The sequence below is a fragment of the Arthrobacter sp. UYEF20 genome (assembly GCF_040546335.1).
Lineage (GTDB): Bacteria > Actinomycetota > Actinomycetes > Actinomycetales > Micrococcaceae > Arthrobacter.
This window is the reverse complement of sequence record NZ_JBEPNP010000003.1, coordinates 172,446-228,625: the sequence shown is the minus strand read 5'-3', so window position 1 is coordinate 228,625 and position 56,180 is coordinate 172,446. Positions and strand designations below refer to the sequence as shown.

55 protein-coding genes (2 of these 55 cut by a window edge) are annotated in these 56,180 nt (G+C 65.1%); 34 read left to right on the top strand and 21 right to left on the bottom strand.

What is annotated here, in order from left to right; translation table 11 throughout:
* The 6 genes from ABIB26_RS05200 to ABIB26_RS05175 form a co-directional block, all read right to left on the bottom strand.
* Positions 1-34 carry the 5' portion of an N-acetylglucosamine kinase gene (locus ABIB26_RS05200; protein WP_354240227.1) on the bottom strand. Its footprint begins 1,016 nt before the window's first position, so the window shows 34 of its 1,050 coding nt (coding positions 1-34); the start codon lies at positions 32-34; its stop codon lies off the left edge, out of view.
* Positions 31-1,299, bottom strand: a complete 1,269-nt coding sequence (locus tag ABIB26_RS05195; RefSeq protein ID WP_354240225.1) for a 6-phospho-beta-glucosidase — start codon at positions 1,297-1,299, stop codon at positions 31-33. The genes ABIB26_RS05200 and ABIB26_RS05195 overlap by 4 nt, the downstream gene beginning before the upstream one ends.
* 2 nt (positions 1,300-1,301) lie before the next feature.
* The gene (locus ABIB26_RS05190) at positions 1,302-2,168 is read right to left on the bottom strand and encodes a carbohydrate ABC transporter permease (protein WP_354240223.1); all 867 of its coding nucleotides are present in this window, start codon (positions 2,166-2,168) and stop codon (positions 1,302-1,304) included.
* Between the two features lies 1 nt (position 2,169).
* Positions 2,170-3,072, bottom strand: coding sequence for a carbohydrate ABC transporter permease (locus ABIB26_RS05185; protein WP_354240221.1), 903 nt, complete (start codon positions 3,070-3,072; stop codon positions 2,170-2,172).
* Positions 3,073-3,161: 89 nt separating this feature from the next.
* The gene (locus ABIB26_RS05180) at positions 3,162-4,490 is read right to left on the bottom strand and encodes an ABC transporter substrate-binding protein (protein ID WP_354240219.1); all 1,329 of its coding nucleotides are present in this window, start codon (positions 4,488-4,490) and stop codon (positions 3,162-3,164) included.
* Entirely contained in the window at positions 4,487-5,755 is a 1,269-nt protein-coding gene (locus ABIB26_RS05175) for an ROK family transcriptional regulator (protein ID WP_354240217.1), read from the bottom strand. Before ABIB26_RS05175 ends, ABIB26_RS05180 begins: the two co-directional genes overlap by 4 nt.
* A 243-nt stretch (positions 5,756-5,998) precedes the next feature.
* On the opposite strand from ABIB26_RS05175, the gene ABIB26_RS05170 reads away from it, so the two are divergent.
* Complete coding sequence (locus ABIB26_RS05170) at positions 5,999-6,220, top strand: hypothetical protein (RefSeq protein WP_354240215.1); 222 nt, start codon at positions 5,999-6,001, stop codon at positions 6,218-6,220.
* A gap of 673 nt (positions 6,221-6,893) precedes the next feature.
* On the opposite strand, the gene cynR is transcribed toward ABIB26_RS05170, so the two are convergent.
* Entirely contained in the window at positions 6,894-7,766 is an 873-nt protein-coding gene (gene cynR / locus ABIB26_RS05165; protein ID WP_354240213.1) for a transcriptional regulator CynR, read from the bottom strand.
* A 115-nt stretch (positions 7,767-7,881) separates the two neighbouring features.
* Between cynR and ABIB26_RS05160 the strand changes: the two genes are divergently transcribed.
* The 4 genes from ABIB26_RS05160 (at position 7,882) to ABIB26_RS05145 (ending at position 9,792) form a co-directional block, all read left to right on the top strand.
* Positions 7,882-8,541 (top strand): carbonic anhydrase, encoded by a 660-nt coding sequence (locus tag ABIB26_RS05160; RefSeq protein WP_354240211.1) that lies wholly within the window; start codon positions 7,882-7,884, stop codon positions 8,539-8,541.
* 34 nt (positions 8,542-8,575) lie between these two features.
* Positions 8,576-9,046, top strand: coding sequence for a cyanase (cynS, locus tag ABIB26_RS05155; protein WP_354240209.1), 471 nt, complete (start codon positions 8,576-8,578; stop codon positions 9,044-9,046).
* 78 nt (positions 9,047-9,124) lie between these two features.
* On the top strand, positions 9,125-9,631 hold the full coding sequence (locus ABIB26_RS05150) for a nucleoside deaminase (protein WP_354240207.1): 507 nt from the start codon (positions 9,125-9,127) through the stop codon (positions 9,629-9,631).
* A 29-nt stretch (positions 9,632-9,660) separates the two neighbouring features.
* Positions 9,661-9,792, top strand: a complete 132-nt coding sequence (locus ABIB26_RS05145; RefSeq protein ID WP_354240205.1) for a cyanase — start codon at positions 9,661-9,663, stop codon at positions 9,790-9,792.
* A 1,264-nt stretch (positions 9,793-11,056) separates the two neighbouring features.
* On the opposite strand, the gene ABIB26_RS05140 is transcribed toward ABIB26_RS05145, so the two are convergent.
* The 4 genes from ABIB26_RS05140 to ABIB26_RS05125 form a co-directional block, all read right to left on the bottom strand.
* Complete coding sequence (locus ABIB26_RS05140) at positions 11,057-11,560, bottom strand: hypothetical protein (RefSeq protein ID WP_354240203.1); 504 nt, start codon at positions 11,558-11,560, stop codon at positions 11,057-11,059.
* A 21-nt stretch (positions 11,561-11,581) separates the two neighbouring features.
* The gene (locus tag ABIB26_RS05135) at positions 11,582-11,857 is read right to left on the bottom strand and encodes a hypothetical protein (protein ID WP_354240201.1); all 276 of its coding nucleotides are present in this window, start codon (positions 11,855-11,857) and stop codon (positions 11,582-11,584) included.
* 129 nt (positions 11,858-11,986) lie between these two features.
* Positions 11,987-12,901: a 5-deoxy-glucuronate isomerase gene (gene iolB, locus ABIB26_RS05130; protein WP_354240199.1), complete on the bottom strand. Its 915-nt coding sequence runs from the start codon at positions 12,899-12,901 to the stop codon at positions 11,987-11,989.
* Positions 12,902-12,959: 58 nt separating this feature from the next.
* Positions 12,960-13,700, bottom strand: a complete 741-nt coding sequence (locus ABIB26_RS05125; RefSeq protein ID WP_354240197.1) for a GntR family transcriptional regulator — start codon at positions 13,698-13,700, stop codon at positions 12,960-12,962.
* Positions 13,701-14,016: 316 nt separating this feature from the next.
* On the opposite strand from ABIB26_RS05125, the gene ABIB26_RS05120 reads away from it, so the two are divergent.
* From ABIB26_RS05120 to ABIB26_RS05110, 3 genes are read left to right on the top strand one after another with little or no spacing between them, the layout of a single operon-like run.
* Positions 14,017-15,012: a substrate-binding domain-containing protein gene (locus ABIB26_RS05120; RefSeq protein ID WP_354240195.1), complete on the top strand. Its 996-nt coding sequence runs from the start codon at positions 14,017-14,019 to the stop codon at positions 15,010-15,012.
* Between the two features lie 51 nt (positions 15,013-15,063).
* Entirely contained in the window at positions 15,064-16,113 is a 1,050-nt protein-coding gene (locus ABIB26_RS05115; RefSeq protein WP_354240193.1) for an ABC transporter permease, read from the top strand.
* Between the two features lie 13 nt (positions 16,114-16,126).
* Positions 16,127-17,035, top strand: a complete 909-nt coding sequence (locus ABIB26_RS05110) for an ATP-binding cassette domain-containing protein (RefSeq protein WP_354240191.1) — start codon at positions 16,127-16,129, stop codon at positions 17,033-17,035.
* A 267-nt stretch (positions 17,036-17,302) separates the two neighbouring features.
* On the opposite strand, the gene ABIB26_RS05105 is transcribed toward ABIB26_RS05110, so the two are convergent.
* Complete coding sequence (locus ABIB26_RS05105; protein WP_354240189.1) at positions 17,303-18,319, bottom strand: LacI family DNA-binding transcriptional regulator; 1,017 nt, start codon at positions 18,317-18,319, stop codon at positions 17,303-17,305.
* Between the two features lie 142 nt (positions 18,320-18,461).
* Between ABIB26_RS05105 and ABIB26_RS05100 the strand changes: the two genes are divergently transcribed.
* Both ABIB26_RS05100 and ABIB26_RS05095 read left to right on the top strand, forming a co-directional pair.
* Positions 18,462-19,571: a Gfo/Idh/MocA family oxidoreductase gene (locus ABIB26_RS05100; RefSeq protein WP_354240187.1), complete on the top strand. Its 1,110-nt coding sequence runs from the start codon at positions 18,462-18,464 to the stop codon at positions 19,569-19,571.
* Positions 19,571-20,344 (top strand): TIM barrel protein, encoded by a 774-nt coding sequence (locus tag ABIB26_RS05095; RefSeq protein ID WP_354240185.1) that lies wholly within the window; start codon positions 19,571-19,573, stop codon positions 20,342-20,344. Before ABIB26_RS05100 ends, ABIB26_RS05095 begins: the two co-directional genes overlap by 1 nt.
* A 28-nt stretch (positions 20,345-20,372) precedes the next feature.
* Here the strand turns inward: ABIB26_RS05095 and ABIB26_RS05090 are convergent, their stop codons facing one another.
* Positions 20,373-21,395, bottom strand: coding sequence for a LacI family DNA-binding transcriptional regulator (locus tag ABIB26_RS05090; protein WP_354240183.1), 1,023 nt, complete (start codon positions 21,393-21,395; stop codon positions 20,373-20,375).
* A 159-nt stretch (positions 21,396-21,554) separates the two neighbouring features.
* On the opposite strand from ABIB26_RS05090, the gene ABIB26_RS05085 reads away from it, so the two are divergent.
* The gene (locus ABIB26_RS05085; protein WP_354240181.1) at positions 21,555-22,604 is read left to right on the top strand and encodes a Gfo/Idh/MocA family protein; all 1,050 of its coding nucleotides are present in this window, start codon (positions 21,555-21,557) and stop codon (positions 22,602-22,604) included.
* On the opposite strand, the gene ABIB26_RS05080 is transcribed toward ABIB26_RS05085, so the two are convergent.
* Positions 22,601-23,380, bottom strand: coding sequence for a gamma-glutamyl-gamma-aminobutyrate hydrolase family protein (locus ABIB26_RS05080; protein ID WP_354240179.1), 780 nt, complete (start codon positions 23,378-23,380; stop codon positions 22,601-22,603). The two genes, ABIB26_RS05085 and ABIB26_RS05080, sit on opposite strands and share 4 nt — an antisense overlap.
* Before the next feature lie 41 nt (positions 23,381-23,421).
* Between ABIB26_RS05080 and ABIB26_RS05075 the strand changes: the two genes are divergently transcribed.
* The 5 genes from ABIB26_RS05075 (at position 23,422) to ABIB26_RS05055 (ending at position 28,568) form a co-directional block, all read left to right on the top strand.
* Entirely contained in the window at positions 23,422-23,910 is a 489-nt protein-coding gene (locus ABIB26_RS05075; protein WP_354240177.1) for an SRPBCC family protein, read from the top strand.
* Between the two features lie 143 nt (positions 23,911-24,053).
* Positions 24,054-24,761, top strand: a complete 708-nt coding sequence (locus ABIB26_RS05070; RefSeq protein ID WP_354240430.1) for a FadR/GntR family transcriptional regulator — start codon at positions 24,054-24,056, stop codon at positions 24,759-24,761.
* A 280-nt stretch (positions 24,762-25,041) separates the two neighbouring features.
* The gene (locus ABIB26_RS05065) at positions 25,042-26,427 is read left to right on the top strand and encodes an MFS transporter (protein WP_354240175.1); all 1,386 of its coding nucleotides are present in this window, start codon (positions 25,042-25,044) and stop codon (positions 26,425-26,427) included.
* Between the two features lie 47 nt (positions 26,428-26,474).
* Positions 26,475-27,248: an SDR family NAD(P)-dependent oxidoreductase gene (locus tag ABIB26_RS05060; protein WP_354240173.1), complete on the top strand. Its 774-nt coding sequence runs from the start codon at positions 26,475-26,477 to the stop codon at positions 27,246-27,248.
* A gap of 186 nt (positions 27,249-27,434) precedes the next feature.
* On the top strand, positions 27,435-28,568 hold the full coding sequence (locus tag ABIB26_RS05055) for an LOG family protein (RefSeq protein WP_354240171.1): 1,134 nt from the start codon (positions 27,435-27,437) through the stop codon (positions 28,566-28,568).
* Positions 28,569-28,642: 74 nt separating this feature from the next.
* On the opposite strand, the gene ABIB26_RS05050 is transcribed toward ABIB26_RS05055, so the two are convergent.
* The gene (locus ABIB26_RS05050) at positions 28,643-29,560 is read right to left on the bottom strand and encodes a matrixin family metalloprotease (RefSeq protein WP_354240169.1); all 918 of its coding nucleotides are present in this window, start codon (positions 29,558-29,560) and stop codon (positions 28,643-28,645) included.
* 56 nt (positions 29,561-29,616) lie between these two features.
* Positions 29,617-30,795, bottom strand: coding sequence for a VIT1/CCC1 transporter family protein (locus ABIB26_RS05045; RefSeq protein WP_354240167.1), 1,179 nt, complete (start codon positions 30,793-30,795; stop codon positions 29,617-29,619).
* 272 nt (positions 30,796-31,067) lie between these two features.
* On the opposite strand from ABIB26_RS05045, the gene ABIB26_RS05040 reads away from it, so the two are divergent.
* Positions 31,068-31,313, top strand: a complete 246-nt coding sequence (locus ABIB26_RS05040) for a hypothetical protein (protein ID WP_354240166.1) — start codon at positions 31,068-31,070, stop codon at positions 31,311-31,313.
* 147 nt (positions 31,314-31,460) lie between these two features.
* On the opposite strand, the gene ABIB26_RS05035 is transcribed toward ABIB26_RS05040, so the two are convergent.
* The gene (locus ABIB26_RS05035; protein ID WP_354240164.1) at positions 31,461-32,984 is read right to left on the bottom strand and encodes a sodium:solute symporter family protein; all 1,524 of its coding nucleotides are present in this window, start codon (positions 32,982-32,984) and stop codon (positions 31,461-31,463) included.
* A gap of 216 nt (positions 32,985-33,200) precedes the next feature.
* Here ABIB26_RS05035 and ABIB26_RS05030 point away from each other — a divergent pair, with 216 nt between their 5' ends.
* Together ABIB26_RS05030 and ABIB26_RS05025 are read left to right on the top strand one after the other, a co-directional pair.
* A complete protein-coding gene (locus ABIB26_RS05030; RefSeq protein WP_354240162.1) occupies positions 33,201-33,776 on the top strand; it encodes a helix-turn-helix domain-containing protein in 576 nt (191 codons plus the stop codon).
* A gap of 100 nt (positions 33,777-33,876) precedes the next feature.
* Entirely contained in the window at positions 33,877-34,710 is an 834-nt protein-coding gene (locus tag ABIB26_RS05025) for a hypothetical protein (RefSeq protein ID WP_354240160.1), read from the top strand.
* Positions 34,711-34,842: 132 nt separating this feature from the next.
* Here ABIB26_RS05025 and ABIB26_RS05020 read toward each other — a convergent pair whose 3' ends face one another.
* Complete coding sequence (locus tag ABIB26_RS05020) at positions 34,843-35,670, bottom strand: endonuclease domain-containing protein (protein ID WP_354240158.1); 828 nt, start codon at positions 35,668-35,670, stop codon at positions 34,843-34,845.
* A gap of 320 nt (positions 35,671-35,990) precedes the next feature.
* On the opposite strand from ABIB26_RS05020, the gene speB reads away from it, so the two are divergent.
* The 10 genes from speB to ABIB26_RS04970 all read left to right on the top strand — a co-directional run bounded on the left by speB (position 35,991) and on the right by ABIB26_RS04970 (position 50,305).
* Complete coding sequence (gene speB / locus ABIB26_RS05015; protein WP_354240156.1) at positions 35,991-37,079, top strand: agmatinase; 1,089 nt, start codon at positions 35,991-35,993, stop codon at positions 37,077-37,079.
* Positions 37,076-38,764 (top strand): thiamine pyrophosphate-binding protein, encoded by a 1,689-nt coding sequence (locus tag ABIB26_RS05010; RefSeq protein ID WP_354240154.1) that lies wholly within the window; start codon positions 37,076-37,078, stop codon positions 38,762-38,764. Before speB ends, ABIB26_RS05010 begins: the two co-directional genes overlap by 4 nt.
* A 266-nt stretch (positions 38,765-39,030) precedes the next feature.
* On the top strand, positions 39,031-39,516 hold the full coding sequence (locus ABIB26_RS05005; RefSeq protein ID WP_354240152.1) for a MarR family winged helix-turn-helix transcriptional regulator: 486 nt from the start codon (positions 39,031-39,033) through the stop codon (positions 39,514-39,516).
* A 97-nt stretch (positions 39,517-39,613) separates the two neighbouring features.
* Entirely contained in the window at positions 39,614-41,701 is a 2,088-nt protein-coding gene (locus tag ABIB26_RS05000; RefSeq protein ID WP_354240428.1) for an MFS transporter, read from the top strand.
* A gap of 328 nt (positions 41,702-42,029) precedes the next feature.
* Positions 42,030-43,763, top strand: coding sequence for an ABC transporter ATP-binding protein (locus tag ABIB26_RS04995; protein WP_354240150.1), 1,734 nt, complete (start codon positions 42,030-42,032; stop codon positions 43,761-43,763).
* A complete protein-coding gene (locus tag ABIB26_RS04990) occupies positions 43,760-45,802 on the top strand; it encodes an ABC transporter ATP-binding protein (RefSeq protein WP_354240148.1) in 2,043 nt (680 codons plus the stop codon). Before ABIB26_RS04995 ends, ABIB26_RS04990 begins: the two co-directional genes overlap by 4 nt.
* A gap of 86 nt (positions 45,803-45,888) precedes the next feature.
* On the top strand, positions 45,889-46,335 hold the full coding sequence (locus ABIB26_RS04985; protein WP_354240426.1) for an acyl-CoA thioesterase: 447 nt from the start codon (positions 45,889-45,891) through the stop codon (positions 46,333-46,335).
* A gap of 79 nt (positions 46,336-46,414) precedes the next feature.
* Positions 46,415-46,672 carry a hypothetical protein gene (locus ABIB26_RS04980; RefSeq protein WP_354240146.1) on the top strand — a complete coding sequence of 86 codons (258 nt, stop codon included), beginning with the start codon at positions 46,415-46,417 and terminating at the stop codon, positions 46,670-46,672.
* Positions 46,673-46,776: 104 nt separating this feature from the next.
* A complete protein-coding gene (locus tag ABIB26_RS04975) occupies positions 46,777-49,008 on the top strand; it encodes an McrB family protein (RefSeq protein ID WP_354240144.1) in 2,232 nt (743 codons plus the stop codon).
* A gap of 100 nt (positions 49,009-49,108) precedes the next feature.
* Entirely contained in the window at positions 49,109-50,305 is a 1,197-nt protein-coding gene (locus ABIB26_RS04970; RefSeq protein ID WP_502913626.1) for an McrC family protein, read from the top strand.
* A 30-nt stretch (positions 50,306-50,335) separates the two neighbouring features.
* Here the strand turns inward: ABIB26_RS04970 and ABIB26_RS04965 are convergent, their stop codons facing one another.
* The 3 genes from ABIB26_RS04965 to ABIB26_RS04955 all read right to left on the bottom strand — a co-directional run bounded on the left by ABIB26_RS04965 (position 50,336) and on the right by ABIB26_RS04955 (position 51,717).
* The gene (locus tag ABIB26_RS04965) at positions 50,336-50,632 is read right to left on the bottom strand and encodes a hypothetical protein (protein ID WP_354240142.1); all 297 of its coding nucleotides are present in this window, start codon (positions 50,630-50,632) and stop codon (positions 50,336-50,338) included.
* A 147-nt stretch (positions 50,633-50,779) separates the two neighbouring features.
* Positions 50,780-51,229 (bottom strand): very short patch repair endonuclease, encoded by a 450-nt coding sequence (locus tag ABIB26_RS04960; protein WP_354240140.1) that lies wholly within the window; start codon positions 51,227-51,229, stop codon positions 50,780-50,782.
* A gap of 53 nt (positions 51,230-51,282) precedes the next feature.
* A complete protein-coding gene (locus ABIB26_RS04955; RefSeq protein ID WP_354240138.1) occupies positions 51,283-51,717 on the bottom strand; it encodes a pyridoxamine 5'-phosphate oxidase family protein in 435 nt (144 codons plus the stop codon).
* 188 nt (positions 51,718-51,905) lie between these two features.
* On the opposite strand from ABIB26_RS04955, the gene ABIB26_RS04950 reads away from it, so the two are divergent.
* From ABIB26_RS04950 to ABIB26_RS04930, 5 genes are all read left to right on the top strand, one after another.
* Positions 51,906-52,562 carry a DUF6318 family protein gene (locus ABIB26_RS04950; RefSeq protein WP_354240136.1) on the top strand — a complete coding sequence of 219 codons (657 nt, stop codon included), beginning with the start codon at positions 51,906-51,908 and terminating at the stop codon, positions 52,560-52,562.
* 447 nt (positions 52,563-53,009) lie between these two features.
* On the top strand, positions 53,010-53,510 hold the full coding sequence (locus ABIB26_RS04945) for a hypothetical protein (RefSeq protein ID WP_354240134.1): 501 nt from the start codon (positions 53,010-53,012) through the stop codon (positions 53,508-53,510).
* A gap of 100 nt (positions 53,511-53,610) precedes the next feature.
* Entirely contained in the window at positions 53,611-54,681 is a 1,071-nt protein-coding gene (locus ABIB26_RS04940; RefSeq protein WP_354240132.1) for an alkene reductase, read from the top strand.
* A 251-nt stretch (positions 54,682-54,932) separates the two neighbouring features.
* Positions 54,933-55,643 carry a GntR family transcriptional regulator gene (locus tag ABIB26_RS04935; RefSeq protein WP_354240130.1) on the top strand — a complete coding sequence of 237 codons (711 nt, stop codon included), beginning with the start codon at positions 54,933-54,935 and terminating at the stop codon, positions 55,641-55,643.
* A gap of 149 nt (positions 55,644-55,792) precedes the next feature.
* A protein-coding gene (locus ABIB26_RS04930) for a sugar phosphate isomerase/epimerase family protein (protein ID WP_354240129.1) crosses the window boundary here: on the top strand, positions 55,793-56,180 show its 5' portion. 617 nt of this gene lie beyond the right edge of the window; 388 of the gene's 1,005 nt are visible here — the first part of the coding sequence; the start codon lies at positions 55,793-55,795; the stop codon falls past the right edge of the window.

Genomic DNA, 56,180 nt, shown 5'->3' with positions numbered 1-56,180 from the left:
ACCGGCCTGCTGCCCCCCGGTTCACGGCTGTCATGCCCAGGCCAAATGCTGGTGGTTTGCCGCCAGCAGGGCGTCGGTAAGCCTCTCGGCCCTTTCGTACTGTCCAACAAGGGGGTGGGAGAGCATGGCCCGAAGGACGCGGTCACGGCCGCCATGAATGGCGGCGTCCAGGGCTAGCCGCTCATAACCGGCAACATGGCCAATCAGCGACGCAATTTCGCCTGAAAGCGGTGCAACGGGCTGCAGGATCATACCTGATGCGGAGACCCTGGCCGGAACTTCGATCACGTGGTCATCCGGGAGGAACGGCAGGGCCCCGTTGTTGGGGACATTGACTACCTGGATATCTGTGCGGTTGCCGGTCAGAGATGCCATTAGTTCGACGGCGGCTTCCGAGTAGAAAGCGCCGCCGCGCAGGGCCAGTTCCGCCGGCTTCACATCCACGGACGTGTCGGCGTATTTCGCCAACAGTGCAGCTTCCATGCCCATGACGGCCTGGGCGCGGCTGGGTTGGGTGAGCTGTTCCTCAAGCACCTGGTCGTGTGCATAGAAGTAGCGCAGGTAGTAGGAGGGCACCGCCTGCTGCGACGTCAGGAGGGACCCTGGCATATGTACATCCTCGGACAGGGCGTCCAGTTTTTCCGCCAGCATTCGCGGCAGTACATCCTGGAAGACCCCGTCGGTACGTACCTTCACCCCCGTTTCCCAGGTCAGGTGGTTCAACCCCACGTGGTCCAGCTGGACATCCTGCGGGGCGACGTCCAGCATGGCGGCGAATTTGCGCTGAAAACCAATGGCGACGTTACACAGCCCCACGGCGCGGTGGCCTGCCTGCAGCAGGGCGCGCGTGACGATGCCCACGGGGTTGGTGAAGTCGATGATCCAGGCTTCAGGTTTGGCCAGCCGGCGAACGGTTTCGGCGATTTCCAGGGCTACCGGCACTGTCCGCAGGGCTTTGGCCAGGCCTCCCGGTCCGGTTGTTTCCTGGCCGATGCAGTGTTCTGCGTGCGGGAACGTTTCATCGGTGTGCCGGGCGGCCTGTCCGCCGATCCGGAGCTGGAGCAAAACGACATCGGCGTCCCTGACGCCGTCGGCCACATCGTTGGTGGTGAAGATTTTTCCCGGGTGCCCTGCTTTGGCGAAGAGCCGTCGTGAGATGCCTGCTACGAGCTCCAGCCGGGAGGCGTCCGGGTCAACGAGCCAAAGCTCCTCGATGGGAAGCTGGCCGTAGAGGCGGGCAAATCCGTCTGTCAGTTCGGGGGTGTAGGTGGATCCGCCACCGATCACTGTAACTTTCATGGTTATCCTTTGACTCCGGAGAATTTGATGCCTTCGATGAACTGTTTCTGGGCGAAGAAGAACAGCAGGATGATGGGTGCCATCACCAGCACTGTGGCGGCCATGGTCAGGTTCCATTGCACTTGGTGCACTCCGCGAAAAGAGGCCAGTCCCAGGGACAGCGTCCAGTTAGAGGGGTTCTCCCCTGCGTACAGGAGCGGCCCAAAGTAGTCATTCCAGGCGTTCAGGAAACTGAACAGGGCGGCGGCGGCGATGCCGGGCTTGGCCATTGGCAGGATGACCAGGAACAGTGTCTTGAATTCGGAGGCGCCGTCCAGGCGTGCGGAATCCGAGTAGGACTGCGGAATGGTGATGAGGAACTGGCGTATCAGGAAAATGCTGAACGCGTCGCCCACGAGGTTCGGCAGTATCAGTGGCCATAAGGTGCCGGTGAGTCCCGCTTTGGCCCAGAGCACATACATCGGAACGGCAACCACCTGGGGCGGAAGCATCATGGCAACGATCACCAGGTAGAACATCATGTTGCGCCCGCGCCACTTCAGCCGGGACAGCGCATAGGCCACCGGGACACTCGAAATGAGCATGAGGATGGTGGCCAGCCCGGCATACAGGACGGAATTGAAGAAGTATTGCAGAAGTGGAGCTTGGACGAAGACGGCGCCGAAGTTCTCCCAGTGCCAGGACGTCGGCCACAGGTTTTTGGTCAGAGCTTGCTGGTCGCTCATAAGTGAGGTCAACAGAATAAAGACGATGGGGCCGATAAAGGCGATGGCCAGAGCGACGGCGATGGCGTGGAGTCCCAGCCAGGACATGACCTTTTGGCGGGCGCGGCCCCCGGCCACCGTACGGGTGGCTAGTGAATTCGACATGCTATTCCTCCTCTCCGATACCGGCCGAGCGCATGCGGCGGACCAGGATGATGGTGAAAACTGCTGAGATAACAAACAAGACGATGGCCATGGCAGAGGCGTATCCCATGTGGAACTGATGGAAGCCTTGCTCGTAGAGCCACATCGGGAAGGTCAGCGTGGAGTTGTCCGGGTAGCCGATGGTCCGGCTGGAACCGGCAACGTCGGAGCTACCCGAAGCCACCGAGCTGGCTACGACCGCTTCCGTGAAGAACTGCAGCCCGACGATGATGGAGTTGACGATGGCGAACATCAGTACCGGTGCGATGGCCGGAAGGGTGATGTGTCGGAATTGTTTCCACGCCCCGGCCCCGTCAAGCGAAGCCGCTTCGTAGAGTTCCGAGGGCACATCGAGCAGGGATGCCAGCATGATCACCATGATGGTTCCGGAAGTCCACAAGGCCATGACGGTGAGTGCGGGTTTTGAAAAAGCGGGATCGTTGAACCACAAGGGTCCCTGGACGCCGAACAAACCGAGGAACTGGTTCAGCGGGCCGGTGGACGGGTTGAGCAGGAAGACGAAAGCCAGCGCTGCCGCCACCGGTGGTGCCAGCGCGGGCAGGTAAAACATGGTCCGGAAGACCGAAGCACCACGCTTAATCTTGACCAGCACCAGGGCTGAGATCAGACCAAAGCCCACCCGTCCCACGGTGATGGCCACTGTGAGCCAGACGGTGTTGCCGATGGCTTTCCACATCAGTGGATCTTTGGTGAACATGTAGACGAAGTTGCTCAGCCCGGCCCATTGCGGATCATTGATCAAGTCAAAATTGGTCAGCGAATAGTACATGGTGGTGAGAAGTGGGTAAAGGAAGAAAACCGAAATCCCGATCATCCATGGCGACATGAATGCAAGGATGGTCAACCGGCGGCGGAGCCTGACATTGCCGTGCTTCTTCAGGATTGCCCTCCTCGGCGCTGGCGAGATGGGTGGGAGGATCTCCGTAACCGCCATCAGTGGCCCAACGCCGCGCTGTCATCGATTTGCTTGTCGACCTGCGCAAGGCCGCCGGCAAGGTCATCGGTGCCGCCGGTGACGTACTTCAGGGCAAAGTCCTGGGCGACCTTCAAATAGGCGCCGCCGTTGGCGGAAGAGGGATTGTTCTGCAGTTTGCCACCCGAGAAGAGGTCAATGAATGTCTTGAACTGCGGGGTAACCTGCAGATCGGGCGATTTGCCGGCGTCGATGGTGGTGGGAACATTCTTTAATCCGTTGGACAGGTCCACCAGGGCACCGGTATCCATGCTGAGGAATTTGACCAGTTCAAACGCCGCGCCGGCGTTTTTGGCGCCCTTGGGGATTCCCACGATGGTTCCGGTGGTGTACGCGGTGCCATAGAGTTCGGGCTTGTCATCGGCTACCGGGAAAGGCGCGGTGGCATAGTCGAGGTCCTTGGCCTGGTCATCCACGAACGCGGCCCGGTATTCGCCGTCGAGGATCATGGCGACTTTGCCGGTCTGGAAGTCGTTGTCCGGTGAGTATTCCTGGCCAGCTGCGGCAGTGAACTCGGTCAGTTTGTCGGCACCGTAGAAGTCGGTGAGATATTTTTGCCATTCGAGCATGCTGGTCCAGGCCGGGTCGGTAGCGAGGGCGGATTTTCCGGCGTTGTCCTGCCATTTGGCGCCGAATTGGGGTCCCATGATCTGCACCGAGTTTGCGTAGAAGCCTGGAGTCGGGACAAAACCGGCAACCTTGATGCTGCCGTCGGCCTCCAGCTGGGTCAGCTTCTTGGCATCCGCGGCCAGTTCGCTCATGGTCTTCGGTGGGGCGGTGATTCCTGCTGCGGCGAACATCTTTTTGTTGTAGTACATCCCGTAGACGTCCGCCAGCATCGGCATGGCGCAGCGCTTGCCCCGGTAGGAGGTGTAGTCCTGGGTGGCCTTGGGGATCACGCTGAGATCCACTTTGTCGCGGTCAAGGTAGGGCTTCAGGTCCTGGAAGGAACCGGAGGTGCAGAACTGGCCAATATTGTCGGTGGAAAAGGAGATGGCGACATCCGGGGCGTTGCCGCCGCGGATTGCCTGGGTGATCTTGTCATCGTTCTGGCTGCCCTGGCTTTTGACGGTGATGTTCGGATGGGCGGCATGGAACTTATCCAGCACCTTATTCAGGGCCGTAAGTTCCCGGTCCGAGAACTTGCTCCAGACATTGATGGTGACATTTTCATTGTTGGCCGGCGCGGCGGCGGCTTGCGAGGAGTCCGTAGACCCGGTTCCCCCGCAGGCACTGGCGGTGAGGAGCACGGCCAGACCCAGTCCCAAAACTGTTGATGCCTTTTTCATGATTTCTCCAATGAGGTAAATTGCTGTGGATTACTAGCGGGCGGGTATGGCCCGGGAAGGATGGGGCTGTGCTGGATGACCGAGCCGGTCTCAAAGGCTTTTTCCCGCGCCCCGGCCAAGGCGGAGCCCATTGCGCCCGAAAGAGCGGCCCCTTCGGTGACGGGGTAGGACAGAATCTGTGCCGTTGCGGCCGCTGGAATCGCGAGGACGCTGGAGAGTTTCTGCTGAACGAGTTCTGCAAGCTTTGTTCCACCAGCCGCACCGAACTTGCCACCCAGCATGATCAGCTCGGGGTCGATGACGGTGACGATCGCAGCCAGGCCGGTGGCGAGGCGGATTGCCAGATCTTCCATGAACCTCGAGCCGCTACCGTCTTCCTTCGCTGCCATTTCCTGAAGGGCCAACTCCACCGCCGCCATCGGATCCGGAGCAACCAGTCCATGGGCCGCGGCGAGCTCACTGATGGCGGCCGGGCTAAGCAGCGCACCGAGGTTGCTGCCGTGTCTGGTTTGGCCGGTCTCCACTGAAGACCTGTCCGGAACCGGTGCGTAGTCGATTTCCCCCGCACCGCCGGTGAAGCCCTTGAGCAGTTCACCGCGCAGAACAATGGCTGATCCAAGGCCATCATCGACCCACACCAGGGCAAAATTCTCGACCCCGGACGCAAGCCCGTCCTTCATCTCGCCCATCGCCATCAGGTTCACGTCGTTCTCTACGTCTACGCCTGTTCCCAGCTCCGCACGCAATGCCGAGATCACGTCATAGCCTCCCCAAGCCGGGAGGTGCGGAGCATACTTCAGCAGGCCGGAGCGGGGATCAACGGCACCGGGTAATCCCACGACTAACTTCAGGATTCCGGAGCGGGGTACTCCGGACTCAGTGCATGCCGCGTCCAAGCACTCGCGGATCTGGCGGGCGGGGGCCTCATTGTTCCACGCCGTGAACGTTGCGATTCTTACCCGGCCGGAGAGGTCACTGATCTGCAACCCGATTCCAGAGGGTGTGACATCCACAGCCGCTGCAAATCCCGCCTCCGGACTGATGGCCCACAACTGCGCCTTCGGGCCCGGACCGCCACCGCGCTTGCCCTCTTTCTTCACCAACCCTGCCACTTCGAGACGCCCCAGCAGTTCAGCTGTTGCGGGTTTGGATAGCCCCGTGAGCTCTTCCAACTGCGCGCGGGACAAGATGCCGGCCTCCAGAATGTGGAGCAAAGCGGCCTGATCGTTGAGGATACGTAGCTTGCTGGGGGCACCGAGCACCATGTGGGTCCATCTTCCTGCAATTAAATCGATTGGTAACTTACCAATCGATTATGGAAGACCGTATCACAGCTGTGATTTGCGCAACAGAGCGGTCTGAAAGATTAAGCATGGTCGTCCAGGCACAGGGTCCACTGGGGCCGGTCGGCTTACCGGCCTTCACTCATGGTTCTGTTTCGGAGCTCTTGCCGGGGCCATCGCAACGGGAATCTCCTTGGCATCCGGTGTTGGTTCAGATCGGTCTATATGGCGTTGGCCATCATGCTGCTGACCACAGCTTTCGCGGTGTTCCTGTCAAACCTGCCCGTGCCCGCGTTGGCTGACGCACAGAGTTCAATGCGCAAGGGGCACCGCAAACGGCTATGGGGAATGCCGGGCTTGGGCATCGCGATTTTGATGGTCACCATCTGCTTCTTTGGGGACGGTGCCTTGGAGAGTTTTCTCTCCGTCTACTTGCGGGCCCCTTGATAGCGGGCCTCGGCATCGGCAGACATCGCTGCTCGGTCGGCTGCTTTCTGCCAGAACCCAGCACCGCATAGGTGAACGCCGCACTATGGTCTTCTCGGCTCTGCTGGCCGCTGCCGGAATCTCAGTAGCAGTCGCACAACCAACGCCATTGTCGCCATCATCGGAATACTTCCGGTCGGGTTCGCCATTGCCCCCGTTGTTCCAACATCGATCTCCCTGGCGGCGAGGTCTGCACCTGGAAAATCAGGTCAGGCCGTCGGACTAGCTACGGCGGTCGGCTAGAGTTCGTTCATTGTCAGCCCAGTCCTTATCGGGGCTCTAGCCTCGGCGACCACACTTCGTGTTGGACTTGGAGCACTGATCCGAACTGCAATGGCGATGGCGGCGGTGGCGGCCCGGTGGCCCCGGCAGAGCCCCTTTAAAGCGCCCAGCACGCCAATGGACTTGACCCAGGAATGACGGATCCAAGGCCTGGCTTTCTTCCCAGACATGAAGGCCGCGCCCTTCCTTCGCGGGTTCCTTATCGAGTAGGCGGAAGCCGGGAACACCAGCAGAACCCCAGCGATGACGATTCGCGCCACCCAGCGCCCTCGTTGGTTTCCTCTGTGACGCATGGATGGCGTTGGGCAAGTCTTTTGAGGGTGGCTGCGTTGGCCACGGCCGGGTCAGGCGACTAGCTCCACGTCGATGACAGCTCGGTGAAAGCCTGGCTGGCTGCGCTCACGTAGGCGCCTTTCCTTCTGAGTAGGGCTGCGGTGCGGTGTGGAATGACCGGCGACAGGTCAACTGGGTGTAGCCCAGGCTGTTCGCGGGCAATGGCTTCGGGCAGCACGGTGGCGAGCTGGCCGCGGCGGATGATTTCCACGATCGCGCTGATGGAGTCGGCTTCAATCGCGATGCGGGGGGCAATGCCGTGGTCCCGGAAGTGCAGGTCGATGTGGCGCCGGGTTGCAAAGTCGCTACTGAGAAGCACAAGCCCCTCTTGTTCCAACTCCCGCAGGGCCATGGGTGCCTGCGCGCCGGCGCGGGGGTGATTATTGCCGACGACCAGGCCAAGGGTTTCGACGAACAATGCCTGGGTCTCGATCTCGGACGAACGCGCCTCGGCGAAAGCGATGCCTAGATCGAGGGTGCCCTCGGCCAGTGCCGCCTCGATGCGGTCCTGGGTCATCTCCTGCACGCTCAAGGTGATGCCGGGATAGCGGGTGCTGAAGCGTTCGACCAGTGGACCGATCAGGTAAGCGGTGAACGTGGGCGTCATCGCCAGCCGGAGCGATCCACGGCTCAGATCCTGCACGTCGTGGATGGCCCGGGTTCCGGCGTCAAGCTCCCGCAGGGCGCGGCGGGCATAGCGCATGTAGGTCTCGCCGGCGTCTGTCAGCCGCACGGTCCGCCCGGACCTGTCCAAGAGCCGGACGTGCAGCGAGTTCTCCAGTTGCTTGATCTGTTGCGACAGCGTCGGTTGGGAGACATGCAGTGCCTCGGCCGCGCGGGTGAAGTTTTGGTGTTCCGCGACCGCGGCCAGGTAACGAATGTGGCGTAGCATCACGACTCTCCAACTATAGGAATTACTTATTGATTTCATTGTAAACAAGTCTTGGACACTATAGTTCGTTTCCGTCATCCTTGAGTTATCCCCCAAAACATAAAGGAGACGGCCCATGCAAGACATCATCGAAGGCTTTCTGAAATTCCAACGGGAAGCCTTTCCGGAGCGCTCCGGACTCTTCAAGGAGCTGGCCACCGCCCAGAACCCTGGGGCTCTGTTCATTGCCTGCTCGGACAGCCGGGTCGTGCCGGAGTTGCTGACCCAGCGGGAACCGGGTGACCTGTTCGTGATCCGCAACGCCGGCAACATCGTGCCGGCCTACGGCCCGGAGCCCGGCGGTGTCTCCGCGACAGTCGAGTACGCGGTCGCCGTCCTGGGCGTCACGGACATCATCATCTGTGGCCATTCCGACTGCGGAGCGATGACTGCCATCTCGACCGACACGAACCTGGACCACCTGCCGGCCGTGGCCAGCTGGCTTGCCCATGCCGACGCGGCGAAGGCCGTCAACGCCGCCCGCACCCACGGATCGGCCCAGGAGCGACTGGAGGCCATGGTCCGCGGGAACGTCATCGCCCAGCTGACCAACATCAGGACCCATCCCTCCGTCGCCCTGGCCCTGGACCAGAACCGGCTGAACCTCCACGGCTGGGTCTACGACATCGAAACCGGTTCCATCGACACCCTGGACGGTGCCACCGGCCTCTTTGTCCCACTTGCGGACAACCCGCAGACCTGTGCCACGCCGGCCACATCCGGCCTGGCCGCCTAACCACCTGATATCACCGAAAGAATAGGAAAACACCATGATTCATTCCCAGAACACCCAGGCTCCGCGCGAGGAACTGACCGCCGCCATCATCGACGCCAAGATGCGCAAGGACCTCTCCTGGCAGGAACTGACCGATGGCACTGGTCTGAGCCTTGCCTTCGTCACCGCCGCCCTGCTCGGCCAGCATCCGTTGCCTGAAACCGCTGCGGAAATCGTCGCTGAGCGCCTGGGTCTGGGCGAGGACGCCGTAATGCTGCTGCAGACCATTCCGCTGCGCGGCAGCATCCCCGGCGGTATCCCGGCCGACCCCACCATCTACCGGTTCTACGAAATGCTGCAGGTCTACGGCTCCACCCTGAAGGCCTTGGTCCACGAACAGTTCGGTGACGGCATCATCAGTGCCATCAACTTCAAGCTGGACATCAAGAAAGTTGAAGACCCCGACGGCGGCTCACGTGCCGTGATCACCCTCGACGGAAAATACCTGCCCACCAAACCGTTCTGATCCCCACCGTGGCTGTGTCCTCGAAGTGAGGACACAGCCACGGTTGTGCCCGAACTTACCTCTCAGCCAAGGAACATCATGGACTTCATTCAACGCACCATCGACATCGCCCGTGCCAACGTCGAGGAAGGGGGGCGACCCTTTGCGACCGTCATTGCCCGCGACGGCGAGATCCTCGCCGAGAGCCCCAACCGTGTGTCCCAGACGAACGACCCCACCGCGCACGCCGAGATCCTCGCGATCCGCGAGGCCTGTACCCGACTCGGTACCGAGCACCTGACCGGGTGCACCATCTACGTGCTCGCCCATCCCTGCCCGATGTGCCTGGGCTCGCTGTACTACTGCAGCCCCGAGAAGGTCGTCTTCCTCACCCAGCGCGACGACTACGAACCGCACTACGTCGACGACCGCAAGTACTTCGAACTGGCCACCTTCTACGCCGAGTTCGCCAAGGACTGGACCGAACGACGGCTGCCGATGGAGTACCAGCCGCGGGACGCCGCGATCGACGGATACCGCGAATGGCAGCAATGCAACTCGGGCACCGCCACGTACTCACCCCGCCACCCGCAGGGTAGCCGGTAGCCGGGCGACGCCGGGGGGTGCCCCTATGTTTGCAACTCAGCGACGGCATCATCAGCGCCATTAACTTCAAACTTAACGTCAAGAAGGTCAAGGGCCCGGACGGCGGTTCACGCGCCGTGATCACCCTCGACGGCAAGTACCTGCCGACCAAACCGTTCTGACCCATGGTGGCCCGCGCCGCGACGTCGGGGGTCGGGGACGGCTTAGCGCCAGTTTTCCGCGAGATGGTCCCCGACCCCCGATCTGACGCTATTCCGGTCCCTCCGGAGTCCACCCGGCCAACCACCGACACCTGAACCGGGGCCTCCAAACCGCGTCCAGCCGTTAGCGCAAAGACCCTGCGTCCGGCCGGCCGGCCCGGTTCTATCGATCGCTGCGACGAGGGGTGAACTGTCGACGCTAGAACCGCCATCTCCAGCGGTGAATTAACCGCCATTCCCAACTAACAGTCACAATCGCCGATCTCGCGCACCGAACTCGGCAAGTCGTAATGACTAGTCAAAAATGGTCGTTTTCGACACAAGAACCAGTCCTGAGCCTGCGGAGCCCAGGCACAGGGGGCTGATGTTTCCGCCTCACAACCCCAGAATGAAGCCGGGGAAGGCGTAGCCTCTAGGGAATTCGTCGGAGCTTCAACGAGTTCCCGCCGCCTGGCCCCAACCTGCTCCCCGGCAAACGTAGGGTAGGTCCAGTAGTGAGAGACCCGGGTGAGACACGGAGATCGCGGCCATAGTCCGGTCCAGGAAATCGGTGATCGACAGATCCTCGTACGCTTTAGTGGCTAAGACCAAATTCTCGTGTGCATTGAGCTCAGCTATGGCGGCATCAATAAGTTGCTGCCCGGTTTTTCCGAACTCTTGTGCCTGATGAAGGTTAGGTGCCGTCAAAGCTCGAGCATATGTCGGCCACAGCTTAGACACCGAGCTAAGAGAACGAGATATCGCACGCTGTAGCGTTACCGATGGCCGGAGACGGGGGTGCGCTTCACGACTACGCTGCGTCATGATGATGCTTCTCTGCACTTCAGCCATTTGGGTAGCAGCATTTTCGGACATTGGAGTCTTGATGAGGTCACCAAGAGCCTTGGTGAAGCTTTGCAGAAGTGCAAGAATGCTCTCCGGGCTTGGAAGATGGGTCGAGTGAGGAGGCGCATCCTCCGCAGTGGCAGACCGCAGTTGCTCTTCGACGCGCGCCACACCCGTCCGTCGCTCGACCACTCTGGCATTGACTTCACCGACCGGAGCTTTGCACCCGCATTCATCGCACGGCTGGCCCAGGACACGCCTCGCTAGTCGCTCGCTCTTCGTTTCCCCCATGGCACCACCCTAAGTGCATCGCAAGCCAGAGCCCGACTCAGAACCACCCGCCGGCACCGCCTCGATCAAGCGCTGCCCGGCTGGCTGCCTTAGGGCGTTCAGCCTTCCGTCATAGGATGCGGTGGACGTGGTAGCACGACGGGCAGTTCAAGGTACGCGCTGTAAAGATGGCCAGGTCATTGATCTCCTGAAGTACGTCGTCCTGTAAGACTTCCCACTGGTGCTCACGGTCGATGAATACGGACCATGCTTGTGGGACGAGGTCCTTGCCGAGGACGATGACCGAAGACCTTATGGACAGACCCCAATGTTTCATCATGGTGAAGTCGCCCCGTGGGTAGTTCTCGGCCGTCTGCACGATCTTCAACGCATGATCGAGTTGCATCTGCAGCTGGGCCTGCTCACGAAGGAAGGCCCGCTCGTCTTCTATCGCAGCCGTAGCCTCCCGACGGTCGCTGTCCGCACGCTCATCAGCGGCCCGGCGATCATCCACCGCCAGCGACATCGCCGTTGCTCGATCCTTCTTCCCATTGGCCAAGGCGACCCCCAGGCCAGCGACCGTGACGATCACCAGGAAAATCTGAACCAGGTTGCCGACGGCAGGGTTGTCCAAGGCACGCATCACAGCGCGCCCTCAGCTTCCGTTTATGGACGCTGAAGAGCCCAGGGCCGACTTCTGCGCGCGTTCGAACTGATCAAGGATCTTGATGTAGCTCTTCACGCTGTCCTCGCTCCTCTCCCGACGTACGTACGCCAGGACCACGCCGCGGTCGTACTGACCCAGTGCGGCGAGCTTCTCGAGGTGGCTGATCGTCAGCCGTTCTGCGATGTTGTCGTGCCAGCCCTTATAGCCCTCGAACAGGATGCCGTCGAGTTCCTTGCGTCCCTCGTCGGTGAGGTTCGTCGACATCACTGCCCCTGTCACGACGTTGTAAGCCCCAACAAGTTCCCCGACCCACCGACGCCGGGACGGCTGACAGCCAGCAGGACAGCACCGAACTGCAGCCGGCCTGACTTTTGCGGTCGGACTGCCTCGGGACTAGGACCCCTGGCTGCCGAACGGCAGCCGGGGGTCCACGTCCTGTCCCGCCCAGGTCTGCCGGACCCAGCCGTGGTGCGGGTCGTCGCTGATGAGCCAGTCGCGGACATGGCCGGGCCCGGCCATGACGTTGAGGTAGTACATGTCGTAGCCGGGTGCGGCCATTGCCGGTCCGTGCCAGCCGTAGGGGACCAGGACAACGTCACCGGTGCGCACCTCGGCCGAGACGTCGATGGGGCGTTCGTCGGAGGCATAGACCCGCTGGTATCCGATGGCATCCGCGTCCGGCCCGGGGCCCGCAGCGGGGCCTGCCACGGTTGTCACCTGGGTTTCGAAGTAGTAGATCTCCTCCAGACGGGTCTCGCCGTCTTTTTCCTCGTCGTGCTTATGCGGCGGATAGGAGGACCAGTTTCCGGCCGGAGTGAGGACCTCGCAGACGATGAACCGGTCCGCTTCGAGGGCGGCAGGGGTGCCGAAGTTGTGGACCTGGCGGGAGCAGTTCCCGGCACCGCGCAATTCAACGGGGGTCTCCGCGGCGGTGACCAGCCGCGTGGGGTACGAAACCTGTGCCGGAGCGGTGGCAATTGCCACCCTCCCGCCGTCGGACGAGCTGACGGTGACGGCCTTGCCCGTGCCGGCGTAAAGCACATCGGTGGGGCCGCTGAACACACTGGCCCGGCCTGCGAGCGTGAACTCCTGACCATCAACCGTCGCCGCGAAGGCTCCGCTGAGCGGGATCACTATCCGTTCCTCGCCGCTGGCGGGGAGTTCGACGGCGGCCCCGGGGGCCAGTGTGGCCACCTTCAGCCCAGTGTGCGCCCACCCTTCCACCTCGAGTGCGGAGTCTGCAGTCCCCAGCGAAACGTCCCAGCTACCTTCGGCTGCAGTTCCCAGCGGATATACCCAGTCGGCCATAAATTTACTCTTTCGGTCGGTATGTTCAGCGCTTTGCCGTGGCGACTAGCGCTGGCGCTCATCGTTGGACCAGCGTCATCTCAAAACTGTAGGAATCCGCGCGGTAGACGTGATGCCCGGTCTCCACCATCCGCCCGGTGTCATCCACTGCGGTGCGCTCCATGGTCACCAGCGCTGAGCCCGGCTCTGTTTCGAGCAGGGGGGCCTGATAGTCGTCGGCCACCATGGCCCCAATGCGCTGGGAGGCCAGCCGGAAGTTGACCCCGCCGTTGCGCAGGATGCCGTAGAGGCCCTGGGACCTTAGCAGGGCTTCGTCAATGGTGGTGATGTCATCACGGACCCAGTTCTCCATCAGGGCCAACGGTTTGCCTCCCACCTTCCGGAGTCGGGTGAAGTGGTAGACCCTGGCCCCCGCCGGCAGATGCAGGGCTTCCCGGGTGGTGGCATCAGCCTCAATATGGGAAAAGCTCAGCACCTCGGTGGTGGGGTTGCTGCCATTGTTGCTGAGATCGTCAAAAAGGCTGGAAAGCTCCAGCGGGCGGCGGACCTGGCTGGAAACCACCTGGGTGCCCACCCCGCGTTTGCGGACCAGCAGTCCCGAGCGGACCAGTTCATCCATGGCTTTGCGCATGGTGGGCCGGGAAAGGTTGAGCTGGGCGGCAAGGTCGATTTCGTTCTCCAGCCGGCTGCCGGGTGCCAGGATCCCGGTGTGGATGGCAGCTTCAATGCCCTGCACCACCTGGTGATAGAGGGGCACGGGGGAAGAGCGATCAATACTGAGATTAAGTTGATTCGCCATTGAGCTCTCCCTTTGTGCAGCCTTTGTGCAGCCGGGTTCCTGCGTCCAGGGTGCCCGTATGTCAGGTGCATGTTCGCTTGATAGGACATACTGCCTTTTTACAGATAATAGCAGGGCCAGACAGTGCATCAAAGGCTCTTCCTCCGCGCCTCTGGTCTCGGTCTTGAGATTCTCTCAGGTCGGATTAGGTAAAAACATCCTCATGTCAGGACAAACTATTGACATCTGTGAGCAGAGTCACGAAGATCGGTGTAGACGGAATACGAACTGATGCAATGTGGCACCAGGCGTAGGCCGAAATCAAAAGGAGATTATCGTGACGAAGTTCGCTTGGCGAAAGGCCGCACTGATAGCTGCGGTTGTGCCCATGATGGCGCTGAGCGCCTGTTCCAGCACCGGCGGCAAGCCGGCTGACACCGCAAATGGCGGAGGCGGTGGCCAGGCAGTCACTACCCCACGTATCAAAGTGGCCCTGATTACGCACGCGGCCGCCGGGGATACCTTCTGGGACATCGTCCGCAAGGGGGCCGAAGAGGCAGCGGCCAAGGACAATGTTGAACTCCTGTACACCTCGGACCCGGAAGGCGGGCGCCAGGCCCAGCTGATCCAGCAGGCGGTGGATCAGAAGGTTGACGGCATTGCCGTCACACTGGCAAAGCCGGACGCGCTCAAAGACGCACTGAAGAAGGCAACGGACGCAGGAATTCCTGTCGTCAGCCTCAACGCCGGCGAGTCCGTGTCCGCACAGTTGGGCGCATTCACGCACTTCGGATCCAATGAAAAACTGGCAGGTGCCGCTGTGGGCGAGAAGCTCGCCTCACTGGGCCTCAAACATCCCATCTGCGTGATCCAGGAACAGGGCCACGTGGGTCTGGAAGCCCGGTGCGCCGGCGTCAAGGAAAAGGTGCCTGCCACCGAAATCCTGTATGTGACCGGAACCGATATGACCCAGGTTTCCTCCACCGTGACGGCCAAACTGCAGGCGACAGCCGACGCCGATGCCATCATTGGCCTGGGCGCCCCCTTCACGCTGACCATCCTCAAGGCCGTCACCTCCGCCAACAGCAAGGCGAAGGTTGCCTCCTTCGATATGAACGCCGAACTGGCGCAGAAGATCGTGGACGGCCAGGTCATCTTCACCGTGGACCAGCAGCCGTGGCTCCAGGGCTACAGTGCCGTTGATGCCATCTGGCAGACCAAGCGCGGTGGGTTCAAAATCGGCGGCGGGCAGCCCGTTCTGACCGGACCCACCATTGTTGACAAGGCAGCGGCAACAGACGCTCTCAAGTTCGCCCAGCAGGGCGTCCGCTAAGCAGTTTTTTCAGCCTGGCCCGGGCGTGCCCCGGGCCAGGCGCTAAGGAGAATGACCATGACCCAAACTCTCACTAAGCCCCTGGCCGGCGATGAACGCGTGGGAACGCGCAACCCGCTCCAGAAACTCCTGGGCCGCCCCGAAGTCGGCGCGCTCGTTGGCGCGATCGTTCTGTTCGTCTTTTTCGCCATTGTTTCGCAGACCTTCATCCAGCCGAACGCCTTCGCCACCGTGCTCTACGGCAGTTCCACCATCGGCATCATGGCGGTAGGTGTTTCCCTGCTGATGATCGGCGGCGAGTTCGACCTCTCCACCGGTGTTGCCGTCATCAGCTCCGCGCTGACAGCGTCCCTGTTCAGCTGGTACTTCACCACCAACGTCTGGGTGGGGGTGCTGCTGGCCCTGGCGGTCTCGCTGTCGATCGGCTTCATCAACGGCTGGATCCTGATCAAGACCAAACTGCCCAGCTTCATTGTGACGCTGGCAAGTTTCCTGATGCTGACGGGCCTGAACCTGGGCCTTACCCGTCTGATCGGCGGCTCGGTCTCCTCCCCGTCGATTTCCACCATGGACGGCTTCAAATCGGCGCAGGCCATTTTCTCGTCCGCGGTCAACATCGGCGGCGTCGAGGTCAAGAACACCGTGTTCATCTGGATCGCCCTGGTGGCCGTGGCCTCGTGGGTACTGCTCCGGACCAAAGTGGGGAACTGGATCTTCGCCGCGGGCGGCGACGCCAACGCTGCCCGCGCTGTGGGTGTTCCGGTCACCAAGACCAAGATCGGCCTGTTTATGGCCGTTGGTTTCTGCGGCTGGATCTTGGGCATGCACAACCTGTTCGCGTTTGACGCCGTGCAGTCCGGTGAAGGCGTGGGCAACGAATTCCTCTACATCATTGCCGCCGTGATCGGTGGCTGCCTGCTCACCGGCGGCTACGGTTCGGCGGTGGGCGGGGCGATCGGCGCTTTCATCTTCGGCATGGCCAACAAGGGCATTGTCTACGCCCAGTGGAACCCGGACTGGTTCAAGTTCTTCCTGGGGCTGATGCTGCTGCTGGCCACCATCGTGAACCTGATCGTCAAGCGCCGCGCAGAACTCAAGTAAGGGGCTGAACACCATGAACTCCAAACATATAGACCAGCAAACGTTGCTCAAGGATGAAAAAGACCCGCTGACCCACACACCCGTTCACCTGCTCTCGCTGGATCAAGTGGGCAAGCACTACGGCAACATCATCGCGCTGAGCGATGTGACCCTGGCGGTGGACAATGGCCGGGTGACCTGCGTCCTGGGCGACAACGGTGCCGGCAAGTCCACGCTGATCAAGATCATTGCCGGTCTGCACCAGCACGATGCAGGCGTCTTCAAGATCATGGGTGAGGAGCGGAAACTCAACAGCCCCCGCGAGGCGCTGGATTCCGGCATTGCCACGGTTTACCAGGACCTTGCAGTGGTCCCCCTGATGCCGATCTGGCGCAATTTCTTCCTTGGCTCGGAAATCACTGTTGGCTGGGGCCCGTTCAAGCGCATGGATGTCCAGACGATGAAGGACATCACCAAAAAGGAACTGGCCGACATGGGCATCGACCTGCGCGATGTTGAACAGCCGATTGGCCAGCTGTCCGGCGGTGAGCGCCAGTGTGTGGCAATCGCCCGTGCCGTGCACTTCGGGGCGAAGGTCCTGATTCTGGACGAACCGACGGCCGCTCTTGGCGTGAAGCAGTCCGGCGTGGTGCTCCGTTACATCCTGCAGGCCCGCGACCGCGGGCTCGGCGTCGTCTTCATCACGCACAACCCGCACCATGCTTTCCCCGTCGGTGACCGGTTCCTGCTGCTCAAGCGCGGCAAATCGATCGGCTACTACGAGAAAAAGGACATCACCATCGAAGAACTGACGGCGCAGATGGCCGGCGGCGCCGAACTGGCAGAACTCGCCCACGAGCTCGAAGAGCTCGGCGGCCACGGCGAGGTCGTGAAGGAGGTAGAGGCCGAGTTGGCCGGAACCAGCGGCCAACAGCCCGGCTAAGAATCCCGCAGAATCCCCGGCTGATGGCCCACCACCAGCCGGGGGTTTTCCTTTGACCGAAGATCGGACGGGCACTTGTCAATCAGGCTAGGTGTCATTGGCGCCGGAATCATGGGTGCCGACCGAATCCGGCCGGAATGCTAATCTGCACAACTTGACGCCGACGACGGCGGCCCTGGTGGGTACCACCGCACCCCTGACGCTGGATGGGCTGTTCAACATGCCCGGCGGATTAAGCGTCCGCCTTCCGGACGGCAGGGAGCTTCGCTACGACGAGCCGGCAGGGGCCGCGGTGGTGCCGCCGATTTCCAGGAACGGAGGCACCAGCAGGTGTTCGGCCGTGCCGCCGCCCAGCCGGGCGGCGGCCGCACGGACGGCCGCCGCCGCCAGCTCCGGACCATTTTGGCCGATCGAGGTCAGGTTGATGTGCTCAAGCCGCGCCAGCCGGGAGTTGTCGTAACCCACCACGGAGATGTCCCGCGGGACGCATAGCCCGGCCTTGCCGAACACATCCAACACGCCCAGGGCGCAGCGGTCGTTGAAGACGACGACGGCGCTGGGCCGTGCGGCGGCGGCGGGCCGTCCGGCCGCGTCGAGCAGCTCGCGGGCGGCCCGGGACCCATCCGCCTCACTGGGGCCGCCCGTGAAGACCGAGGCATTTCCCGTGAGCCCGGCATCGGCCATATAGCCGAGGTAGGACCGGCGGCGGGCGGCGGACCCGACGGCGGTCCCGCCGTCGATATGGGCTATCCGGGAGTGCCCCAGCCCGCGAAGGTGGTCCATCGCGAGCCTGATTCCCGCGTCCTCGTCGCTGGAGACACTGCCGGCCGCGTCGCCGCGAACCGGGCGGAGCATGGAAATCACCGGCAGTGGCAGCTGCGCAAGCCCTTCCGCGGGCGTCGAGGGGGCGATCAGGACCAGCGCCTCGGCCCCAAGGTCCAGCAGGGATTCAACGGCCAGCTGCTCGCTGCGCCGCGGACCCGCCGCGCTCAGGGTCACGCCGTAGCCGGCCGCCTCACCGGCCTCGTAGAGTAACTCAACGAGCTCGGCGTGGTAGGGCTCGGTCACGTTGAAAACCACGCCAAGCAGGCGGGAGCGGGTGCTGCGCAGCAGCCTGGCCCGCGTATCCGGACGGTAGCCGAGTTCCCGGGCGGTAGTGAGGACCCTCTCCCGTGTGGCCAGGCTGGCGCCGACCGCCCCACGGATCACGATCGAAACCAGCGCCTTTGAGACCCCAGCGGCCGCCGCGACGTCCGCCATAGTGGGTCGGGGGCTCGCTGTCATGGGGTCTCCTGAGTCGTGCGGAAAGTACTGGCCCCAGTCTACTAGATCGATCTAGATTTTCCGCCGATGCTGTGCAAAACTGATGAGCATTACATCTTCTAGATCGATCTAGATGATTTCAGCACGAGGAAAGGACGGGCCCATGGCCTACATTGAAAACCAGGCAGGGACACCCGCACGAGGCATCCGGCTTGGCCTGATCGGCGCCGGCTGGATGGGGGCGTTCCACGGTGAAAGCATTGTCCGGCGCATTCCCGGAGCCGTCCTTGAGGCCATCGCCGACCCCGCGCTGGACGCCGCCGCGGAGCTGGCCGGCCGGCTCGGCGTCGCCAAGGTGACAGCCGATGCTGCAGACTTGCTGGCCGATCCGGAGATCGACGGCGTCATCATCGCCAGCCCGGCCCGCTTCCACGCCGCGCTGATCACCCAGGCGGCGCGCGCCGGAAAGCATGTCTTTTGCGAAAAGCCAGCCGGACTTACGCTTGCCGAACTCGACGCGGCCCTGACCGAGGTGGACACGGCCGGGGTGCACTTCCAGATCGGCTTCAACCGCCGTTACGCCCCTGATTTTGCTGCCGCGAAGCGCGACCTTGCCGCAGGTGTGGCCGGGCAGCCACAGCTCCTGCGCTCGCTGACCAGGGACCCTGGCACCGGCAGCATCGGCCACGCTGCCCGGATCCCTGCGTGGACCATCTTCCTCGAAACGCTGATCCATGACTTCGACACGCTGAACTGGTTCAATGAGGGTGCCGAGCCGGTGGAGGTCTACGCCGTGGCCGACGCCCTGGTGGAGCCCGACTTCAAGGAACACGGATTACTGGACACCGCCGTTGTGACCATCCGCTACAGCAACGGTGCGCTGGCGGTCGCGGAGGCGAACTTCAGTGCGCTCTATGGCTACGACGTCCGAGGCGAGGTCTTCGGCTCCCGGGGAATGGTCCAGGCAGGACGGAGCACCGAAACATCGGCCCGCCGCTACACCGCGGACGGTGTTTCCGCCGACACCCCGCGGCTGAACGTCGAACTTTTCCGCCAGGCCTACACTGATGAACTGGCCGACTTTGCCGACACCGTCCGGGCACGGCGCGACGGCGGCACGGCGCCGTCGGCCGGGTTCACGCTGACCCCGGTTGCCGCCGACGCCCGCCGGGCTCTGGCGATGGCGCTTGCCTGCATCGAGTCCGTCAAACTCGGCGCGCCCGTGGCTCTGCCCGGAGCTCTTCCGATGGCAGCTGCGAAGGCCGGCAACTGATGCGGCTTGCGGTCTGCGCCGAAATGGTGTTCACGGAGCTGCCGTTCATCGAACGGGTCCGGCGCATCCACAACGCCGGATTCGACGTCGAACTCTGGGACTCGCGCAGCAAGGACCTCGCGGCGCTTAAGGCAACCGGGGCGGTGTTCTCCTCGATGACTGGCTACACCGCCGGCAGCGTAGTTGACCCGGCGACGGCCGATGACGTGGTCCGGACAGCCGCGGAGCTCATCCCCACGGCTCTGGAACTGGGCATCAGCCGGATGGTGGTGCATTCGGCGGAGCTGGTGGATGGCGCAGCCGCCCGCCCTGTCTTCCGCTCAACGGGCAGGATGTGGACCACCGGACTGCGCACTCTGCAACGGCTGGGGGACCTTGGCGAGAAGCATGGGGTGACATTCTGCCTCGAGAATCTCAACACCATTCTTGATCATCCCGGGATTCCGCTGGCGCGGGCCAAGGACACCCTGGCGCTCGTGGAGGCCGCCGGGCACCCGAACGTCAAGCTGATGCTGGATCTCTACCATGCCCAGCTGGGCGAGGGGAATCTGATCGGGCTGGTCCAATCGGCCATGCCACACATCGGTGAAATCCAGGTGGCAGATGTGCCTGGCCGCTGCGAACCCGGCACAGGGGAGATCAACTACAGAGCCATTGCCGGCGCACTGGCCGAGGCGGGCTATGACGGGACCGTGGGCATGGAAGCCTGGGCGAGTAACGACAGCGACGACGCCCTGGCCGCATTTCGCGATGCGTTCACTCTTCAGCGCTGAATTCCTGTCTGGGGCTGAAGCTGCCGGATCACCTGTCCGGGGCGGCTGTGCTGCCCCGGACCTCCAGCACGGGCGGCAGTAGTTCGTCCCGAGGAAGTGCGGCGCCCGATTCCAGCCTCACAATCAGCAGCTCCGCTGCGCGCTGGCCGGCAGCGAAGCTTGCCGTGTCCACGGACGTCAGGCTGATCCTGCGAAGGCTGGCCAGCGGAGTGTTGTCGTAACCGGCAACGGAGAGATCAGCGGGCACGGAGAGCCCGCGTTCCTCCGCCGCTGACATGACTCCCAGGGCCGCCATGTCGTTGACTGCGAAGACCGCCGTTGGCCTGTCCGCACCGCTCAGCAATTCCAGCCCGGCGCTGTAGCCGGCTTCTTCCGTGAGATCCCCGGGCATTGTCCGGATGAAATCCGCAAGGCCGGCGGCCGCCATCTCCGCTGCGTAGCCGCGCTGCCGGGCGGCCCCGACTGCGGTGGCCGGTGCCCCCACATGTGCAATATTCCTGTGGCCCAGAGACACCAGGTGTGCCACCGCGAGGCGGGCGCCGGCGGCGTCGTCGTTGGTCACCACTGTCACGGTCGGCCCGGGGCCTGACGGCGCGCCCAGGGCCACGGTTGGTATCTGTGCGGCGGCAGCGGTAAGGCCCGGACTGTCCGGCATGGTCCCCACCAGAACCAGTCCCTCGATGTTCATTTCGAGCAGTTTCTTCAGCAGGGACTCGCCGCTGCGGCTGTCCAGCCGGAAGTCTCCCATGACCATCTGCAGGCCGTATTCGTTGAGCCGGCCGTTGAGTCCCTCCACCGCGCTGACAAACCACGGATTCCGCATGTCATTGAGGACTACTCCCACGGTCCGGCTCCGGGACTCGCTGAGTGCCCGGGCGGCGGCGTTTGGCCGATAGCCGAGCTCAATCACGGCCCGCTCCACCGCTGCCCTTTTGGCTTCACTGACATACCCGGTGCCGCGCAGCACAAGCGAAACGACCGACTTGGACACTCCGGCTGCGGCGGCTACGTCGAGTATGGTGGCGGCGCGCTTTCGCACGGGATCTGGCACGGCATCCTCCAGCTATTGGTGCAGTTTGTTAATACAAAGTCTTGACCCGGAACGGTGACCTCCCTTACTCTAGCAAGCAGATGTTGGAGCGTTCCAACATTGCCAGCTTTCCAGTTCGTTGCCCGGGGTCCGGGCCCGGCAATTTTGCAAAGGAACACTATGAAGGATGTAACTCTCGGTCTGGTCGGGGTGGGGCGCATTGGCGTCATGCACGCCAACAACATTTCGGCCCTGAACCATGTGCTGAACCCACAGGGGATCAACGTCCGGCTCAAGCTGACTGACGTCGCCGCAGATCATGCCCGCAGCGTGGCGTCCGGGATCGGCGCCGAGTTCCTGCCATCGGTGCAGGAGCTGATTGCGTCCGGCGTGGACGGGCTGGTCGTAGCCACCGGCACGGGTACGCATCCGGATCTGATCAGGACGGGCGTGGACGCCGGCATTCCGGTCTTCTGCGAGAAGCCTGTGGCCATGAATGTTGCGGACTCCGCGCCGGTGCTGGACTACATCCGAGACAACGGCGGAACCGTGCAGATCGGCCACCAGCGCCGCTTCGACGCCGGGTACCTGGAGGCTAAACGCTCTTTTGAAGCCGGTGAACTGGGCTGGATCCATTCACTGCGCGCCGTCACCTGCGACATGACACCCCCTCCCGTGGAGTTCCTGGCGGGCTCCGGCGGGCTGTTCCGGGACTGCTCCGTCCACGACTTTGACATCCTGCGCTGGCTGACCGGCCGCGAAATCGTGGAGGTCTACGCCAAGGGCTCCAACAACGGCGATCCCGCCATCGGGGAAGTGGGCGACGTGGACACGGCCCTGGCGCTGGTGACGTTCGACGACGGCACGCTGGGCACCGTCAGCGCCTCGCGCTACAACGGGGCCGGTCATGATGTCCGGCTCGAAATCCAGGGCTCGGCCGGCTCGCTCCTCGTGGGGCTCGATGAGAAGTCCGCCCTTGCATCGGCCGAGGCGGGCGTTATGTTCCCCTCCGGGGAGTCCCACCGGACCTTCGCAGAGCGCTTCGACCAGGCCTACCGCTCCGAACTGGCGGCCTTCGTGGAGCTGATCCTGGGCGAGCGGGACAACCCGTGCACACCGGAGGACGCGGTGGCGGCCTCCCGGGTTGCCGACGCCGCCCAGGAATCACTGGAAACAGGGCTGCCGGTCAGGGTTGCCCTGTCAGCCCGGGACCACGGGAGCCGCAGCTAGCCCTGCTTCCGGACCCGGCACACTTCGACAAAGGCCCTGAAGGGCGCAGCCCGCTCCTCGGCGGACAGCTCCAGGGCCTCGGGGTGCCACTGCACGGACGCCACCCAGCGCTCCGGGTCCTCCAGCGCCTCGATGGTTCCGTCGTCCGCCACGGCTGTCACGGCGAGGCCGGCAGCCACCCGGGCCACCGCCTGGTGGTGGCCGGAGGCGATCTTGACGGTCACGGCGCCGGACGTGCTCCCGTACAGTGCTGCCACCCTCGAGCCGGGCTGCACCTCGACCTCGTGCCAGGCCCAGGGGCCGGCTCCGTGCACCGGCGCGGGTTCGTTGTGCACCACCGTGCCGGGCGCCATGTCCTGGACCAGGGTTCCGCCGTAGAGGACGTTGAGCAGCTGGTGTCCCCGGCAGATTCCCAGCACCGGAATCCCCGCGTCGATCGACTGCCGCGCGACGGCCAGATCCAGCTCATCCTGGGCGTTGCTGACGTCGTAGCAGGCGCCGCCGGGTTCCTCGCCGTAGAGGCGGGGGTCCAGATCCCCGCCGCCCGGAAGGACGACGCCGTCGAGCGCCTGCTGCGCCGGGTCCGCCGGTTCGCCGGGGGCCGGCGCCACGGTGAGCAGCACCGGTTCGCCGCCGCCCTCGCGCACCAGTTCCACGATGTAATCGAAGAGCGCGTTGGCCTCGCCCACCCTCGGATCCGGGTCCGTGGAGCTGCTCAGGCGGACGGGAATGCCGATGCGGGGCCGGCTGCTGTGGGGGAGGGACGGAGTCTGCATGATTTATTCTGCAACAGATCCGCCGAGACTAGGATTGCCGGATGACCACCAGATATCTCGTGTCCCGCAGCCGCTTCATCGCGGCCGCTCCGGAAACCATCTTCGCGGTGCTGGCCGCACCGGCGCTGCACAGCGTGATCGACGGCTCGGACACGGTCAAGGGCGCCCAGCCCCACGGCCCCGAACGGCTGGCCCTCGGTGCGAAGTTCGGCATGGAGATGAACATGAAGGTGGATTATAAGATCCTCAACACGGTCTGCGAGTTCGAGGAAGGCCGCCGGATCGCCTGGCGGCACTTCTACGGCCATGTCTGGCGCTACCTCCTGGAGCCAGCCACGGACGACGCCGGCAGGACCGGCACCATGGTCACCGAACAGTGGGACGCCCGTCAGGTCCGCGGCAAGTTCCTACTACGCCTCGCGGGCTACCTGCGCCGCCACCCGGCCAACCTGGAACAGACACTGGCCAAGCTTGAGGCCTACCTGGCGGCCTCCGGACGGCGCGAAACTGGCAACGCGGGGGTTTCCTGATACTCGATGGCCCACGTGGGTAGGTGCCCGGCGATGCGGTCCCTGCAACCCGTCCGGCCCGAGGCGGCTCCCGCCCACTACCGGGAATTCTGTAATGTGGATGGCACCGGAAGCAACAGGCAAGACTGAAGGTGGGAACCGCGATGGGCCGCAGGACACTCGTTGACGACCTCGTCGACGGCCTGCTCGCAGACATCCTTGACGGCAAACTGCAGCCCCACGAAGCCATTCCGCCCGAAGCCGACATCGCCAAGGCCTATGACGTCAGCCGGCTCACCGTGCGCGAAGCACTGAAGGCCCTGCGGGCGCAGAATATCCTCTACGTGAAAGCCGGCCGCGGAACCTTCGTCAACCCAACCGACAACTGGACCGGCCTGGATGCGATCTTCAAGGCCGCCTCGCACGGCAGCGGAGCGGAGCAGGTGGCGGTGGGGCTGATTGAGATGCGCCGCATGGTGGAAACCGGGGCGGCCGCGCTTGCCGCCAAACGCCATACTCCCGAGCACGCCGAACAGTTGCGTGAGTGCATCGCGGACATGAAGCGCTTCCACGACTCGGGCGACCTGGATGGCTTCGTGGCAGCCGACATCGGCTTCCACGACGCCGTGCTGAAGGCCTCCGGCAATCTTTTTATCCGGGCACTGTTCGCCCAGCTGGGACAGCTGCTTTACCTGAAGCGGCGCGAAACGTCCGCCGTCGAAGAGATCCAGCTGCACGCCATCGACTATCACCAAAAAGTCATGGACGGCATCCTCAGCGGCGACGCGGAGCTGGCCCGACGCAGCATGGACGAACACATGGACCAGACGTACCGGGACTACGAACGCTACGTGAACAATGCCCCGTTGTGAGATATCAGCCGTGACCTAACAGTCGTGACCTAACAGCCGTGACCTAACAGCCGTGACCTAACAGTCGTGACCTAACAGCCGTGACGTAACAGCACGCACCAGCCGGGGCTTGACGTCATCCGCGTCACTCTTCTATGCTCTTCCTCAGGTTCTTCCATCAGATGTCTGACATCTGACTTAGCTCAATTCGAAGTGTTCCACCTGGACTGAGCCTCCCAACTATCCCCACGGATTCCCGCCACCATCGAAGGTGCCGGCTCCGTCAGACAGAAGGTCGAAGATGACTTCACTCTCCTTAAAGTCCGCAGGACTCGGCGAGCTTGGCGAGCGTACGCTCCGCAAGGTCCGCCGCCGCGTTATGCCGCTGATCGTCCTGCTCTACTTCGTGGCCTACCTTGACCGCAACAACGTCGGCTTCGCCAAACTCACGATGAGCGAGGACATCGGCCTGAACGCCGCCGCCTACGGACTGGGTGCCGGCATCTTTTTCCTCGGCTACGCGCTCCTCGAGGTCCCGAGCAACGCCGGCATGTACCGGTTCGGCGCACGCAAGTGGCTGGCCCGGATCCTCATTACGTGGGGCATCTTCGCCACGGCCATGTGCCTGGTGAACAGTGAAACCACCTACTACATCGTCCGTTTCCTGCTGGGTGCGGCAGAGGCTGGATTCTTCCCGGCCATCCTCTTCTACCTGACGCTCTGGTTCCCCGCCGCACAGCGTGTGACGGTGCTCGGCATCTTCATTCTGGCGCAGCCGGTGTCCAATGCGCTGGGTGCCCCGGTCTCCGGGCTGCTGCTGCAGATGGACGGCGTCATGGGCCTTCAGGGCTGGCAGTGGCTGTACATCATCGAAGGCATCCCGGCCATCCTCCTGGGCTTGCTCACTCCCATCCTCATGACCGACCGCCCGCGGGATGCCATGTGGCTCAACCCGGACGAGCGCGAATGGCTTGCCAGCACCATGGACAAAGAACTGGCCGTCAAGTCCGGCTCCGGCAACCACAACTTCCTGGCCGGCCTCAAGGACAAGCGCACCCTGATCTACTCGGCCCTCTACTTCGGACTGGTCTGTGGCATCTATGGACTGGGCCTGTGGATGCCCACCATCGTCGCTGCCCTGGGCAAGTTCTCCACGGCCCAGATCGGCTTCATCGTCTGCATCCCGTACACCGTGGCCGCCGTGTTTGTGTACTTCTGGAGCAAGCGCGCAGACCGGACCGGCAAGCGTGCCTGGCACACCGCCGTCAGCATGGTGCTGGCCGGGATGGGTCTGCTGGCCGCAGGATACCTGCTGCCCGTCAACCCGATTCTGGCCATGATCGGGCTGACGGTTTCGGCCATGGGCATCTACGGCGCCATCGCACCGTTCCTTTCCATGCCCTCCGCCGCACTGACGGGGGCGGCTGCTGCCGCCGGCTTGGCCCTGATCAACTCACTGGGCAACCTGGGCGGGTTCGTTGCCCCGTACGCCGTCGGACTCCTGAACGACGCCACGGGCAGCAACCAGAGCGGCCTGCTGTTCCTGTCCCTCTGCCTGTGCATCACCGCGGTGGCAACCTACCTCTACGCCCGCAAACGCCCGGAAGGCGATGCCGCGCTGGATCCCGCAGTTGCCGCGGCCGCCGCAGTGGGGCATGACTCCACGGCCCCGGCCAAAAACTCCTGATCCCTCATCCCGACATCCCTGAACCCGAAATCCCTGAAGGAAACCTCATGACTTCAAGCAGCTTCCCCTCCGAACGCACAGTTGTCCTGACCGGCGCCGCGTCGGCCCGCGGCATCGGCCGCGCCGCCGCCGACCGGATGGCCAGCGAGGGATGGTCCATCGCCATCCTTGACATCAATGCGGAGGATGCCACGGCTGCCGCCGCGGAGATCGGCGCCAACCGTGCGGTCAAGGCCATCGGCGTCGGGGCCGACGTGTCCGACGAGGCGTCCGTTGACCGGGCAATCACCGAGATCGAGGCCTCACTTCCCCCGATTGTTGCCCTCGCCAACCTCGCCGGGATCAGCTCGCCGACGACGTTCATGGAGACCACCGTGGCGGAGTGGGACAAGGTGTTCGCCATCAACATGCGCGGAACCTTCATCGTCTCCCAGCGGGTCCTCAAGGGCATGATCGAGCGCAAGCTCGGACGGATTGTGAGCATCTCGTCCATTTCCGCCCAGCGCGGCGGCGGCACGTTCTCGAAGGTTGCCTACAGCGCCACCAAGGCCGGAATCCTCGGATTCACCCGCGCGCTGGCCCGCGAAGTCGGCGAGTTCGGGATCACGGTCAATGCGATTGCCCCTGGCCCGATCGACACCGACATCATGGGTGGGACCCTCACCGATGAGCGCAAGGCCCAGATGTCCGAGGGCATCATGATGGGCCGGGTCGGCACCCGCGAGGAAGTAGCGGCCTTGATCTCCTTCCTGCTCGGCCAGGACTCCGGTTACATCACCGCCGCCACCTATGACATCAACGGTGGCCTCCAGGTCTCCTGACCGAGGTCTGGACCAGACAGGGTGCCTCCGCCGGTTTTCCGGCGGGGGCACCTTCGGTTTTTCCGGCGGGGGCACCTTCGATGTACCGCCGGCGGGGGCACCTTCGATGTACCGCCGGCCCAGTGCCTGCCGGGCGTCTGCGCCTGCCCGGGCGGAGCCTAAGCCGCCGAAGTCTAGGCTGGCCCTATGACCGCCGCCCGCAGCCTGCACCCCAGCCCGCGCACGCTGGAGGTCGAATCCCTGGCGAGCTTCGACCGGCTTGTCGCAGCAGGGGCGAGGACCATGCAGGGATGGCATGCCCAATCCCTGGACCTGCGCGGCCGGACGGCGCCGCTCACATCCCTGGACGTGCAGGGGGCGATCTTCCTCGGCTGCACCTTCGACGCCGGTGTGGAGGATTCGCTGCGCGGACGCGGCGCCCTCATTTTTCCGAGGCTCGAGGCCGTGCCGTTCAACCCCTACCGCGGGCAGTTGTACACCCCACAGGAGCTGTATGCGGGCATCTCCGGCTCGCGCTACGAGGACACCCTGGACGCGAAGGTGTACCAGTGGAGCATCCGGCCCGGCCAGCGCCACCGCCTGGATGCGACCTTGGCCGCCGCCCTGCATGACCACTCCATCGGTGACGCCCTCGACGAGCTGACCCGCTCGGAACCGTTCGCCGGACGCACCGTGGTGGGCGTCATGGGTGGCCATGCCGCGCGTCGCGGGTCTGCGGTCTTCGAGGAGGCCGCGCTGCTGGGGCGGCTGCTGGCGCGGAACGGGAGCGTGGTTGCCACCGGCGGCGGCCCCGGGACCATGGAGGGCGCGAATCTGGGCGCGTACCTCAGCGGGATGCCGGACGAGATCTTCCGGCAGGCTCTGCAGGGGCTTGCCTCCGTCCCCGGCTTCCGCCCTTCCGTGTCGGCATGGGCGCGCGCGGCGGCCGCCGTCGTCGAACGCCATCCGGACGGCACGCCGTCCCTGGGCATCCCCACCTGGTTCCACGGGCACGAGCCACCGAACCTTTTCGCCACCCACATCGCAAAATACTTCGCCAACTCCATCCGCGAGGCCATCCTTCTGGAGCTGTGCCATGGCGGCATCATTTTCCTGCCCGGCTCGGGCGGGACAGTGCAGGAGATCTTCCAGGACGCCTGTGAGAATTACTACGGCGCCCCGGAGACCATCACCCCGATGGTGCTGGTGGGCCGGGAGCACTGGCTGCGCCGCTTCCCGGCGTGGCCGCTGCTGCAGAGCCTGGCCGCCGGCCGGCGGATGGAGAACCGGATCTTCCTCGTGGACACCGTGCAGGAAGCGCTCGCCGTCCTGGACACGTAGCGCCGTTCTGGACGAATGACGGCGCCGCCGGTCACTGACGACTGCGCCTTAACCGCCGGGGACGGGGGAAAGGGCTACAAATCCTTGCGGCACTGGGCACGGCCCAGCTCGTGCAGGCCGTTCAGGTCGCCGTCGGCCAAGCCGTCGGGTGTGCCGATCTCCGGGTACATGAGCTGCGCCGGGTCTTGCACATGTTCCAGCCCCATGACATGGCCCAGTTCATGCAGGATCACGGCGGTGGCGTATGCGGCGCCGGCCGGCCGGCGGAGATCCTCGGTGATCTGCGCAGCGTCCAGTTCAAGGCTGCCGGTGACGAAGCTCTTGGGGCCGTCGCCGAAGCTGAAATGGGTACTGCCTCCGGTGCCGATGACGGGACCCTTGAGTTGCGGCGCCTGTTCCGGAGTGGTCCAGGCGATCAGCAGCGGGGCCCACCGCTCGCCGTAGACGTCCTTCTGATACGGCGCCCGCGACTGGGAGGGCGCCTCGGCCGTGGGGCCGTCGTTGATGAATTTGATGCCGGTCGCCCGGGACACCGTCCCGATGGCGTCCTCGACGAGGCGCTCCGCCCCCTCCGGTTCGAGTCCGGCGTTGACCACGTAGTGCAGCGGACGGCACGGCGAATAGCCCACCGGCGTGCCATCCTCATTCGTGGCCAGGAATGCATAGGAATCGCTCGCGACGGCCGGTGGCCTTGGCCGGCCGAGCGGCTCGTCCTGTTCCTCCAACCCCGGTGGGGGAGCGTCGTTCCGCGTGCCCTCGGCGGGAATGCCCGGCTGCTGCCCGGGTTGCCCGGGTTGTCCTTGTTGTCCGGTGCCCGGCTGGCCGGTGGCGGGTTGTCCGGTGCCCGGCGCGGGAGCCCGTCCGTTGAGCCCCGCGCCGCGGCTGACCTCGAACAGCCCCACGAAGCGGGGATCGCCATACACGAAGCCGGCGGCCAGGAAGGCGGCGCCGGCAATCACTGCGGCAGCGGCGAGGTTGCGGAAGACCCGCACGGCGGTTCGTGAGCGGCTGTGCCGCGGTGTCCGGTCCCGGAATTCCGGACCGTCCACTAAGCGACCACGGCGCCGAACGCCAGCCCCAGCAGGTAGGTCACGCCGGCGGCGCCCATGCCGATGGCGAGCTGCCGGAACCCGCGGGAGGTCGGGGACGTGCCGGACAGCAGCCCGACGACGCCGCCGGTGAGCAGGAGCGCCAGGCCCACCAGGGCGGCGGAGACCACCAGGGCGGCGATCCCGGTCAAGCCCAGGACGAACGGGATGATCGGCACGATCGCGCCGGAAGCGAAGAAGCAGAAGCTCGACGCCGCCGCGCCCCAGGCGGTGCCGACAGCCTCGTGCTGGTCCTGGCTCTCGGGGAGTTCGGGCCGCAGCGAGAGGCTGGGATCGCAGTCGCAGTCCAGCAGGCCCATCCGCTCGGCGACGCGGTGCTCGGCGGCGTCCCGGGACATGCCGCGGGCCAGGTACACGAGCAGGAGCTCATTGTGTTCGATGTCCAGGGAGGGTGCGGCGGCCAGGGTGATCTGGGTGGGGCGGGTCGCGGCCAGCAGCTCCCGCTGGGACCGCACGGAGATGAACTCGCCGGCGCCCATCGACAGTGCACCGGCCAGCAGCCCGGCGACGCCGCTGAGGAGAACCACCGAGCTGCCCACCCCGGAGGCGGCCATGCCCATGACGAGCGAGAGGTTGCTGACCAGTCCGTCGTTGGCGCCGAAGACGGCCGCCCGGAAGGTGCCGGCGAGGCGGTTCCGGCCCCGGGTGGCGAGTCCGCGGACCACTTCCTCGTGGATCTGTTCGTCGGCGACCATGGCGGGCGTGGCGGACGGGTCGGTGGCATACGGTGAGCGGCTTTCGGCGCGCTGGGCCAGGGCCAGGACAAACACCGAACCGAGGTGTCGCGCCAGGAAACCCAGGATCTGGCTGCGGATGGACGCCGGGCGGGGACGGCCGGCGTTCTCGCCCAGCAGCTCGAGCCAGTGTGTCTCATGGCGTCCCTCGGCCTCGGCCAGGGCGAGCAGGATCTCGCGTTCTTCGCCGCTGCGGTTCTGCGCCAGGTCACGGTAGACGGCGGCTTCGGCCCGCTCGTCGGCGAGGTACTGCCGCCACCTCTTGATGTCTGCAGCACCAGGCGCGGATGCCGGCGCCTGGGCGGCGCGGCTGGTCCCGCCAGCGGCGAGTTCGGAATCGTGGGGGTCAGGGTTGGGCGGGTCAGATGTGGCGTGCTGGGACACGGAATCTCCTGGGTTTGACGGGGCATGGTCCGGCCCCATTGCGTACCCAGCCTACGCCGTATTTACGCGCATTTCCGGCTGGCAATCCTCAGCGGAAAGTTTAGGCAAACCGTAAATCCCCTGCCACGAGAACCGCACTGACGGCATTTCAGTCCCGGGTGTTTCCGGCTGCGCGGCGAGCCCTTGACCGCCCGGGTTCCCGGTGTTCGAATGAACTCAGGGCAGGCTCCCCGGAGCCACCGCCGCCACCCAGGCACACGGAGGTTCGCACCATGGACAACACCGGATCACATCCAACATCCCATCCGGCGCTGCCGGTGCGGGACTCCCTCGAGTCCGATCCCGCCTATGACTACGCGGAGGACACCCCGGTGGATGCTGTGGACGCCGAGGATGAGGAGTTGCTCGAAGAGGCCGATCGGCTGGTTCCGCTGGACGAGGACGATTTCCTCGGCGACGACCAGCCCGTAGTACCGCTGGGCGGGGACGAATTCCTCGAGCCTGAAGAAGATGAGTGATCGTCACCACGGGCCGTGAACGAACGACGGCGGTGCCTCCCCGGCAAGGGGAGGCACCGCCGTCGACGTTTACGCCGCCGTCGTCCGGCAGACGGCGGCGGCGTCCGGAAGACGGCGGCTGGGTGCAGCCGCTTAGCGGCTCAGCCCTTAGTGGGAAAGTGCCCGGACCTGCTTTTCCTCGACGGCACCGCCGGCCACCCGCCGGCGCCAGTTCGCCATGACCGCCGGATCCGTCGGCTTGGTGAGCAACGACACCGCGATGTACACGACTGCGGAGGTCAGCAGGCCGTAGTAGATCGGCTCGTTGGCGTAGATGCCGTCCAGCGGTACCGCGGCATTGATTTCCAGGACGATCATGGTGCCGAGGGTGACCACCGAGCCCACCGCCATGGAGGCCGCGGCGGCCACACCGGTGCCGCGCTTCCAGACCAGGCCGCCGAGGATGGCGACGAGGAGGCCGCCGACGAGGATGTCGTAGGCGATGGTGAGGGCCGCGACGACGTCCTTGGTGATGATGGCGATGACGATCGCCACGATCCCCAGGCCCAGGACCCACATGCGGTTGGCCTTGACGTCGTGTTCCGGGTTGTCGGTGTCGTCGGTGTTGATGTCCTTGCCGAACCAGCTGGCGACGAACGGCAGGACGTCGGCGCGGGCCACCGTGGCTGCGGCGATCAGCGCGCCGGAGGCCGTGGACATCATGGCGGCGACGGCGGCGGCAAGCACGAGCCCGCCGATGCCGACCGGCAGGAGGTTGGTGGCGACCTCGGCGTAGACAACGTCCTTGCCGAGGGCCTTGACGTCAATGTTCGGCAGGGCAACCCGGGCGCCGAGGCCGATCAAGGCACCGGCAGCACCGTAGAGGATGCAGTAGACGCCGGCGGTGGCGCCACCCCAGCGGGCGACGGTGGGCGTCTTGGCGGTGAAGACGCGCTGCCAGATGTCCTGGCCGATCAGCAGGCCCAGGGTGTAGACCACGAAGTAGGTGATGATGGTCTGGATCCCGATGCCGTCGATCTGGAAGAAGCTGGCGTCGACGCGGGCCCGGATCCCCTCGAAGCCTCCGGCGGCGTTGAGGGTGAAGGGCAGCATCAGCAGGAAGATGCCGATGGTTTTGATGACGAACTGGACCTGGTCCGCCAGGGTGATGGACCACATGCCGCCGATGGTCGAGTACACCAGCACGATCGCGCCGCCGATGGCGATCGCGAGCGCGCGGTCCCAGCCGAAGAGCACCACGAAGATGGTGGCGTACGCTCCGGTGGAGGTGGCGCATAGCATCAGCGTGTACGCCAGCATCACGATGCCCGAGGTCTGGGTGGCGCGGCTGCCGTAGCGCAGGGTCAGCATCTGCGAGACCGTGTAGATCTTCAGCTTCTGGATGGTGCCGGCGAAGAGCAGGCTCAGCAGCAGGACGCCGGAGCCGATCGCGACTACCAGCCACATGCCCGAGATGCCGAACTTGTAGCCGAGGCCCACGCCGCCGACGGTGGAGGCGCCGCCGAGCACGACGGCGGCCATGGTGCCGGTGTAGAGGAACGGCCCGAGACGGCGGCCGGCGACCAGGAAGTCGCTATTGTTCTTGGTGCGGGACTTGCCCCACCAGCCGAACGCCAGCATGGCGGCCAGGTACACCACCACAATGGCGATGTTGACATAAGTTGCGTCCATAAAGGGCTCCTTGGAGCTGTGCGGAGGTTTTTGCCAGGGTGATTGCGAGGGGTGATTGCCTAATAGGCAACACTTGTTGCATCAAGAGTAGGTTGTGATCCCGGTAACAGTCAAGACGCACTGCGTGCCGGTGCCGCTTCCCGCGTCACAGGACCTCTCGCCCGCTAGTATGGCTCCAATGATGGGGCCGAGCGGCCGGCCGTGAAAGGTTCCACAATGAAGGCTCTACCAGTAGAACCGAGCAATGTTCCTGTCGCTATCGGTTCCCGGATCCGTGCCGCGAGGCAGTCGCAGCGGCTCACCATCGAGCAGGTTGCGGATGCCACCGGCCTGACCAAGGGGTTCCTCAGCCGGGTGGAGCGGGACCTGACCTCGCCCTCCGTCGCCTCCCTCGTCACGCTTTGCCAGGTGCTCTCCATCTCGATCGGCGATCTCTTTGCCGCCCCGGAAACGCACCTCACCAAGCAGAATGAGGGACCAAGGATCTCCCTCGGCGGCGAGGGGATCGTGGAGCGGCTGCTCACTGCCCGCTCCGAGCGCCGCGTCCAGATCATCCAGGCCGTGATCGAGCCGCGCGGCCGCGGCGAATCCGAACTGTACGCCGTGGACTGCGACGTTGACGTGCTGCATGTGATCAAGGGCCGCATCCGGCTGATCCTCACCAACGAGGAGTTTGAGCTCCATGCCGGAGACACCGTGACGTTCCCCGGCAGGGAGCCGCACACCTGGGCGAACCCCACGGACGACGCCGTCGAAGTGCTCTGGGTGCTGGTCCCCGCCGCGAGCCGCTAGTGCCCGCCGCGAGCCAGCCCAGCCAGCTCTCCGGCCTCTGGCCGCCTGTCTTCAGCCCGCCTGTCTTCAGCCCACCTTTTCAGACCACCGGGGGATCCAAATGAACAAGCGCAAGATCGTCCTTTTGTCAGTGGCACTTGCTGCGGCAATCAGCCTCAGCTCGTGCGGCGGCGCCACCGGGCAGAACTCAGGGCAGGCCGCCGGGCAGAATTCAGGCCAGAATTCGGGGCAGACCACCGCCGCAGGGCAGACCACCGCCGCGGCGGATGCGTCCAGCTCCGCGGCTGCAACCTCCTCCCCGAAACAGCCGGCAGCCCCGGCGGCGTCTCCCTCGGCGTCGGCCGCCCCCTCGGCGTCTCCCCCGGCAGCGAAGCCGACGGCGACAGGCAGTCCGGATGCTGCGGCGGGACTGGCGTCGTTTACCTTCCCGGACGGGCACCTGTCCTTTGCCTACCCCAAGGATTGGAAGGTCCGGGTGGTGAAATCAGGCCCCGCGGCCGATGCGCCCAATGCGCCCGACGCGGTGGACCCGGTCCAGGCCGTCCTGGCGGACCAGACCGGCAACGAACTGCTCGTGATCACCAGCGGCGCCTACGGCGGCGGCGCGTCCGGGCCCGTGCTCCGCACCGTGCTGGATGCCGCCCCGGTGCCGGGGCTCATGGACACTGCCGGCGAGCAGCTCGATTTCGGTTTCGCCTTTGACTCCTTTGCCGGCCACCCGGAGTTCCACATGGGCATCCGGCGGAGCCGCGACTTTGAGCCGGACCCGGAGAATTCCGGATCATCCCAGGTCAACCTGCCGCACGGGATCATGGAGACCCGCGTCGTCTTCGGCACTCCTGCCTTCGCCTCGATTGACTCCGCGACGGCCTGGATGGCCACCGAGCAGTACCGCCAGCTGAAGCGGCTGATGCTCAGCCTGAAGTACTCCTAGGTTCTGCTCCTCGGGCTGCGTTCCTGCCCGGTTACTGGGCCCCGGGCGGCCGCCGAGGCTCGGCGAACCCCGGAAATCCGCGGGCTGCGAGGCATGGGCGGCGAAGCAACTGGGCGGGAGCGTCGCGCGGGGCTAGCACACAACCCGTGGCCGCCGGCTCAGCGCGGCTCGTATCTCGGCCACGACACGCTCCGGCTCAAACCAGATGTGCTCGGGCATGTACCGGAGGACGGCAAAACCACTCAGTGTCGAGGCATTGTTCCTGCCCAGGTCCCGGCGCAGGGCCTCGCGGTTGGAGTGGAACGCGAAGCCATCCACCTCAACGATCAGGTAACCCTCGATCAGGAAGTCGACCCGGCCGATTCCTGGAAGCTGGACCTGGGTCTCGAAGCCGATGCCGTTGGCGTTGAAGACGTATTGGGCATCGACCTCCACAATCGACTCTGCCCGCAGGTCGAGCTGATTCAGCGCCTTCAGGGCCGGGCCGGACCGGTCGCCGGCCAGCTGGTCCTTGAGTAACTCCAGGGGCACGCCGTACAGGCGTATCGCCGAGGTTGCGAGTGCCGTCGACGCGGGCGGTGCCAGACAGGACATGGCGTGCAGCACCACGTCCTCGATCGCGGCCAGCGGCAGCGAAGGATGGCCCTCGAACCTGACCGTCCGGTGACGGATGAAGCCGCTTCCGCGGCCGTGGTTGCAGGCGAGATGGTGTTGCCCCGGCGGTTCCCGGAGCCACAGCCCGTAGTGCCCGGCCGCGCTGGCGCACGTAATTCGGGCGCTGTTCCGGATCGCAGCCTCAAGATCGGGGCGGCAGTCCGGAAGCACGAAGATGCCGCGCCGGGGCTGCGTTACTCCGTTGCTAGCCAGATGCGTGATATCCGTCCGGGAAAAGCCGGCGGCCAATAATTGCGCGGTCCGGGCAACGCCGCCCAGCTGGACCAGATAGCTGATGGGCTCCATGTTGCCAGTTGATATCCGACGCCGCGCCCGGGAAACGGGGCAGGCGGCCCATGTGGGAAAGCATCCTGGAATTCTCGCTGGACTCTGGCCGCGCTCCTTCCCAGTTGCCTGCGGCGGCACCGGACCTGGCCTGCCTCGGCACGCCGGATTTTCGCGGTTCTGCGGGGCGCTGGCCCGCTGATTGGGAAAGCAACTGGGCTGGAACGCCGGGAACCGCCCGCACTGGCCGCATCTTGTAAACAAATGATGCGCATTGCAAAACTTCGAGTGTATGATGGCTGTCACACCCGTCGGTCAATCCTCGAAGGAGAGGCTTTCTTTTGGAAGAGCTGCGCATCGAGGCCAATGGCAACCTTGGCCCCATCGATTCATCCCGTGTTCCGCGATACTCCGGAGCTGCCACCTACGCCCGCCTGCCGCGGCTGGACCAGGTCGCCAGGGCCGACGTCACGGTGGTCGGCGTGCCCTTCGACTCCGGCGTCTCCTACCGCCCCGGGGCGCGCTTCGGCGCCAACCACGTCCGCGAAGCCAGCCGCCTGCTGCGCCCGTACAACCCGGCGTGGGACGTCAGCCCCTTCGAGAACATCCAGGTTGCCGACGCCGGTGACATGGCCGTCAACCCCTTCAACATCAATGACGCCATCGAGACCATCCAGCAGAACGCGCTGGACCTGACGGCCGCCGGCAGCAAGCTGCTGACCCTCGGCGGGGACCACACCATCGCGCTGCCCCTGCTGCGCGCCGCCGCCGAACGCGCCGGCCAGCCTGTCGCCATGCTCCACTTCGACGCGCACCTGGACACCTGGGACACCTACTTCGGCGCCGAATACACCCACGGAACGCCCTTCCGCCGCGCCGTCGAGGAAGGCATCCTGGACACCGAGGCGATCAGCCACATCGGCACCCGCGGTCCGCTCTACGGCAAGAAGGACCTCGACGACGACCACCGCTTCGGCTTCGGCATCGTCACCTCCGCCGACGTCTACTACCAGGGCGTGCTGGAAACCGTCGCCAAGGTCCGCGACCGGATCGGCAACCGTCCCCTCTACATTTCGGTGGACATCGACGTCCTCGATCCGGCGCATGCACCGGGCACCGGAACGCCGGAAGCCGGCGGCATTACCAGCCGTGAGCTGCTGGAAATCATCCGCGGCTTCCGCGGCATGAACCTCGTGGGTGCCGACGTCGTCGAGGTAGCCCCCGCCTACGACCACGCGGACATCACCGGCGTCGCTGCCAGCCACGTTGCCTATGAACTCGTGACGCTGATGGCGGACCGCGCCGTGGCGGGGGACAGGCACGGCGCGGCCAGCGGCTACGCGGCCCAGGCACTGGGCCAGGAATCCCGCCGCCCGGCCGGCTTTGCGTCGCCGTCGGCCGACTTCGCGGCTCCGATGGCCACCCAGTGAGCGGCGTGCGCAACGGCGGGGACCTCGTCGTCGAAACCCTTGAGGCCCTTGGTGCAAAAACCGTCTTCGGCATCCCGGGCCAGCACGCGCTGGGGCTCTTCGACGCGATGGGCCGCGGGAACCTGCACTTTGTCTCCTCCCGGGTGGAAAACAATTCGGCTTTCGCCGCGGACGGCTACTCCCGCGCCACCGGCGAGGTCGGCGTCCTCTTCCTGTCCACCGGTCCGGGCGCCCTGACCTCGCTGGCCGGGCTGCAGGAGGCGTACGCCACGGGTGTGCCGATGGTGGTCATCGCGAGCCAGATCCCGCTCGAGGGCCTCGGCGCGCGCCGGAAGGGCATGCTGCACCAGCTCGATGACCAGAAGGCCTCGGCCGCGAACGTCACCAAGAGCCAGCGGCTGATCCAGCACGCCTCGGGCATCCCCTCGGCCATCCAGGACGCCTGGACCGAGGCCATCTCCTCACCGCAGGGCCCCGTGTGGCTGGAAATCCCGCAAAACGTCCTGCTGGACCCCATCATGGTGCCACCCGTGGAGGATGCCCTCGCCGAAGCGGCGGACAACCCGCCCCGCGTGGAACTGGTCCGCGAAGCCGTGAAATGGCTCTCGACGGCGGAGCGTCCGGCGATCATCGCCGGCGGCGGGACCCGCCGCGGCCGGGCCGAGAAAGCGCTGCTCTCCATCGCGGAGAAGTTGCGCGCCCCGGTCATCAGCACCCCCGGCGGCAACGGGGCGTTCCCGTGGAACCACGAGCTCTCGCTCCAGTCCTGGATCGAGGACCAGTACATGACGGAGCTGCTCGAGGACGCCGATGTGCTGATCGTCATCGGCTCCTCGCTCGGCGAAGTCACCTCGAACTACTTCACCTTCGAGCCGCGCGGCCGGATCATCCAGATCGACGCCGAGCCCCGCGTCCTTGAGTCCAACCGTCCGGGCCTCGGCATCCGTGCAGACGCCGGCCAGGCGCTGGCCGCCCTCGACTCCGCCCTGGACGCCGCCCGGGATGCGGCACTGACGGAACCGCGCGGCGGGCGCGCGGACTGGCACGGCACCTCACCCGAGGCCCTGGTCAAAGAGACCCTGGCCAAGGTCAAGGCCCGCCTCGAATCCCAGGATCTGGCCAAGGAACTGACGTTCATGGCGGATATCCGCGAGGCCGTTCCCGCGGCCATGCAGACGTTTTGGGACATGACGATTTCCGCCTACTGGGCCTGGAGCTGCTGGGACGCCCGCGAGGGCCAGTTCCACTCAGCGCAGGGCGCGGGCGGGCTGGGCTTCGGCTTCCCCGCAGCCATCGGCGGTGCCGTCGGCCTGGAAACCACCGGAAGGCCCGGCGGTTCGGCCCGGGTGTTGGCCGTCTCCGGCGACGGCTCCGCGATGTACTCGATTTCCGAACTGGCCACGGCCAAGCAGCACAACGTACCGGTCACGTGGCTGATCGTGGACGACGGCGGCTACGGCATCCTGCGCGAATACATGGTGGGAGCCTTCGGCAAGGCGACCGCCACCGAACTCGCCCGCCCCGACTTCGTCAAACTGGCGGAGGCCTTCGGGGTCCCCGCCGTCCGGGTGGCGCCGGAGGATGTGGGGGACGCGCTGAAGGCGGGCTTCGCCGCGGACGGCCCGAACGTCGTCGTCGTCGAAAGCCTGCTCAAGATGTTCGCCCCGACCCATCTGGACGTCTAAGCACGCTCGGCCCCGTCCGCCCGCCTCTCCTGCAACCCTTAGCGCGCTCCCGCAACCCTTTAGCGCGAACGTAACCCCTAGCGCGAACGTACATGTCAGGCCCTGAATCCCGCGGATTCGGGGCCTGACGTGTACGTTCGCGCTTCCTTTGTAGGGGTGGAGCGCGGCGGAGGGGGAGCCTCTCCGACGTCCCTGCCCCGCCTGCTTAGTTTCCCAAAGCAATCAATTTAGCGTATTGTTGCCTAAGGCAAGCAAAAGGGGTCACCATGTCAGTTGCACCAAGCACCGCAGCCAAACTCGTCTACCAGATCTTCGATCTCCAGCGCGCCGTCCGCTGCGTCGCCGCGATCAATTCCCGCGGCCAGGACACCGGAGCGGCGTTGCAGGGAGTCCTGCGTTTCGTGGGGGAGGGCGAGTCGCGGGCCACGCACCTGGCGGAGCGCCTCGGCGTCAGCGCCCCGGTCCTCAGCCGGCACATCGCCGAGCTGGAGGAGCAGGGTTATGTGGTCCGGCGCCCGGACCCCGGGGACGGGCGGGCCCAGCTGGTGGCGCTCTCCGCGTCCGGCGTCGAGAAATTGCGCTCCATCGAGGACCACCGCACCGCCACCCTGCAGGGGCTCCTGGAGGACTGGACCGAGGACGACGCCGAAGACACGGCGCGGACCCTGAACAAACTTGCTGAGTCCCTCCGGACCACAGCCCGGGCGAAGGCGGCCGGATCCACCACTACTACCACCGTTGCTGAGGAGTAAACACATGGCAAGCCACGCTGCCGCCACCGGGCCGTCGCCGGCCCCCACCCCGGCCCCCACCCCACTTTCGCAACCCGCTCCCGCTCCCGCGGCCGCGATGACCCACCGCCAGATCATGGAGGCCCTCACCGGGCTGCTCGCGGCGTTCTTCACCGCGATCCTGAGCAGCACCATTGTGGCCAACGCGCTGCCCACCATCATGGCCGAGCTCAAGGGCACGCAGACGGACTTCGCCTGGGTCATCACCGCGGCGCTGCTCGCCAACGCCGCGACCACGCCGATCTGGGGCAAGCTGGCGGACCTTTTCGACAAGAAGGTCCTCGTCCAGCTGAGCATCGTGATCTTTGTGGCCGGCTCCGTCATGGCCGGGCTGTCCGAGACCATCCCGCTGCTGCTCACCGCACGCGTCATCCAGGGTGTCGCGATGGGCGGACTGACCGCCCTGGCCCAGGCCATCATCGGATCCATCATCCCGCCACGTGATCGCGGAAAGTACTCCGGCTACATGGGCGGCGTCATGGCCGTCGGTACTGCGGGCGGCCCGCTGCTTGGCGGCTTCATCGTGGACAGCCCGCTGGGCTGGCGCTGGACCTTCTTCGTCTGCGTCCCGCTCGCCGTCGTCGCGCTCATCCTGCTGCAGATCACGCTGAAGATTCCGCACATCAAGCGACCGGCCCGGATCGACTGGCTTGGTTCCATCCTGCTGACCTCCGGCGTGAGCCTGCTCCTGATCTGGGTTTCCTTCGCCGGCAACCCCGCCTATTACGACTGGTGGTCGTGGCAGACCGCCGCCATGGTGGGCGGCGGCGTGGTGCTCCTGGCCCTGCTCGTCGTGGTGGAATCCCGGGTGGCGCAGCCCATCATTCCGCTGAAGATCATCTCGCAGCGGACCACCGCCCTGGCCGTCCTGGCCTCGGTTGCCGTCGGCGTGGGCATGTTCGGCTCGTCTGCATTCCTGGGCCAGTATTTCCAGGTGGCCCGCGGTGCTTCCCCCACCGAAGCCGGGCTGCTGACCCTGCCCATGATCGCCGGCAACCTCATCGGCTCGGTCCTGTCCGGTCAGCTCATCAGCCGCACCGGAAAGTGGAAGCGCTACCTCGTTGCCGGCGCGGTACTGCTGATCGGCGGGCTCGGCCTGGCCGGAACCATCGACCACACCACCGAACTCTGGCTGACCGGCCTCTACACCGGCATCCTCGGCCTCGGCCTGGGCCTGCTCATGCAGAACCTGGTCCTGGCCGTGCAGAACACTGTCCGGGCGACCGACATCGGCACCGCCAGTGCCTCCGTGGCGTTCTTCCGCTCCGTTGGCGGCGCCATCGGGGTTTCGGTCCTCGGCGCCATCCTCGGCAACCGGGTCAAGGAGCTAGCCACGGAGGGGCTCGCCGCGGCCGGGATCCCCGCGTCCGGCGGATCCGCCGGGGCAAGCATGGACCTCACGGACATGCCGGCTCCGGTCCGCGACATCATGCGGGCAGCGTACGGTGACGCGACCGCGGAGATCTTCCTGATCTCGGCGATCATCGGCATCGTGGCGCTGGTCGCGATCCTCTTCATCAAGGAACAGCCGCTGCGGCGCACCGTGGACATCCAGCCCGAGGCTACCGCCACCGCCGTGACCGGTTCCGGTGCGGACAGCGACGCCGGCGCTGCCGCACTGGCCGCCGGCGGGACGGGCGACACCCGCGGCAACAGGGTCTACGCCGCGGCGCCGTCGGCTGGTTCGACGCCGGGTGTTTCGACGCCGGGTGGCGCCGGGGATTCCGGCGATGTCCCGGTGCCGGGAACCGGCATCGTCGATCTGGACCGGGAGTTCATCGAGGTCCTCAGCCGCCAGCGTGCCGCCGAGACCCGCGCCGCCGAGACCCGGGCACCCGACCGCGACGGTGTCCGGCTTCGGGCGCGCACCATGCTGGCGGAAGCCCGAACCGAAACGGCCGACGTCGTTCCCGTGCTGCTTGAGACCCAGAGGCTGCTCGCCGAACAACAGCTCCAGTTATCTGTTGCACTGCGGGCGGTCAACCAGCAGGCAGAAGTGCAGCGGGAAATTGCCGCCGAGCAGGCCAGGGTCAGCGCCGAGCTGACCACCCTGCGCCGGCAGCTGGGCAAAGAACGGAAGCTGCAGCGTGCCGCGGCCGATTACATTGCAACGCACGGCAGGCACCGCGGCGCAGAGGGGCTTTGACCGGCTATTGACTCAGCCCGGCACGCTAGGCCCGGGCGAAGGAACGGTGACAGTGCACAGTGACGGTGACAGCGCACGGTGACGCGCCCCGGCCGAGCAGCCCCGCACCCCGGTAAGGGGACGCGGGGCAGCGGGCGTCACGCCTGAAGTCTGTACACCGTTTGGATGATATTTGGTGTCGGTGTTCCCGGCCCGCAAAGGATTCCGTAGAGTTGGATGGCTAAGGCTGTCGGCCCCACCTGCTAATACTGGGAACATCATTTCGATGTTCTCTCTTCGGTCTTCTCTCCAGCCTCATTTATTCGGTATTCCTTAAGGACTCGTGGGCATGCTTGTCACTCTCATACGGCGCTATTCCAAGCCGTATCTGCCGTATATCGCGGCAGTCATCATCTTCCAACTCGCCTCCACTATCGCGGCGCTGTACCTCCCCAGCCTCAACGCGCAGATCATCGATGAGGGTGTCTCCCGTGGCGACACTGACTACATCTGGCGGACCGGCGGGGTGATGCTCGTCGTCGCCCTGATCCAGGTCGCCACTGCAATCGCCGGCGTGTACTTCGGCTCCAAGGCAGCGATGGCGTTCGGCCGCGACCTCCGCCGGGGCGTGTTCCGCAAGGTCACGAGCTTCTCCGCGAAGGACGTCAACGTCTTCGGCGCCCCCACGCTGATCACCCGCGGCACCAACGATGTCCAGCAGGTCCAGATGCTCATGCTGATGGGCCTGAACTTCATGGTGGCCACGCCCATCATGTGCATCGGCGGCATCTTCATGGCCCTCCGCGAGGACCTGAACCTGTCCTGGCTGGTCTGGGTTTCGGTGCCTTTGCTGGTAGTCGTCGTGGGCTATCTCGTGGTCCGGCTGATGCCGCTCTTCCGCTCCATGCAGACGAAGATCGACCGGATCAACGGGATCCTCCGCGAGCAGATCATCGGCATCCGCGTGGTCCGGGCCTTCGTGCGCGAGCCCCACGAAACGGAACGGTTCGGCGCCGCGAACAAGGAACTCACGGACGTCTCGCTGAAGATCGGCGCCCTGTTCGTGCTGATGTTCCCCGCCATCGGCATGATCCTGCACGTCTCCACCGCGGCCGTGCTGTGGTTCGGTGGCCAGCGGGTCGACGCCGGGGACATGCAGGTGGGCTCGCTGACGGCGTTCCTGCAGTACCTGCTGCAGATCCTGATGGCCGTCATGATGGGCACGTTCATGGCGATGATGATTCCGCGCGCCTCCGTCTGTGCGGACCGCATCGGCGAGGTGCTCGACGTCGAACCCTCCATCCACGAGCCGCCCACGCCCGTGGCCCCGGCCCGGAAGGCCGGCCGGGTGGAGTTCCGGAACGTGTCCTTCGCCTACCCGGGCGCCGAGGCGCCGGTGCTGAGCGACATCAGCTTCACCGCCGAACCCGGCCAGACCGTGGCGATCATCGGCTCCACCGGTGCCGGCAAGACCAGCCTGCTGGCACTGCTCCCGCGGCTGTACGACGCCGCCTCGGGTGAGGTGCTGCTCGACGGCGTCCCCGTCACCAAGCTTGACCGCTCGGAGATCACCCAGCGCGTCGCCATGGTGCCACAGCGTGCCTACCTGTTTTCCGGGACCATCGAGCACAACCTCCGCTTCGGCAGCCCCGAGGCCACGGACGAGCAACTGTGGGACGCCCTGACCGTGGCGCAGGCCGCGGACTTCGTGCGGGACAAGCAGAACGGGCTCGGTTCACGCATCGCCCAGGGCGGTACCAACGTCTCCGGCGGCCAGCGGCAACGGCTCTGCATCGCACGGGCGCTCGTCACCGAGCCCAAGGTGTTCCTGTTCGACGACTCGTTCTCGGCCCTCGACGTCGCCACCGATGCCAGGCTCCGCCGCGCGCTGAAGGCAAAAACCGCGGACGCCACAGTGATCATCGTCGGCCAGCGCGTTTCCACCATCGCCGACGCGGACCAGATCCTGGTGCTGGACAAGGGACGGATCGTTGACCGCGGCACCCATGAAGAACTGCTGGAAAGCTCCAGCACCTACCAGGAAATCGTCGAATCCCAGCTGAGCGCAGAGGCAGTGGCATGAGCACCAACCACCAGGTCACCACCCAAACCCCCGACGCCGCCCCGGACGACGATTTCCATGAGGAGGAGTTCACCCCCGGCGAGGCCGACGGCGGCATGTTCGGCGCCATGCCGGCCAAGAAGGCCCAGCATTTCTGGCCGTCGGCGAAGCGCCTCATGGGCCTGCTGAAACCCGAGCGGACGGGAATCGTCCTGGTGCTCGGGATGGTGACGGTCGCCGTCGTCCTCAACGTCATCGCCCCCCGGATCCTGGGCCAGGCGATGGACGTGATCTTCGGAGGAGTGGTGGGCAAGCAGTTGCCTTCCGGGGCCACCAAGGAGCAGTTCGTCGAGGGCCTGCGGGCCCAGGGCCAGGACAACTTCGCGGACATGATCTCCAGGATGGACCTCATCCCGGGGGCGGGCATCGATTTCCAGAAGCTCGCGTTCCTCATCAGCGTGGTGCTGGTGATGTACTTCGTCGCCAACATCTTCCTCTGGCTGCAGGGCTACGTCCTGAACATCCTGGTCATGCGGGTGGTCCGCCAGCTGCGCGATGACACCGAGAAGAAGCTGAACAGGCTCCCGCTGAACTACTTCGACACCCGCCAGCGCGGCGACATCCTCTCCCGGGTCACCAACGATGTGGACAATATCCAGCAGGCGCTCCAACAGGCCCTCGCGCAGCTGGTGCAGTCGGCGCTGACGGTGATCGGCATCGTGATCATGATGTTCATCGTGTCCTGGCAGCTGGCCGTGATTGCCCTGGTCGCGCTGCCGCTCTCGGCCGTCGCCGCCGGCCTCATCGGTTCCCGCAGCCAGAAGCTCTTCGCCTCCCAGTGGAAGAACACGGGCGAGCTCAACGGCCAGATCGAGGAGTCCTTCTCCGGGCACGAGCTCGTCCGGGTCTTCGGCCGTGACGCGGACATGCTGGCCCGCTTCGACGAACGCAACGAGGCCCTCTACAAGGCAAGCTTCGGTGCGCAGTTCGTCTCCGGCATGATCATGCCGGTCATGCAGTTCGTGTCCTACCTCAGCTACGTGGGCATCGCCGTGGTCGGCGGCCTGCGCGTCGCCTCCGGCGGCATGAGCCTGGGCGACGCCACCGCGTTCATCCAGTACTCCCGCGAGTTCACCCAGCCGCTGGGCCAGATGGCAGGCATGGCCAACATGTTGCAGTCCGGCGTCGCCTCCGCGGAGCGGGTCTTCGAATTCCTCGACGCCGACGAACAGGACGCCGAGACCGCCACCGAGCACCTCCCGGCCAAGACGGACGGCCATGTCGACTTCCGGCACGTCACGTTCAGTTACACCCCGGACAAGCCGCTGATCGAGGACCTCTCCTTCACCGCCGAGCCCGGGCACACAGTGGCGATCGTCGGGCCCACCGGTGCGGGCAAGACCACCCTGGTGAACCTCGTGATGCGTTTCTACGAACTCCAGGGCGGCAGCATCACCCTGGACGGCGTCGACATCACCGCGCTGAGCCGCGCGGAACTGCGCGCCAAGGTGGGCATGGTCCTGCAGGACGCCTGGCTGTTCGGCGGCACCATCTACGAGAACATCCGCTACGGCAAGCTGGACGCCACCGAGGAGCAGGTAATGGAGGCGGCGAAGGCCACCTTCGTGGACCGTTTCGTCCGGGCCCTCCCGGACGGCTACAACACCATCATCGACGAGGAAGGTAACAACGTCAGCGCCGGCGAAAAGCAGCTCATCACCATCGCCCGCGCCTTCGTGGCGAACCCCTCTCTGCTGATCCTGGACGAGGCCACGAGCTCGGTGGACACCCGCACGGAAGTGCTCGTGCAGAAGGCCATGGCGGCGCTGCGGACCGACCGCACCAGCTTTGTGATCGCCCACCGACTCTCCACCATCCGCGACGCCGACACCATTCTGGTGATGGAGGCCGGCCGCATCGTGGAGCAGGGCAGGCACGCGGAATTGCTGGAACTGAAGGGCGCCTACTACCACCTGTACATGTCCCAGTTCGCCGGGGAGGACGCCGAGGCGGCCTTTTCGGAAAACACGGCAGACGATGCGACGGCGGTGCACAGCTGAGCGCCGCGGGGCCGGCCGCGCGCGCCGCGGCCGCCGAGCCCCCATCCGCCGCCGAGGACCCGCGGCGCATCGAGGTGCAGGTGCCGATGCGCTGGAGCGACATGGACGCCTACGGCCACATCAACAACGTGCAGATCGTCCGGATCCTGGAGGAAGCCCGCATCGCGGCGTTCGGCCCGCCCCGCGGGGCCGGCCTGCCCGGGATCGAGCCGCCGGTGCCGCTGTTCAGCGAGATCCCGGCGGGCACCCTGGCCTTGGTGGTGGAGCACAAGATCCGCTACGTCAGGACGCTCGAATACCGCAACGTGCCGGTGCCGGTCCAGCTCTGGATCGGGGCGGTGAAGGGCGCGAGCTTCGACATCCACTACGTGGTGCAGGATCCCGTGACCCGGGAGGACTGTGTCCGCGCCACGAGCCACCTGGCCTTCGTGGAAGAGGCCACCGGGCGGGTGCTGCGGCTGACCCCTGAGCAGAAAGTGAAGCTCGCGCAATTCACTCCTGCCCACACGGGCTCAGGCCACCCGGCCCCATAGCCTCTAGCTCGGCCCACGGATCGCCCCTAGAATGAACCACCCCGAAGGCAGTCGGCCCCGGAAGCAAGGAGCTCAGATCATGGTGAACAAGAGCAAGAAGAAGAACGCCCGAAAGAAGGCCTGGAAGGAACTCTCGCCGATGGCGAAGTTCGGAACCATCACGGCGGCAGTCGTCCAGCTCTCGCTCCTTTTCGCGGCCCAGCGGGATATTTCGCGGCGCCCAGCCGAGCAGATCCGCGGCAGCAAGGCACTGTGGCGGGTGGCCACCCTGGTCAACTTCGTCGGCCCGGGCAGCTATTTCACCTTTGGCGTCAAGCGCCGTCCCGCGGTCAAGTAACCGCGGCCAGCCAGCCAATCGGGCCGCCCCCTGGCACCTACCTGGCAGTAGCTTCGGGGCGCCTCATGATGCGGGCGTTCAGCTTAACCCTGTAAATTGAAGGCATGACCCCATCCCCAAAGCCTGCCATGCACCGCGCCCTCGGCATCTCCAAGGAGATTGAGGACGCTGCGTGGTTTGTCTTGGGACCGGGGCTGCTAGGCAAAGCGTCCGCGCTGGACGGCCGCACGAAAACGTGGTCGGTGCAGGCTGCCGCGGAGTTGCTGGAACGCCTCGAGCGCGGCGTTGCGGACCCCAAGGCGCCCATGATGACAAACCTCCGGGAGAACCTGGCGGATGCCTCGCGGGGAGCCAAGCAGCTGGCAGTTGAACTGCTGTTTCTCCAGTCCCTGCCGCTGGCGCACGAGGTGAAATCCCTCAAGGTCAAACGCGCCCGGGTGGCCGAGGCGGCATCCTGGCTCGAACCGCCCCTGGCACTCCCGGACGAGCTGTACGCGGGCATGACGGACCACGGCGTGATCCGGGACCGCACAGCGGAATTCAACTGGACCATCTGGGACCACCTGAAATGGCTGTGCCGCTTTGTCCAGCACGTTGCCCGGCGGCCTCCGGGCGTGGTCTCGGCTGCCGTCAAGGATCCGCTGGCATTCCACCAGCTGGTCGCGGGCACCCCCGACGACCAGCCGGCAATCCGCCGCAGCATCGAATTCCTGGTCTGGCCAAGCTACTTCGAGCCGGTGGTGGCCGACGTCGAACGCCAGGAGATCCGCGACGCCTTTGCCTCCCTCGTGGGCGGGGCCAAAGGCGACAGCGACGAGGAAATCTCGGCGGACATCCACCGCATCCGCCTGCACCTTGACGAGCAGGCGGGCCAGCGGATCGACTGGTACTCCCGGCAGCTGGTCAGCCAGTGGCGAAAGGTGGGGGACCCCGGCCGCCGCGCGTGGCTGCTGCGCACCCACCAGGACAACGCCGAGCTGCTTGGCGCCTGGCAGACCAAGGAAACAGTGACGCTCGACGTCGAACACCTCCGCCTGCTGGATCCGGGCGTCACTGCGGGGCTGGTCCAGCACGCGGTGGACGAGGACTACAAGCACCTCGGCTATGTGGAACGCGAGGACACCAAGACCGCCGTCTTCGCGTTCCTGACCGTGATGAAGCCCGGCGACCTGACCCTGTACCAGAGCTCCGGCACCGTCCGCGTGGGAGTGGTCCTGGGGGAACCGGAGCACCAGGAGAACAACCGCCAGCTGGCCCGCAAGGTCCGCTGGTTCGATGAAACCCACAATATGACGGAGCTGCCCCGGCACGTGCAGCGCCAGCTGGCCACCTCCGGCATCATTGTGGACATCACCCGGGTCATCCAGGCGCTCGAGGCGCTCCTGCCGGCCGAAGCGGAAGCGGAAGCCGGCGACGGCACCGAACCGGACGCCGTCGTCGAACCCGCCTGTGAGGGTTTCCGCCCCCTGACGCCGGAATTCGCCGCTTCCCTGCACATGGACCTGGACCCGCTCCAGGAGATCGCCGAACTGCTCGAGGAGAACCGGCAGGTGGTGCTCTACGGCCCGCCCGGTACGGGCAAGACCTACCTCGCCAAGCACCTGGCGGCCCAGCTGGCTGGGGACACCACGGACGAGCGCGTGAAGCTGGTGCAGTTCCACCCCTCGTACGCCTATGAGGACTTCTTCGAGGGGTTCCGCCCGGACAAGACGGACGAGGGCCAGGTGTCCTTCAAGCTCGTGGCCGGTCCGTTGCGCCGGATCGCCGAGGAGGCCGCGAAGCCCGGCAACGAGAGCAAACCGTACTTCCTGATCATCGATGAGATGAACCGGGCGAACCTCGCGAAGGTCTTCGGTGAGCTGTACTTCCTGCTCGAATACCGTGACGACAGGATCTACCTTCAGTACAGTCCCAACGAGCCCTTCACGCTGCCGGACAATCTGTACATCATCGGCACCATGAACACCGCGGACCGGTCCATCGCGATGATGGACGCGGCCATCCGCCGGCGCTTCTCCTTCATTGAGCTGCACCCGAAGACCGAACCGGTGAAGGGCTCGCTGCTGCGGTTCCTGCAGGCCCGCGAGCTGGACACGACGCCGGCCCTGCTGATGGACGCGCTCAACGACGCGATTGACGAGTGGGACCGCGACCTCATGATCGGGCCGTCCTACTTCATGAAGAAGTCCGCCCAGACGCCCAAGGGCCTGCGCCGGATCTGGAAGTACGAGCTGATGCCGCTGCTCGAGGAGCACTATCACGGCCAGCTCAACCGGGCCCAGTTGGAGGAACGGTTCGGACTGGACCAACTGCTCTCCCGCCTTGCGCACGCCTAGCCCGGGCGTGGCCGGTCCGGGCCCGGCGCCGGGCGCCGCCGGCGCGGGCGTGGCCGGTCCGGGCCCGGCGCCGGGCGGCGTGCCGCCGCGCCGCATCGTGCTGGACGAGCTCTCCGTCGGGGTCGCCGAGCGGCTGGACCCGCCAAGCGCCGCCTACATCAACGGAAGCGGCCTGGCGAAAGCCTCACCGATGGGCATGGGCCTGTACCGGATCGAACCCGTCGGAAGGGTGGGTTCCGTGCGCACCCCAACGGTGCAATTGGAGGTACGGCCCAAGGAGCGGCTCGGTCTGGGACGGCTGCTGTTCATGCTCGGCTACGCGGGGGACCAGGGTTTCCGCGAAGATTCCGTCGCCGCCGTCGAGGAGACGGATCTGTGGAGCGCACTGGCAGAATCGCTGGCGCAACTCGCGGACCGTGCGCTCAGCCGGGGGTCGCTGCAGGGCTACCTGAACGTGGACGAATCACTCCGGACGGTCAAGGGCAGGATCCGCATCTCGGACCAGATCTCCCGCCGGCCCGGCATGCTGGTCCCGCTCGAGGTCTCCTACGACGAGTTCACCGAAGACATCGCGGAAAACCGGATCCTGCGGGCCGCTTTGGAGCGGATGTCCCAGGTGCCGGGCGTCCGGCCGGAAGTACTCAGCCGGCTGCGCCAGCTGAAGGGAAAGCTGGCGGCCGTGACCCGGTTGCAGTCCGGTGCGCCGCTGCCGGCATGGCGGGCCAGCCGGATGAACACCCGCTACCACGCTGCCCTGCGCCTCGCCGAGCTGATCCTGCGCAACGCCTCCGCGGAAGCCGGCGACGGAAAGCAACAGTCGGCGTCGTTTGTGGTGGACATGTCCAAGGTGTTCGAGGACTTCGTCGGCACGGCGCTGCGCGAGGCCATGGCGGCCTTCCCCGGTGAGATGCGCCTGCGGTACAACGCCTTGCTCAACGAGGCCGTCCGGGACTCGGACCGGATCGTGGTGCAGCCGGGTGCCGTGCACCTGCTGGGCGGGCGGCCTGTGATGGTCTACGACGCCAGGTACCAGGCGGCGGCCGACGTCGGCGCCTCACTCTCCCGCGACCATTACCGGATGCTGGCCTACTGCACCTCACTGCGGGTTCCGACCGCCTGGCTCATTTACCCCGGCGCCGGCGAAATCAAGTTGCGGCGGATCCTGAACACGGACATCGACATTGTGGAGTTTCCGCTGGATCTGTCCAAGCCACCGTCGGAGATCCTGGCATCGGTGGCGGACCTCGCGCAACAGTCCTGGGGCGAAGTCGTGCGGCAGGCCACCATCAGCCGGTGACGGTGGCGGTGCGCTAGTTGCGGGCGGACGTTACCCCGCTGCCTCCCGCCGGGCTGAGATTGAAAGCAAGTGGCTCATGAGTGCCTTCTCCGGCCTACCGGGATTGCGGGCGACGTGCCAGCGGAGTTTTTCTCGTACCTCCGCCTCTTCGGGCGTGTTATCAGCGAGAATCGCATCGATGATCGTCGAGACCTGCCTGCGCAGGGGTTCAAGATCAGGATCGACCTCGTGGGCCCGCCGGTAGTCCTGCAGCCGGGTGGGAGCGGACGGCGCGGAGCGGGGGGCGTCGATACCGGGCAATTCATTCGACGTCAGCAAGTGCGGCATCTGGGGCTCCCGTGGGTGTAGTAGCAGAAACAAGTACGGTCAGAATCCCCCAAAATTCCCCGGACTCGAATATTACCCGAGTCAGACCATAGTCGCCGCAGGCCGCGCCAGCGAAATGGCCGGTTGGCTGATTGCCCAGTACCGCGGCTAGTTTCCTGGCCGGCGTTCTGTTGATTGGGCCAGCAGGAATGCATCCAACTGCTGCTCCAGCGCGGACGGATTCTTGAGCTCGCACTCCCAGACGGTAAGCACCCTCCAGCCTAGGCTTTCAAGCTGTCGAAGTTGTTCGGCGTCGCGGTTCCGGGTGCGCGAACGCTTGGTTTCCCAGAACTCGGCGTTGGCTTTGGGTGCGTGTTGCCCCACCCGGCAGTCGTGGAAATGCCAGAAACAGCCGTTGACAAAGATGACTTTGTGGCGGCTGGCGAATACCAGGTCCGGCCTGCCGGGGAGTCTGCCTCCGCGGGCCGTGCCGTGCAGCCGGTAGCGGTAGCCCTTGGAATGCAGCAACTTTCGAACCAGCAATTCCGGTTTGGTGTTCTTCCCCCGGATGCGGGACATGTTCCAGCTGCGCCGCTCCGGGGTCAGCTTGTCCGCCATGGTTTATGTCTCCGCCATGTCTTAAGTCTAGGCGGCGGCTCGACTGGCTCTGCCTAGATTTCCCGCTCCGGCTGTTCGCCCAACTCGAAGTGGCGGCCGGTGACCGAGGTCGGCTCGATCTCAACGTAGAAGTCCTTCAGCGTGGGAACCCAGGACTTGAGACCCAGCGCCTCCGCCGCGGCAATGTCCCCGGACAGTTGGAGGATGCGCGCGTTGCCCCGGAGGACCACGGACCAAGCTTCCTCGGACAGGATGCCGTCGGTTTCAAACAGCACCTTAGAGTTGATGGTCAGTTCGGCCAGTTTGTTGCCGGGGGCCGTGCGGAGGTACAACTTCCGGCCGCCGACCGCGTAGTTCACCGGGAAGATGTCCGGCTCCCCGGCCACGGTGACCACCAGCCTCCCGTGCTGAGTGGCTTCAATCAGCTGCCAGGCCTGCTCATCGTCCAGATTCAGGACGGGATTGCCGTCGGCATGTTCGAACATCATGACCCTATTGTTCTGTCGCCGGCAGGGAAACGCCAGAGGCGTTTCGGAGGCCAAGGGGTTTGTCTGCGCACAGGGAGTGAGAGCTTCTGCCTGTGGACAACCGTGACCAGCAAAATGTGACGTCGGTTACCCTTAAGCCATTGTTTGGTTTAACGCGTCTTGATTTTCTATCGGGGGAGTAGCTGACCATGACATCCCGCACTTCGATCTCCACCAGCAGGCGAATTCGCGCGGCCGCCCTCGTTGCCGCGCTCCTGTTGTCTGTCACTGCCTGTAACGGTGGAAGGGCCGAGCCGAACGCATCGCCGTCCGGTGGGACCCAGAGCCCGCCGGTGTCGACCACGCCCAGTGCCACCCCGAGCCCCACCGCCAGTTACAAACCGGCCGACGCCTCAGGGAGAGCCCAGAACGTCCCGGTTCCGGTGCTCCCCGAGGCCGCGAAGCTGGAGACGAAGGAAGGGCTGGAGGCATTTGCGCGGTACTGGTTTCAGTTGCTTAGTTACGGATACGAGACCGGGGACACAGTGCCATTGGATAGCGTCACCTCATCCACATGTGCCCCTTGCATAACAGCCAAAAAGGACATAACCGCTTGGCACCAAGAAGGGCGGTGGCTCATCGGCGGTCAGATCACGACGCCTGCAGTGGAAACGACATTTTCAATCGGCGCCGACGGAATCTACAAAGTTGCGGTTCAGGCCCACCAAGTTCCGTTGATCTATTTGAGGGCCGATGGGAGCGTCGCCCAGACGGGTAAGCAGGAAGACGATACCGGTAATCTTCTGCTCATCGCCTACCGCAATCATGCCTGGCATGTCGATGATGTCGGAAACATAGTCGGCTAGCCAATGAAAATTCTCCGAGATAGCGTGTTTAGGCCAATACTCCTCATGGTGGGCGTGCTGATATGGATATCGGTGTCCCCGGCCCTAGCGGACGGAGCTGAGGACCCACCCATTTCCGGCGGATGGGGACCCAAAGACGTGCACGTCGGAGGGTGGAATTGGGACCCGGCCTTGAATGACTTCGTTCAGGCTCAGCCTGGCGTTCCAAATGCCGACCCCTACCAGTACAAGTATGAACTTCAGTGTCATCTTGGGGGCGGTGAGTTCGACACCGTCTGTCTTGCAGACCTTGTCGATTGCAAGAACGGGCCAGACGGCAAAGAGGGGATTCCGGTCGTCTGGTTGAAAGCTCCTGCTGGTGTGCCGAACCCCTCGTGGAACTTTCATTCCGGCCCTACCTGCCTCTTTGATGCAAGGCCAGAAGACTTGCTGCCTCGGATCGCGGCCATGATCCAAACCGAGTTCCAGCGACTTCCCATCGCGGCAGGAACCGTGACGGCCCAGCCAAGCCCGCACACCCTTCGGGGAGCGGAGACAAACTTCTTCGGGGATGCTGCGGAACAGCAGTTTGATGTCACCATTCTGGCTCAGCAGGTGCACGTCGTGGCACAGCCCGTGGAATACACCTGGACCTACGGCGACGGTGGTGCGCTCGGTCCCCAAGCCGCGGCGGGCGGCCCGTTGCCGCAGGAGCGATGGGGAGAAAAGACCCTCACCAGCCACGCCTACACCCAGACCGGGGACTTCTCAGTGGTGCTGACCACGCATTTCCGCGGGACCTACTCCGTAAATGGCGGCCCGCCCCTGCCCATCCCGGGTCAAGGCTCCTTCAGTTCGCCGCCGCAGCTTGTCAGTGTCTGGCGGTCCATTACCAAGAATTACGCGGACGATTGTCTCCGGAACCCCCAGGGCCAAGGCTGCCCGGGCGGCTCTCCGCCCAGTCCCTAGTGTGGAGTTCCACCGGTAGTGATCCGAGTCTCACATGGAATAGTTGCAGGCGCTGTGCAGTTTCCGCCAGTGAACCAATCCATTGTGAAAGGAACTGCGCATGCTGTTTTCCCCGATGACCCTCGGCGAGCTGGAACTGCCCAACCGACTCGTGATGGCGCCGCTCACCCGCGTCCGCTCCGGCCAGGAAGGGATCCCCGGTCCGCTGGTTGTGGAGCACTACCGCCAGCGCGCCTCGCTCGGCCTGATCGTCAGCGAGGGCACGTACCCCAGCCACGCAGGCCGAGGCTTCCCGGGCCAGCCCGGCCTGGTGACCGAGGAGCAGCTCAAGGGCTGGGCCAACGTCACATCCGCCGTCCACGCCGAGGGCGGCCGCATCTTCGCCCAGGTCATGCACGCCGGACGCGTCACCCATGAGGACACCACCGGCGGTCACCAGGTGGTTGCGCCCAGCGCTATCGCGGTCGACGGCGAGACCCGCACCTACGAGGGTAAGAAGTCATTCCCTGTTCCGCACGCGCTGACCACCGACCAACTGCCTGCCATCGTCCAGGAGTTCGTCACGGCATCCCGTAACGCGATAGCGGCAGGGTTCGACGGCGTCGAGCTGCACTCCGCCAATGGTTACCTGCTGCACGAATTCCTTGCTCCATCCGCCAACCAGCGCGGCGACATCTATGGCGGCTCCCCGGAGAACCGGGCGCGTTTCGTCATTGAAGTGGCCCAAGCCGTGGTGGACGCGGTCGGCGCGGACCGCGTTGGCATCCGCATCTCGCCCGAGCACAACGTCCAGGGCACAACCGAACGTGACGCGTCGGACGTCCGGGAAACCTACGCCCACCTCGTGGATGCCTTGGCACCCCTGAAGCTCGCCTACCTGAGTGTCCTGCACAAGGAACCCACCAGCGCGCTGGTGCAGGATCTGCGCGCCCGCTTCGGTGGAACCCTCCTGCTGAACACGGGCTTCGGTGTCGTCACCACCCGCGAGGAAGCCAAGGCACTCGTCGCCGACGGCTACGCTGACGCTGTCGTCGTCGGGCGCCCCGCCATCGCCAACCCTGACCTGGTCCGCCGGTGGCGTGAAGGACTCCCGGTCAACGAGCCGGACCCGTCCACGTTCTACACCGAGGGCGCACAGGGCTACACCGACTACCCTGCTTACCAAAACTAGGACCGGCAAACAGGTCCTCGCGGCTGGACATGTCCAGCCGCCGCCACGAACAGTGGGCAGAATGCCATTCTGCCCACTGTTCGCGTTTAAGAATGGTCATGTCCCGTGGGTGCGGAGTTTAAGAAAGGGGATATTCCGTGGGTGCGGAGCCTAAGAATGGGCATGTTCCGCGGGCTCGGAATTAGGGAATGGGCATGTCCCGCCGGTCTTGCCCGAGAGCTCCGCGGCAGCCAGTCCTATAGGATTTGAACATGCAACTAGCTTCCCCCGGCAGTCGCCCTGAGGGGCGCCCCGCAGGCCGTACCGTCAGCCGGCAGGTCCTCGCCGACCACGTTTATCAGGAATTGCTAGCGTCGCTGATGGACGGTCGGCTGGAACCCGGAACGGCGGTAAGTATTGACGGAACCGCCAGGGAACTCGATGTGTCCCCGACGCCCGTACGGGAAGCGCTCGCGCGTCTGGAGCACACCGGAATGGTGCGCCGCGTGGCGCTCAAGGGTTACCGGGTTGCGCCGGTCTTCACCCGGGAAGATTTTGCCGAACTCATGGAAGCGCGCCTCGCGATCGAGCCCGTGAATGCCCGGCTCGCGTGCGCCCGGCTTACGCCGGAGCGCCTTGCCGAGCTGGGGCAGGCGGTGGGCGATCTCAAGAACGCGCCAAGGGGTCCGTCGTTCGCCGAATACCGTGACTATCTGGAGGCCGACGAGAGGTTCCACCGGCTGATCGCAGAACAGACCGGCAACCAGTTCTTGGCTGCCGCCTACGCCGCCCTCGGCGGACAGGTCCAGCGCTTCCGCTTGTTTGGGGGAGTGGGCATCACGGACGCGGAGCATGCCATCGCCGAGCATCAGTCCGTGCTGGACGCGTTCTCGTCCGGCAACCCGGAGAAAGCGGAACAAGCCATGGCTGACCACGTCCGGAAGGTGCGCGGCCGCGCCATCGCCGATGCTCCCGTGGGCTAATTTCCACACCGCCAGACGTCCCCTTCACACCGTTCCGTTTTCCATATAGGATCTTTGATTGTTCCCCGCAATCCCGGAAGTGATCTTGACAACATCTCTTCGATAGTAAATCCTATAGGAAACAGGATTCCACGAAGGAGTGAACACCCATGGCTTACACAGCTGAAAACTGGCCCATCACCGCGGCGCTGCTGCAGTTCCCCGGCGTCGACGCGCAGGGCAACCACATCAACGACGCGCCCGCTTCCGCCTGGGCCGAGGTCCTGCAGGAAGTCAAGGAAGCCGGATTCGCCGACGCCGACCTCACGGACAGCTGGGTCCGTCCCGGCGACCTGAGCTCCGCTCGGCTCGCAGAGTTCAAGCAGACCGCCGAGAACGCGGGCATCGGCATTCCCGTGATCTCCGCCATCCGCCGCAGCGTTATCGAGGAAGGCAACTGGGAAGCCAACCTGGCCTACAGCCACCGCACCATCGACGCCGCCGCCGAGCTTGGCTGCGAGGTGGTCTCCTTCGGACTGCACCAGGCACTCACCGCCG

Bases quoted from the DNA above. Each gene is read 5' to 3' on its own strand.
- ABIB26_RS05160 (WP_354240211.1), top strand. From the start codon at position 7,882: ATGCAAGACATCATCGAAGGCTTTCTGAAATTCCAACGGGAAGCCTTT.
- ABIB26_RS05095 (WP_354240185.1), top strand. From the start codon at position 19,571: ATGCGGCTTGCGGTCTGCGCCGAAATGGTGTTCACGGAGCTGCCGTTC.
- ABIB26_RS05175 (WP_354240217.1), bottom strand. From the start codon at position 5,755: ATGGTGCTCGGTGCCCCCAGCAAGCTACGTATCCTCAACGATCAGGCC.
- ABIB26_RS05035 (WP_354240164.1), bottom strand. From the start codon at position 32,984: ATGGACGCAACTTATGTCAACATCGCCATTGTGGTGGTGTACCTGGCC.
- ABIB26_RS05005 (WP_354240152.1), top strand. From the start codon at position 39,031: ATGTCAGTTGCACCAAGCACCGCAGCCAAACTCGTCTACCAGATCTTC.
- ABIB26_RS05105 (WP_354240189.1), bottom strand. From the start codon at position 18,319: ATGACAGCGAGCCCCCGACCCACTATGGCGGACGTCGCGGCGGCCGCT.
- ABIB26_RS04945 (WP_354240134.1), top strand. From the start codon at position 53,010: ATGATCCAAACCGAGTTCCAGCGACTTCCCATCGCGGCAGGAACCGTG.
- ABIB26_RS05075 (WP_354240177.1), top strand. From the start codon at position 23,422: ATGACCACCAGATATCTCGTGTCCCGCAGCCGCTTCATCGCGGCCGCT.
- ABIB26_RS04975 (WP_354240144.1), top strand. From the start codon at position 46,777: ATGACCCCATCCCCAAAGCCTGCCATGCACCGCGCCCTCGGCATCTCC.
- ABIB26_RS05070 (WP_354240430.1), top strand. From the start codon at position 24,054: ATGGGCCGCAGGACACTCGTTGACGACCTCGTCGACGGCCTGCTCGCA.
- ABIB26_RS05125 (WP_354240197.1), bottom strand. From the start codon at position 13,700: ATGGCGAATCAACTTAATCTCAGTATTGATCGCTCTTCCCCCGTGCCC.
- ABIB26_RS05115 (WP_354240193.1), top strand. From the start codon at position 15,064: ATGACCATGACCCAAACTCTCACTAAGCCCCTGGCCGGCGATGAACGC.
- ABIB26_RS05135 (WP_354240201.1), bottom strand. From the start codon at position 11,857: ATGTCGACGAACCTCACCGACGAGGGACGCAAGGAACTCGACGGCATC.
- ABIB26_RS04940 (WP_354240132.1), top strand. From the start codon at position 53,611: ATGCTGTTTTCCCCGATGACCCTCGGCGAGCTGGAACTGCCCAACCGA.
- ABIB26_RS04965 (WP_354240142.1), bottom strand. From the start codon at position 50,632: ATGCCGCACTTGCTGACGTCGAATGAATTGCCCGGTATCGACGCCCCC.
- ABIB26_RS05110 (WP_354240191.1), top strand. From the start codon at position 16,127: ATGAACTCCAAACATATAGACCAGCAAACGTTGCTCAAGGATGAAAAA.
- ABIB26_RS05060 (WP_354240173.1), top strand. From the start codon at position 26,475: ATGACTTCAAGCAGCTTCCCCTCCGAACGCACAGTTGTCCTGACCGGC.
- ABIB26_RS04950 (WP_354240136.1), top strand. From the start codon at position 51,906: ATGACATCCCGCACTTCGATCTCCACCAGCAGGCGAATTCGCGCGGCC.
- ABIB26_RS04990 (WP_354240148.1), top strand. From the start codon at position 43,760: ATGAGCACCAACCACCAGGTCACCACCCAAACCCCCGACGCCGCCCCG.
- ABIB26_RS05085 (WP_354240181.1), top strand. From the start codon at position 21,555: ATGAAGGATGTAACTCTCGGTCTGGTCGGGGTGGGGCGCATTGGCGTC.
- ABIB26_RS04995 (WP_354240150.1), top strand. From the start codon at position 42,030: ATGCTTGTCACTCTCATACGGCGCTATTCCAAGCCGTATCTGCCGTAT.
- ABIB26_RS05195 (WP_354240225.1), bottom strand. From the start codon at position 1,299: ATGAAAGTTACAGTGATCGGTGGCGGATCCACCTACACCCCCGAACTG.
- ABIB26_RS05100 (WP_354240187.1), top strand. From the start codon at position 18,462: ATGGCCTACATTGAAAACCAGGCAGGGACACCCGCACGAGGCATCCGG.
- cynR (WP_354240213.1), bottom strand. From the start codon at position 7,766: ATGCTACGCCACATTCGTTACCTGGCCGCGGTCGCGGAACACCAAAAC.
- ABIB26_RS04960 (WP_354240140.1), bottom strand. From the start codon at position 51,229: ATGGCGGACAAGCTGACCCCGGAGCGGCGCAGCTGGAACATGTCCCGC.
- ABIB26_RS05040 (WP_354240166.1), top strand. From the start codon at position 31,068: ATGGACAACACCGGATCACATCCAACATCCCATCCGGCGCTGCCGGTG.
- ABIB26_RS05000 (WP_354240428.1), top strand. From the start codon at position 39,614: ATGACCCACCGCCAGATCATGGAGGCCCTCACCGGGCTGCTCGCGGCG.
- ABIB26_RS04935 (WP_354240130.1), top strand. From the start codon at position 54,933: ATGCAACTAGCTTCCCCCGGCAGTCGCCCTGAGGGGCGCCCCGCAGGC.
- cynS (WP_354240209.1), top strand. From the start codon at position 8,576: ATGATTCATTCCCAGAACACCCAGGCTCCGCGCGAGGAACTGACCGCC.
- ABIB26_RS05065 (WP_354240175.1), top strand. From the start codon at position 25,042: ATGACTTCACTCTCCTTAAAGTCCGCAGGACTCGGCGAGCTTGGCGAG.
- ABIB26_RS04985 (WP_354240426.1), top strand. From the start codon at position 45,889: ATGCGCTGGAGCGACATGGACGCCTACGGCCACATCAACAACGTGCAG.
- ABIB26_RS05020 (WP_354240158.1), bottom strand. From the start codon at position 35,670: ATGGAGCCCATCAGCTATCTGGTCCAGCTGGGCGGCGTTGCCCGGACC.
- ABIB26_RS05025 (WP_354240160.1), top strand. From the start codon at position 33,877: ATGAACAAGCGCAAGATCGTCCTTTTGTCAGTGGCACTTGCTGCGGCA.
- ABIB26_RS05190 (WP_354240223.1), bottom strand. From the start codon at position 2,168: ATGTCGAATTCACTAGCCACCCGTACGGTGGCCGGGGGCCGCGCCCGC.
- ABIB26_RS04980 (WP_354240146.1), top strand. From the start codon at position 46,415: ATGGTGAACAAGAGCAAGAAGAAGAACGCCCGAAAGAAGGCCTGGAAG.
- iolB (WP_354240199.1), bottom strand. From the start codon at position 12,901: ATGGCCGACTGGGTATATCCGCTGGGAACTGCAGCCGAAGGTAGCTGG.
- ABIB26_RS05080 (WP_354240179.1), bottom strand. From the start codon at position 23,380: ATGCAGACTCCGTCCCTCCCCCACAGCAGCCGGCCCCGCATCGGCATT.
- ABIB26_RS05180 (WP_354240219.1), bottom strand. From the start codon at position 4,490: ATGAAAAAGGCATCAACAGTTTTGGGACTGGGTCTGGCCGTGCTCCTC.
- ABIB26_RS05170 (WP_354240215.1), top strand. From the start codon at position 5,999: ATGGCGTTGGCCATCATGCTGCTGACCACAGCTTTCGCGGTGTTCCTG.
- ABIB26_RS05150 (WP_354240207.1), top strand. From the start codon at position 9,125: ATGGACTTCATTCAACGCACCATCGACATCGCCCGTGCCAACGTCGAG.
- ABIB26_RS04955 (WP_354240138.1), bottom strand. From the start codon at position 51,717: ATGATGTTCGAACATGCCGACGGCAATCCCGTCCTGAATCTGGACGAT.
- ABIB26_RS05030 (WP_354240162.1), top strand. From the start codon at position 33,201: ATGAAGGCTCTACCAGTAGAACCGAGCAATGTTCCTGTCGCTATCGGT.
- ABIB26_RS05055 (WP_354240171.1), top strand. From the start codon at position 27,435: ATGACCGCCGCCCGCAGCCTGCACCCCAGCCCGCGCACGCTGGAGGTC.